Origin of the sequence: Paraburkholderia sp. J67 (genome assembly GCF_905220265.1) — a bacterium.
Lineage (GTDB): Bacteria > Pseudomonadota > Gammaproteobacteria > Burkholderiales > Burkholderiaceae > Paraburkholderia.
Genome location: NZ_CAJMZK010000002.1, coordinates 227,990 through 285,660, shown reverse-complemented (window position 1 = coordinate 285,660; position 57,671 = coordinate 227,990). Strand labels below are relative to the sequence as shown.

General features: G+C 62.6%; 46 protein-coding genes (2 of these 46 running past the window's edge). 19 read left to right on the top strand and 27 right to left on the bottom strand.

Annotated elements, in window-relative coordinates:
• From U5782_RS05250 to U5782_RS05215, 8 genes are all read right to left on the bottom strand, one after another.
• On the bottom strand, positions 1-173 hold the beginning of the coding sequence (locus U5782_RS05250) for a GDP-mannose 4,6-dehydratase (RefSeq protein ID WP_322042764.1). 766 nt of this gene lie to the left of the window's left edge; the window shows 173 of its 939 coding nt (coding positions 1-173); its start codon is at positions 171-173; its stop codon lies off the left edge, out of view.
• A gap of 71 nt (positions 174-244) precedes the next feature.
• Positions 245-1,060: a lysophospholipid acyltransferase family protein gene (locus tag U5782_RS05245; RefSeq protein WP_322042763.1), complete on the bottom strand. Its 816-nt coding sequence runs from the start codon at positions 1,058-1,060 to the stop codon at positions 245-247.
• A gap of 45 nt (positions 1,061-1,105) precedes the next feature.
• Complete coding sequence (locus U5782_RS05240; RefSeq protein ID WP_322042762.1) at positions 1,106-2,383, bottom strand: dihydroorotase; 1,278 nt, start codon at positions 2,381-2,383, stop codon at positions 1,106-1,108.
• A 50-nt stretch (positions 2,384-2,433) separates the two neighbouring features.
• Positions 2,434-3,462: an aspartate carbamoyltransferase catalytic subunit gene (locus U5782_RS05235; RefSeq protein ID WP_322042761.1), complete on the bottom strand. Its 1,029-nt coding sequence runs from the start codon at positions 3,460-3,462 to the stop codon at positions 2,434-2,436.
• A gap of 95 nt (positions 3,463-3,557) precedes the next feature.
• Positions 3,558-3,992: a Holliday junction resolvase RuvX gene (gene ruvX / locus U5782_RS05230; RefSeq protein WP_415914253.1), complete on the bottom strand. Its 435-nt coding sequence runs from the start codon at positions 3,990-3,992 to the stop codon at positions 3,558-3,560.
• Positions 3,989-4,567, bottom strand: a complete 579-nt coding sequence (locus U5782_RS05225; protein ID WP_322042760.1) for a YqgE/AlgH family protein — start codon at positions 4,565-4,567, stop codon at positions 3,989-3,991. Before U5782_RS05225 ends, ruvX begins: the two co-directional genes overlap by 4 nt.
• Before the next feature lie 179 nt (positions 4,568-4,746).
• Positions 4,747-6,264, bottom strand: a complete 1,518-nt coding sequence (locus U5782_RS05220; RefSeq protein ID WP_322042759.1) for a hypothetical protein — start codon at positions 6,262-6,264, stop codon at positions 4,747-4,749.
• A gap of 396 nt (positions 6,265-6,660) precedes the next feature.
• The gene (locus U5782_RS05215; protein WP_008342674.1) at positions 6,661-6,831 is read right to left on the bottom strand and encodes a rubredoxin; all 171 of its coding nucleotides are present in this window, start codon (positions 6,829-6,831) and stop codon (positions 6,661-6,663) included.
• A gap of 398 nt (positions 6,832-7,229) precedes the next feature.
• Between U5782_RS05215 and U5782_RS05210 the strand changes: the two genes are divergently transcribed.
• Both U5782_RS05210 and U5782_RS05205 read left to right on the top strand, forming a co-directional pair.
• A complete protein-coding gene (locus U5782_RS05210; RefSeq protein ID WP_322042758.1) occupies positions 7,230-8,102 on the top strand; it encodes a hydroxymethylpyrimidine/phosphomethylpyrimidine kinase in 873 nt (290 codons plus the stop codon).
• A gap of 248 nt (positions 8,103-8,350) precedes the next feature.
• Entirely contained in the window at positions 8,351-9,292 is a 942-nt protein-coding gene (locus tag U5782_RS05205; RefSeq protein WP_322042757.1) for a glycosyltransferase family 2 protein, read from the top strand.
• 177 nt (positions 9,293-9,469) lie between these two features.
• Here U5782_RS05205 and groL read toward each other — a convergent pair whose 3' ends face one another.
• Both groL and U5782_RS05195 read right to left on the bottom strand, forming a co-directional pair.
• Positions 9,470-11,110: a chaperonin GroEL gene (groL, locus tag U5782_RS05200; protein ID WP_322042756.1), complete on the bottom strand. Its 1,641-nt coding sequence runs from the start codon at positions 11,108-11,110 to the stop codon at positions 9,470-9,472.
• Between the two features lie 44 nt (positions 11,111-11,154).
• Positions 11,155-11,445: a co-chaperone GroES gene (locus U5782_RS05195; RefSeq protein ID WP_028218320.1), complete on the bottom strand. Its 291-nt coding sequence runs from the start codon at positions 11,443-11,445 to the stop codon at positions 11,155-11,157.
• Between the two features lie 845 nt (positions 11,446-12,290).
• On the opposite strand from U5782_RS05195, the gene U5782_RS05190 reads away from it, so the two are divergent.
• Positions 12,291-13,022: a DUF6875 domain-containing protein gene (locus U5782_RS05190; RefSeq protein ID WP_322042755.1), complete on the top strand. Its 732-nt coding sequence runs from the start codon at positions 12,291-12,293 to the stop codon at positions 13,020-13,022.
• A 33-nt stretch (positions 13,023-13,055) separates the two neighbouring features.
• Here the strand turns inward: U5782_RS05190 and U5782_RS05185 are convergent, their stop codons facing one another.
• From U5782_RS05185 to U5782_RS05170, 4 genes are all read right to left on the bottom strand, one after another.
• Positions 13,056-14,909 carry an esterase gene (locus U5782_RS05185; RefSeq protein ID WP_322042754.1) on the bottom strand — a complete coding sequence of 618 codons (1,854 nt, stop codon included), beginning with the start codon at positions 14,907-14,909 and terminating at the stop codon, positions 13,056-13,058.
• Between the two features lie 2 nt (positions 14,910-14,911).
• The gene (locus U5782_RS05180; protein ID WP_322043077.1) at positions 14,912-15,190 is read right to left on the bottom strand and encodes an acyl carrier protein; all 279 of its coding nucleotides are present in this window, start codon (positions 15,188-15,190) and stop codon (positions 14,912-14,914) included.
• A gap of 92 nt (positions 15,191-15,282) precedes the next feature.
• Positions 15,283-16,860, bottom strand: a complete 1,578-nt coding sequence (locus tag U5782_RS05175) for an amino acid adenylation domain-containing protein (protein WP_322042753.1) — start codon at positions 16,858-16,860, stop codon at positions 15,283-15,285.
• Positions 16,861-17,176: 316 nt separating this feature from the next.
• Positions 17,177-18,373, bottom strand: coding sequence for an acyltransferase (locus U5782_RS05170; RefSeq protein ID WP_322042752.1), 1,197 nt, complete (start codon positions 18,371-18,373; stop codon positions 17,177-17,179).
• 339 nt (positions 18,374-18,712) lie between these two features.
• Here U5782_RS05170 and U5782_RS05165 point away from each other — a divergent pair, with 339 nt between their 5' ends.
• Positions 18,713-20,332 carry a hypothetical protein gene (locus U5782_RS05165; RefSeq protein ID WP_322042751.1) on the top strand — a complete coding sequence of 540 codons (1,620 nt, stop codon included), beginning with the start codon at positions 18,713-18,715 and terminating at the stop codon, positions 20,330-20,332.
• Positions 20,333-20,482: 150 nt separating this feature from the next.
• Here U5782_RS05165 and U5782_RS05160 read toward each other — a convergent pair whose 3' ends face one another.
• Entirely contained in the window at positions 20,483-20,896 is a 414-nt protein-coding gene (locus U5782_RS05160) for a GtrA family protein (RefSeq protein ID WP_322042750.1), read from the bottom strand.
• Positions 20,889-21,989, bottom strand: coding sequence for a glycosyltransferase family 2 protein (locus U5782_RS05155; protein WP_415914252.1), 1,101 nt, complete (start codon positions 21,987-21,989; stop codon positions 20,889-20,891). The genes U5782_RS05160 and U5782_RS05155 overlap by 8 nt, the downstream gene beginning before the upstream one ends.
• Positions 21,990-22,424: 435 nt before the next feature.
• Here U5782_RS05155 and U5782_RS05150 point away from each other — a divergent pair, with 435 nt between their 5' ends.
• On the top strand, positions 22,425-23,606 hold the full coding sequence (locus U5782_RS05150) for an acyltransferase (RefSeq protein ID WP_322042749.1): 1,182 nt from the start codon (positions 22,425-22,427) through the stop codon (positions 23,604-23,606).
• 106 nt (positions 23,607-23,712) lie between these two features.
• Here the strand turns inward: U5782_RS05150 and U5782_RS05145 are convergent, their stop codons facing one another.
• The 5 genes from U5782_RS05145 to U5782_RS05125 form a co-directional block, all read right to left on the bottom strand.
• Positions 23,713-24,252 carry a flavin reductase family protein gene (locus U5782_RS05145; protein ID WP_322042748.1) on the bottom strand — a complete coding sequence of 180 codons (540 nt, stop codon included), beginning with the start codon at positions 24,250-24,252 and terminating at the stop codon, positions 23,713-23,715.
• Between the two features lie 31 nt (positions 24,253-24,283).
• Positions 24,284-25,108: a class I SAM-dependent methyltransferase gene (locus tag U5782_RS05140; RefSeq protein WP_322042747.1), complete on the bottom strand. Its 825-nt coding sequence runs from the start codon at positions 25,106-25,108 to the stop codon at positions 24,284-24,286.
• A gap of 55 nt (positions 25,109-25,163) precedes the next feature.
• A complete protein-coding gene (locus tag U5782_RS05135; protein ID WP_322042746.1) occupies positions 25,164-26,972 on the bottom strand; it encodes an alpha/beta fold hydrolase in 1,809 nt (602 codons plus the stop codon).
• A 198-nt stretch (positions 26,973-27,170) separates the two neighbouring features.
• On the bottom strand, positions 27,171-28,883 hold the full coding sequence (locus U5782_RS05130) for a 6-pyruvoyl-tetrahydropterin synthase-related protein (RefSeq protein ID WP_322042745.1): 1,713 nt from the start codon (positions 28,881-28,883) through the stop codon (positions 27,171-27,173).
• A 258-nt stretch (positions 28,884-29,141) separates the two neighbouring features.
• A complete protein-coding gene (locus tag U5782_RS05125) occupies positions 29,142-30,752 on the bottom strand; it encodes a hypothetical protein (RefSeq protein WP_322042744.1) in 1,611 nt (536 codons plus the stop codon).
• Positions 30,753-31,417: 665 nt separating this feature from the next.
• Between U5782_RS05125 and U5782_RS05120 the strand changes: the two genes are divergently transcribed.
• From U5782_RS05120 to U5782_RS05105, 4 genes are all read left to right on the top strand, one after another.
• A complete protein-coding gene (locus U5782_RS05120) occupies positions 31,418-32,941 on the top strand; it encodes a hypothetical protein (RefSeq protein WP_322042743.1) in 1,524 nt (507 codons plus the stop codon).
• Positions 32,942-33,128: 187 nt separating this feature from the next.
• Positions 33,129-33,896, top strand: coding sequence for a hypothetical protein (locus tag U5782_RS05115; protein ID WP_322042742.1), 768 nt, complete (start codon positions 33,129-33,131; stop codon positions 33,894-33,896).
• A 202-nt stretch (positions 33,897-34,098) separates the two neighbouring features.
• Positions 34,099-35,571 carry a flippase gene (locus U5782_RS05110; RefSeq protein ID WP_322042741.1) on the top strand — a complete coding sequence of 491 codons (1,473 nt, stop codon included), beginning with the start codon at positions 34,099-34,101 and terminating at the stop codon, positions 35,569-35,571.
• Positions 35,572-35,616: 45 nt separating this feature from the next.
• On the top strand, positions 35,617-36,681 hold the full coding sequence (locus U5782_RS05105) for a glycosyltransferase (protein ID WP_322042740.1): 1,065 nt from the start codon (positions 35,617-35,619) through the stop codon (positions 36,679-36,681).
• 92 nt (positions 36,682-36,773) lie between these two features.
• Here U5782_RS05105 and U5782_RS05100 read toward each other — a convergent pair whose 3' ends face one another.
• The gene (locus tag U5782_RS05100) at positions 36,774-37,985 is read right to left on the bottom strand and encodes a glycosyltransferase family 4 protein (RefSeq protein ID WP_322042739.1); all 1,212 of its coding nucleotides are present in this window, start codon (positions 37,983-37,985) and stop codon (positions 36,774-36,776) included.
• 189 nt (positions 37,986-38,174) lie between these two features.
• On the opposite strand from U5782_RS05100, the gene U5782_RS05095 reads away from it, so the two are divergent.
• Genes U5782_RS05095 through U5782_RS05085 form a run of 3 tightly spaced genes read left to right on the top strand, consistent with a single transcriptional unit; the run spans position 38,175 to position 42,067 of the window.
• Positions 38,175-39,284, top strand: coding sequence for an acyltransferase (locus U5782_RS05095; protein ID WP_322042738.1), 1,110 nt, complete (start codon positions 38,175-38,177; stop codon positions 39,282-39,284).
• Between the two features lie 5 nt (positions 39,285-39,289).
• Entirely contained in the window at positions 39,290-40,921 is a 1,632-nt protein-coding gene (locus tag U5782_RS05090; protein WP_322042737.1) for a hypothetical protein, read from the top strand.
• Positions 40,922-40,924: 3 nt separating this feature from the next.
• Positions 40,925-42,067, top strand: a complete 1,143-nt coding sequence (locus U5782_RS05085) for an acyltransferase (protein WP_322042736.1) — start codon at positions 40,925-40,927, stop codon at positions 42,065-42,067.
• A gap of 104 nt (positions 42,068-42,171) precedes the next feature.
• On the opposite strand, the gene U5782_RS05080 is transcribed toward U5782_RS05085, so the two are convergent.
• The 5 genes from U5782_RS05080 to U5782_RS05060 form a co-directional block, all read right to left on the bottom strand.
• On the bottom strand, positions 42,172-43,293 hold the full coding sequence (locus tag U5782_RS05080) for a glycosyltransferase family 4 protein (protein ID WP_322042735.1): 1,122 nt from the start codon (positions 43,291-43,293) through the stop codon (positions 42,172-42,174).
• Positions 43,294-43,295: 2 nt separating this feature from the next.
• The gene (locus U5782_RS05075; RefSeq protein ID WP_322042734.1) at positions 43,296-44,450 is read right to left on the bottom strand and encodes a glycosyltransferase family 4 protein; all 1,155 of its coding nucleotides are present in this window, start codon (positions 44,448-44,450) and stop codon (positions 43,296-43,298) included.
• The gene (locus tag U5782_RS05070; protein ID WP_415914260.1) at positions 44,447-45,625 is read right to left on the bottom strand and encodes a glycosyltransferase family 4 protein; all 1,179 of its coding nucleotides are present in this window, start codon (positions 45,623-45,625) and stop codon (positions 44,447-44,449) included. Before U5782_RS05070 ends, U5782_RS05075 begins: the two co-directional genes overlap by 4 nt.
• A gap of 11 nt (positions 45,626-45,636) precedes the next feature.
• Entirely contained in the window at positions 45,637-47,199 is a 1,563-nt protein-coding gene (locus U5782_RS05065) for an O-antigen ligase family protein (RefSeq protein ID WP_322042732.1), read from the bottom strand.
• A gap of 110 nt (positions 47,200-47,309) precedes the next feature.
• On the bottom strand, positions 47,310-47,837 hold the full coding sequence (locus tag U5782_RS05060) for a GNAT family N-acetyltransferase (protein ID WP_322042731.1): 528 nt from the start codon (positions 47,835-47,837) through the stop codon (positions 47,310-47,312).
• A gap of 857 nt (positions 47,838-48,694) precedes the next feature.
• Here U5782_RS05060 and U5782_RS05055 point away from each other — a divergent pair.
• The 7 genes from U5782_RS05055 to U5782_RS05025 form a co-directional block, all read left to right on the top strand.
• Positions 48,695-48,949, top strand: a complete 255-nt coding sequence (locus tag U5782_RS05055) for a hypothetical protein (RefSeq protein WP_322042730.1) — start codon at positions 48,695-48,697, stop codon at positions 48,947-48,949.
• 6 nt (positions 48,950-48,955) lie between these two features.
• Complete coding sequence (locus U5782_RS05050) at positions 48,956-50,344, top strand: undecaprenyl-phosphate glucose phosphotransferase (protein WP_322042729.1); 1,389 nt, start codon at positions 48,956-48,958, stop codon at positions 50,342-50,344.
• Positions 50,345-50,378: 34 nt separating this feature from the next.
• Positions 50,379-51,311, top strand: a complete 933-nt coding sequence (locus U5782_RS05045; protein WP_322042728.1) for a glycosyltransferase family 2 protein — start codon at positions 50,379-50,381, stop codon at positions 51,309-51,311.
• 37 nt (positions 51,312-51,348) lie between these two features.
• Positions 51,349-52,572: a polysaccharide biosynthesis/export family protein gene (locus U5782_RS05040; protein ID WP_322042727.1), complete on the top strand. Its 1,224-nt coding sequence runs from the start codon at positions 51,349-51,351 to the stop codon at positions 52,570-52,572.
• A 19-nt stretch (positions 52,573-52,591) separates the two neighbouring features.
• Positions 52,592-54,949 (top strand): polysaccharide biosynthesis tyrosine autokinase, encoded by a 2,358-nt coding sequence (locus tag U5782_RS05035; RefSeq protein WP_322042726.1) that lies wholly within the window; start codon positions 52,592-52,594, stop codon positions 54,947-54,949.
• 137 nt (positions 54,950-55,086) lie between these two features.
• On the top strand, positions 55,087-56,346 hold the full coding sequence (locus tag U5782_RS05030) for a glycosyltransferase family 4 protein (RefSeq protein ID WP_322042725.1): 1,260 nt from the start codon (positions 55,087-55,089) through the stop codon (positions 56,344-56,346).
• Between the two features lie 234 nt (positions 56,347-56,580).
• Positions 56,581-57,671, top strand: partial view of a glycosyltransferase family 4 protein gene (locus tag U5782_RS05025; protein ID WP_322042724.1) — the 5' portion only. It continues 148 nt past the right edge of the window; 1,091 of the gene's 1,239 nt are visible here — the first part of the coding sequence; it begins with the start codon at positions 56,581-56,583; its stop codon lies beyond the right edge, outside the window.

Here is a 57,671-nt window from a genome sequence, read left to right as displayed (position 1 = left end):
AGCGATGTGATATCGAACCCGCTGCCTTGCGAATCGACCGAGGACGCATCGGCGCGCGAGCCGGACACCACCGTGTGACCGGCGGCGCGCAGTACATCCGCCAGATAGACGCCCGTGAAACCTCGCAGGCCTGTCACCAAGGTACGGACGGGCGCACCAGATCGCGATGTCATACTCAACTCTCCTAACAGACTCTTGACTGCACGACGACCGGCGATATGCCGGTCAATGCAAACTCGCCGCTTCAGGGACGCACACGCGACGAAACAGCTTCCAGCTCCCCGGTAGACAGTCGGGTATCGGGCAATGCGCTGCCAGCCATAGCCGTCCCCCGCATCCCCTCCAACGCCGCCCCCACCGCTTCCTGCGCACGCGCCGCCAGCTTACGCCGATCGTCGCCCGGCTCTAGCGCCTCGCCCACATACACATGCGCCGTAATCGGTCCGCTCTTGAGCATCGCATCGAGCGAGTCCTTGAGCGACAGATCGTCGATATACGCGGGCGCCGTCGACTGCCGGCCCTGCGCATCCTCATACATGATGCAGATCGGCTGCACCGGCCGCCCCGCCGACACCGGCGCCTGGAACATATTCGAGTGAAACGGCTTGAGCCCGAGCCCATCGGTCGTGGTGCCTTCCGGGAACACGCACATCAGCTCGCCCCGCTCCAGCCGCGAGGCCAGTTCGTGCATGATGCGGCGCGCCTCGCTACGCTTCTCGCGCTCGATGAACACCGTATCGAGATTCGCCGCAAACCAGCCGATAAGCGGCCATTGGCGCACCTCGGCCTTGGAGACGAACGGTGTCGGCCGCCACGCGTTGATCACGTAGATGTCGATCCACGAAATATGGTTGCTGACGACGAGCGCGCCTGCATCGAGGCGCGCCGAGTCGTTATGCACGACGAGCTTCATGCCGCACAGGGCGAGCATCCTGAGCGACCAGGCGCGGTTCATGGCGTGGCGCTGTTCCGGCGTGGCGCGCGGAAAACGCACGCCGACGGTCCAGGCGCCGCGCAGCAGATGGCCGAGCAGACGGGCTTTGGTGAAGAAGAGACTCATGGCTGGGTCAGTATCGATGTCGGTCGCAACGTGCGTCGGTGGTGCTCAGTGGCGCTCGAAGCCGATGCGCCCTGCCACCAGCGTCGCGCGCACCACGGCGGGCAGTTCGTAGCCGAGGAACGGCGTATTGTGCCCCTGGCTCCGGAGCGCGCGCGGTTCGACCTGCCAATGCGCGTGCGCGTCGAACACGCAAAGATCGGCGCTCGCGCCTACCGCGATACGCCCCACGTCCTTGCCGATCACCGTAGCCGGCGCCGAGGTGATGCGCGCGAGCGCCTTCGCCAGCGGCACGTTCGCTTCCTGCGCCCACTTCACCGTGAGCGAGAGCAGCAGCTCCAGCCCGGTCGCACCAGGCGTGGCCTCAGCGAACGGCAGCAGCTTCTCGTCGTCGTCCACGGGCGTGTGCTGCGAGCAGATCGCGTCGATGGTGCCGTCGGCGACGCCCGCGCGAATCGCTTCGCGATCGCGCTGCTGACGCAGCGGCGGGTCGAGCCGGAACTGCGCGTCGAAGTAGCCGATGTCCGTGTCGGTCAGATGCAGATGATTCGCGGTGACGTCGCAGGTCACGGGCAGGCCTTCGGCCTTCGCCGCGCGCACCAGTTCCACGCCCGCCGCCGACGACAGATGCTGGACATGCACGCGCGCGCCCGTCACGCGCATCAGTTCGAACAGCGTGAAGAGCGCGATGGTCTCCGCACTGACCGGCACGCCCGACAGCCCCAGGCGCGACGCGAGCGCGCCGCTCGCAGCCACGCCGCCCTTCGACAGAAACGGGTCCTGCGGACGCAGCCACACCGGGTAGCCGTAGGTGCTCGCGTATTGCAATGCGCGCAGCAGCACCTGGGTATCGGCGATCGGCGAATCGGCCTGCGTGAAGCCGATGCAGCCCGCCTCGGTGAGCGAGACCATCTCCGTGATCACGGCGCCCTTGAGGCCCACCGTGAGCGCACCGAGCGGATGCACGTTCGCGCGTTCGAGCTTGCCCGCACGGTACTTGAGCATTTCGACAAGACCTGCTTCGTCGAGCACGGGGTCGGTGTCCGGAGGACACACGAGGCTCGTCACGCCGCCCGCGAGCGCAGCATGCATTTCCGAGTCGAGCGTCGCCTTGTGCTCGTAGCCCGGCTCGCGCAGACGCGCGCTCAGATCGACGAAGCCCGGCGCGACCATCAGGCCGCGCGCGTCGATCGTCCTGTCCGCCTGAAAACCTGCGGGCGCCGCGCCGACTGCCGCGATCCTGCCCGCTTCGATGAATACGTCCTGCTGCTGTTCGGTGCCCGCCACCGGGTCGATCAGCGTGCCGCCTTGAATATGGATCTTCATGCGCTGCCCTATTCCCACCAATGCCAATCGTTATCAGCCTTTATCGGCCGTTATTCGCTCGTACCCGCGACGATGCCCATGACCGCCATGCGCACCGCGATGCCGAAGCTCACCTGATCGAGGATCACCGATTGCGGGCCGTCCGCGACCTGCGAGTCGATTTCGACGCCACGATTCATCGGCCCCGGATGCATCACGATTGCATCGGGCGCGGCGAGCGCGAGGCGCTCGGGCGTGAGGCCCCAGCTCTTGAAATACTCCTGCGCCGACGGCAGCAACGCACCGCTCATGCGCTCGTTCTGCAAGCGCAGCATGATGATGACGTCCACATCCTTCAGACCTTCGTCGAGGTTGTGGAACACGCGCACACCCATCTGCTCCAGACCGCCCGGCAGCAACGTGCGCGGGCCGATCGCGCGCACTTCCGGCACGCCGAGCGTGGTGAGCGCGTGAATGTCCGAGCGCGCGACGCGCGAGTGCAGGATGTCGCCGACGATCGCCACGCGCAGATTCGTGAAATCGCGCTTGTAGTGGCGGATCGTGTACATGTCGAGCAGCCCTTGCGTCGGGTGCGCGTGACGACCATCGCCGGCGTTGATCACGTGCACGTGCGGCGCGCAGTGTTCGGCGATCAGATAGGGCGCGCCACTCGACGCGTGACGCACTACGAACATATCGGCATGCATCGCCGAGAGGTTGCCGATCGTGTCGAGCAGCGACTCGCCCTTGCTCGTCGACGAGGCGTTGATGTTCAGGTTCAGCACATCCGCCGACAGTCGCTTGGCCGCGATCTCGAACGTGGTGCGCGTGCGCGTCGAGTTCTCGAAGAACAGATTGAATACCGACTTGCCGCGCAGCAGCGGCACTTGCTTGACGTCGTGCTCGGGGCCGCTCACGAACTGCGTGGCGGTGTCGAGCACATGCGTGAGGATCGAGCGCGGCAAGCCCTCGATCGAGAGCAGATGCTTGAGTTCGCCGTTCTTCGTGAGTTGCGGATTGCCCTTCAGGAAGCCGTAGCGAAAGCGCTTGTCAGCGGCATCGGAGGCGGCGGCCGAAGCGGGCGTGGGCTGTGTGTTCATTGCTGGAGTCCTGCTCGAATGTCTTGCCAGGTCAATCTCAAAAGGTGTCCGGCATGGCGAGTCCGCCTGGATAGCGCGCATCACCTTGGCGGCGCTCAGGCGGGAGGGAGTTCGTCGAGGTATTGCTGGAGGATCACGCAGGCGGCTTCGGCATCGATATGCTCGGCGCGTTCGCCGCGCTCGCGCAGACGCGCTTCGGCATCGACGGACGAATAACGTTCGTCCACCCACACCACGGGCAGATTGAAACGGCCATTGAGTTGATTGCCGAAGCGCTTTGCCTGCTTCGTCATGACGTGCGGCGTGCCGTCGGGATGACTCGGCAGGCCGACCACCAGCCGGTCGGGTTGCCACTCGCGCAACAGCGCGCTCACGGCTTCGAAACGGTAGTCGATGCTGCGGTTCTGGATCACGGTAAGCGCACGGGCGCTGCGCGTGAGCGCATTGCCGAGCGCCACGCCGATGCGTTTTTCGCCGTAATCGAAGGCCAGCAGGGTCGCCTCGTTGGCGCCTCGCCCCGCCACGCTCATGCGTGACCCGCTTCGCCCGAAAGCATCGTCGAGGAAATGCCGAGCAGCGCGAGCGCCGCTTCGAAGCGCTCTTCGGCCGGCACGTCGAACACGATCTTCGGGTCGGCTTCCACGGTGAGCCAGCCGTTCTTCGAGATTTCGTCCTCGAGTTGCCCCGCGCCCCAGCCGGCGTGGCCGAGCGTGAGCAGGAACTGCGCCGGGCCGCTGCCGTTGGCGACGGCTTCGAGCACGTCCTTCGACGTGGTCATCTCGAGGCCGCCCGGCACCGACATCGACGACGTATAGCTGCCGTCGGTTTTGGGCGGATGCAGCACGAAGCCGCGCTCGGTCTGCACCGGACCACCGAAGTAGACGGGCACGTGCAGCAGCGGTTCGATTTCGAGCTTGAGGTCGATGCGGGAGAACAGCGCTTCCAGATCGATATCCGTGGGACGATTGATCACGAGCCCGAGCGCGCCGCGCTCGGAATGATCGCAAAGGTAGACCACCGTTCCTGAAAACGTGGGGTCCGCCATGTTCGGCATGGCGATCAGGAACTGATTGGTCAGATTGATGCGATCGTTACTTTTAGACATGATTTGAATTCTAGCAAAGACGATACGGAATGGCGGCGGCCTGCCCGGCGCTCAAGCTGCCGGGCGCCCCGTAGCGCGGGGAATGAGTCACTCTAACATGCTGACGGGGCGCACCTGAAACGCTGCTTTGGCGAGTTCCGGCCGAGCTTGACGCGGCCTTGCCCCTGCCTTTTGGGTGCTCAGCGCGATGCAAGCGGCGCCGTCGCGCCCGCGCTATTCGCAATTGCCGCGCCGAGCGTGCGTACGGCCGCGCCTGCGTCGGGCTGGGCGACGCCCGCCGCGACCTTGTGCAGCATCGCGCGCAGCGCTTCGTTCGCGTGTTCGATCGCATCGGCGTCGGGCGCAGCTACGGCGGTTTCGCGTGCGGCCCCAAATATCGGGTTCTGGCTGCCGAGCGCAACCGCTGCGTGCGCCGTGCGCCGCCACGCCAGACCAAGCGCATCGGCCAGCAGCCCGACGTGGCCAAGGCCCAGCGCCCATGCCGCCGAGCCGATGCGGTACGCCGCTTCCGCCGCCACCAGCGCCGCGGCCGCGTCGGGCGGTGTCCCGGGGAGCCGCAGCGACAGCGCGCGCGTCTGGGTGCCGAGCGCGAGCATCGCCGCGTCGGCGGTCTGCAGGAAATCTTCGTAGGCATTGCCGTTGACGACGAGCGCACCGAGATCGCGCTGCGGCGCCACGCGGGTGGCCAGCGCATCGGCGCGCGCGCTGCCCGCTTCCCAGAGCGCCTCGGATGCCTGCGTGCCCGCCACATGCCAGTCGACGGTCAGGCCGTAGTCGTGCAGCAGTTCGACGTCGGCAGTGTCTTCGGCCGCCGCGCCGAATAGCGCGTAATCGCGCCACAGCAGCGCGAGCGCCGTGCGCACGAACGACTGCGGCACAACACGCAGGCCGTGCGCGTGCTCGCCGATCAGCAGGTTGCAGCGCGCATAGAAACGGCGGACATCTTCGTCGCCCCAGAACGTCGCACCGCGCCGCAACACGCGACCGCATGCAGAGGCGAGACGCCAAAAGTCGTAGGGATCAGAGCTCGTGAGTTCGGCGAAACAGGCGTCCATTTCGCCGAATGCGGCCTGGGCGAGCGCATCGGCGGCGCGGTTGCCATTCGACTGGCGTGTCTTCAGCGCGGGCAGGAGCGCAGCCTCGAAACGCGCACGGGCGCGAGCGAGGCGCTGCGCCGGCTGCGCGCGCAGTGTCGCGGCGACGATGGGCCGACCATGCAGCGCGACGTCCTCATAGGCGAGCGACACGCCCGGCGCGTACTCGGCGAGCGCATCGACAAGGGCGCGCTGACGCTCGTAAAGCGCCGGCGAGCAGGCCAATTCGCGCAAATTGTGACGTTCGAGCGCAGCCGCCAGCTCGGTCAAGGCGTCGCGAAACGCGTCGCGGATGTCGCTTTCGTCGGGTGCATCGTGGTCGTGCGCGGGGCGCGGCTGCATGCCGGGCGGTGGCGGCACAGGTACGTAAGCCGCCAGCGCGAGCGGCGAGGCGAGCAACAGGGTGTCGGCAAAACGCGCCGCCGCGAGCCAACCCGCATCGCGCAGCGTGCGCGCTGCCTGGCGCAGCGGGCGCGCGACGTCGCGTTGGGCGTCGAGCGCCTCGCCTGCCTGGGCCAGCGCGGCGTGTGCGAACGGCACATGGCCACCGCGCGGATTGGGGAGCGCTTCGAAGCGGGCGACTGACGATGAAAGAGGAGTCATGATGCAAAGACGGCGCCGTAAACGGTTGCGCACGGTGGCGGACGACTGCGGGCGATGCCGGCCCTGATGGGCTTCAAGCGGGTTTCAACCGGGTTTCAACACCCGACAATGACAGATTTCGCGTCATCGAGGCGCCCGGCTGGCCAGCCGCCCTGCATACACGCATGCAGCGCGCCGCCAGCAATTTGCACGCCTCGCACGAATGGCGACGCAACGTTCAAACAGCACATCTGGAAACGGCGTGCGGCTTGCCATGCCCTGCGGCAGTCCGCACCCGATAGATCACAGCGCGAACGGTATGCGCTCGCCAGAGAAAGCTTGAGAAATCAAACCAACGCCGAAGCGGCAAACGCCGGGCTCATGCCGCGCGCCACCCCGGCGGGATCGAGCTTGGCCTCAGATCTGGACCATCTCGAAGTCTTCCTTGCGTGCGCCGCACTCGGGGCAAGTCCAGTTAATCGGCACATCCTCCCAGCGCGTGCCGGGCGCAATGCCTTCGTCTGGCAAACCGGCTTCTTCATCGTAGATCCAGCCGCAGATCAGGCACATCCAGCTTCTATATTCCATTCTTATGCCGCGTCGAAAAGTCCAAAAAACCGCGCGTTGCTGCCCTCGGTGGAGCGCACGCGGACGGTCGGGAAAACTGCCTGGGAATCGGCCAGGAAAACTGCCTGGCCATGAGAGCCATGATGGTACCGTGTTGCCGTTTTTATGCCTAGCAACCGTGACACGGCCAGGTCGCTCGCCTGACTTTGCATCAAGACGCAAAAATCTCTCGCGGCCGCCAGGTCATCCGTCCCCCGCTTCGGCCGCCAGACGGCATAATGAACCGTAGACGTGCGCTGCCATTGCAGCAAAGTGGCGGCGATAGCTCGCGCGCAAGCGCATCCTGAACACAACGCTCACCGCAACACCGCCAGCAATCGCAGCGCAACGAGCCAACCCTTCTCTTCCCGTCAACGTCTATGCCCGGCGACACCCCTCCCATCGTCCTTTCCTTCGGCCTTTCCGATCCGACCGGCGGCAGCGGCCTGCAAGCCGACCTGCTGACGCTCGCGAGCATGGGCTGTCACGGCGTCAGCGTCCTCACGGGCTACACCGTGCGCGACTCGGCGGGCTGCGATGAAGTCACCGGTCTCGACCCGGAGACGGTTGCGTCCCAGGCGCGCATGCTGCTCGAAGACATGCCGGTGGCGGCCTTCAAGGTCGGCGCAGGCGCGCGCGCCGAAGTGGTGAGCGCGATCGCCGAAGTGGTCGCCGACTACGACGAAGTGCCGCTCGTGCTGGCGCCCGACTTCACGCTCGACGACGAGCACGTACTCGCCGCCGACGAACTTCGCGAGACCGTCACCGACCTGCTGGTGCCGCAAACCACGCTGCTCGTCGCCGATGTTTCGGTGCTGCTCGCGCTCGCGCAACCCGACGGCGATTCCGAACCGCCGAGCATCGACGCGGCCATCTCGCACCTGCTCTCGACCGGCTGCGAATACATCCTAGCGATGGAAACGGGCTCGCATCGCGTGATCAACACGCTCTATAGCGAGGAAGGCCAGGTGCGCCAGGATCTCTGGGACCGCACGAGCCAGCCGATGATGGGGGTGACGGATACGCTCGGCACGGCCATCGCGGCGCTGCTCGCCAATGGCCAGGAGCCGGCCGAAGCCGTGCGCGAGGCGCAGGAATATCTTTATCAGGCCATCCAGAGCGCCTTCCGGCCCGGCATGGGCGCGTGGGTGCCGGACCGCTTCTTCTGGGCGCGCAGCAACGACGCCGAGGACGGCGAAGATGCGCCAGACGATGCGGGCGATGCGCCGCCGCCGGGCGAGGCCCGGCACTGAGCGGGGAAGCGCGGGCGTCAAGCCCGCGCATTGCGTTTGCCCGGCGGCCGCCACAGGACACGAAACGCAATATGCAAATCGCAATTTACAAATAATTACGAGCGGTATACTGCCGGCCTCCCTACAACATAAAACCGCCCGCGCAGACCGAAAGGCCATGCAAGGAGCGCACAGGAGGCCCACATGCTCGCGACCGACGGCATCCGCCGCGGCAGCGACCCTGGAGCCCTCTGACTGACGGCCTACCCATGTCCCGCACACTTTTGTCGCTGGTCGTACCTTGCTACAACGAAGAAGACGCCCTTTCCACGTTCTTCTCGCAAGTCGTCCCAGCCCTCGAAGCCATCGACGAAACCGATTTTGAGATCGTGTGCATCAACGACGGCAGCAAGGACGGAACGCTGCCCTTGCTCGTGAGCATCGCCGAAACCAACGCGCGCGTGCGCGTCATCGATCTCTCACGCAACTTCGGCAAGGAAGCGGCGCTCTCCGCCGGGCTTGCGGAGGCGCGCGGCGACATCGTCGTCCCGTTCGACGCCGATCTGCAGGACCCACCCGAAGTTATCGCGAGACTAGTGAGCAAATGGCGCGAGGGGTTTGACGTCGTTCTCGCCAAGCGCTCGGATCGCAGCTCGGACAGCTACCTGAAGCGGCAATCCGCAATGAGCTTCTACCGCCTGCACAACAAGCTGGCCGACCTGAAAATTCCCGAAGACGTCGGCGATTTTCGCCTGATGACCCGCGAGGTGGTCGACACGCTCAATGCGCTGCCGGAGTCGCGGCGCTTCATGAAGGGTCTGTTCGCCTGGGTCGGCTTTCGCACCGCCGAGGTCACCTACGTGCGCAACTCGCGCGTGGCAGGCCAAACCAAGTTTTCCGGCTGGAAGCTGTGGAATTTCGCGCTTGAAGGCATTACCAGCTTCAGCACCCTGCCCCTGCGCATGTGGACGTATTTCGGCCTGTTCGTTGCCGCGACTTCGTTCGTCTACGCCGCGTACCTCGTGATCCGCACACTCGTGCGCGGCATCGACGTACCGGGCTACGCGTCGATTTTCGTGTCCCTGCTGTTCTTCAGCGGCGTGCAGATGATCGGCATCGGCGTGATCGGCGAGTACATCGGCCGCATCTATATCGAATCGAAGCGCCGACCGCTCTATGTGATTCGCCGCCGATACGGGCGCGATGCGTGACGCAGGCCTGACACAAATCGAGCGCGCATAAAAAAACCCGCATTTCTGCGGGTTTTTTCTTTTCGGGCAAGGAAACACGCCTCGCGGCGTATTTCCCGCACGTCGATGTAATCGGGCGTGAGCCTTGGCTCTGCCTGGGACCGGAGTAGGTGCTGAAGCGCCAACTCCGGATCGCAATTACATGTCCATGCCCATGCCGCCCATGCCGCCGGGCATGCCACCAGCCATCGGTGCATCTTCCTTCGGCACTTCTGCGACAGCTGCGTCCGTCGTCAGCAGCAGGCCAGCGACCGAAGCTGCATTTTGCAGTGCGGTGCGCGTCACCTTCGTCGGGTCGACCACACCAGCTTCAACCATGTCGACGTACTCGCCCGTCGCTGCGTTGTAGCCGTAGTTGCCCGAACCTTGAGCAACCGCTGCCACGACGACCGACGCTTCTTCGCCACCGTTCGTGACGATCTGGCGCAGCGGCTCTTCCATTGCACGCAGGACGATCTTGATACCTGCGTCCTGGTCTGCGTTCAGACCCTTCAGGCCCGAAACTGCAACGCGAGCACGGATCAGCGCAACGCCGCCGCCCGGGACGATGCCTTCTTCAACGGCAGCGCGGGTTGCGTGCAGCGCGTCTTCCACGCGTGCCTTCTTTTCCTTCATTTCGACTTCGGTCGCAGCGCCAACCTTGATCACTGCAACGCCGCCTGCCAGCTTGGCAACGCGCTCTTGCAGCTTTTCACGGTCGTAGTCCGACGTCGCTTCTTCGATTTGCGTGCGGATTTGCTTGACGCGCGCTTCGATGTTCACGGCTTCGCCTGCGCCGTCGATGATCGTCGTGTTTTCCTTGCCCACTTCGATACGCTTCGCTTGGCCCAGTTCGGCCAGCGTTGCCTTTTCGAGCGTCAGGCCGGTTTCTTCAGCGATGACCTGACCGCCGGTCAGGATCGCGATGTCTTCCAGCATCGCCTTGCGACGGTCGCCGAAGCCCGGAGCCTTGACAGCAACGGTCTTCAGGATGCCGCGGATGTTGTTGACGACCAGCGTTGCGAGTGCTTCGCCTTCGACATCTTCAGCGATGATCAGCAGCGGACGGCCAGCCTTCGCGACTTGTTCCAGAACCGGCAGCAGATCGCGGATGTTCGAGATCTTCTTGTCGAACAGCAGGACGAACGGGCTTTCCAGCACGGCGACTTGCTTGTCCGGGTTGTTGATGAAGTACGGCGACAGGTAGCCGCGGTCGAATTGCATACCTTCGACGACTTCCAGCTCGTCTTGCAGCGACTTGCCGTCTTCGACGGTGATGACGCCTTCCTTGCCAACCTTGTCCATCGCTTCAGCGATGCGATCGCCGATCGACGTGTCGCTGTTTGCCGAGATCGAGCCAACTTGCGCGATTTCCTTGTTGGTCGTGCAAGGCTTGCTGATCTTGCGCAGCTCTTCGATTGCTGCTGCGACGGCCTTGTCGATGCCGCGCTTCAGGTCCATCGGGTTCATGCCCGATGCGACGTACTTCATGCCTTCGCGGACGATCGATTGCGCGAGGACGGTTGCCGTCGTCGTGCCGTCGCCTGCGTTGTCGCTGGTCTTGGAAGCGACTTCCTTGACCATTTGCGCGCCCATGTTCTGGAGCTTGTCCTTCAGCTCGATTTCCTTCGCGACCGAGACACCGTCCTTGGTGACCGTCGGGCCGCCGAACGAGCGCTCGAGGACCACGTTGCGGCCCTTCGGACCCAGCGTGACCTTCACTGCGTTGGCGAGAATGTTCACGCCTTCAACCATCTTCGAACGGGCGGAATCGCCGAACACGACGTCTTTAGCTGCCATCTTTTAACTCCTGGGAATTCTTGAATGTAAGCGGTGGGCTGAACTTACTTGTTCACCACAGCCATGATGTCTTCTTCACGCATCACGAGCAGTTCGTTGCCATCGACCTTGACGGTCTGGCCAGCGTACTTGCCGAACAGGACGCGATCGCCGACCTTGACGTCGAGTGCGATCAGAGCGCCCTTGTCGTCGCGCTTGCCCGGGCCCGTCGCCAGAACTTCACCCTGGTCCGGCTTTTCTGCGGCTGCGTCCGGGATCACGATGCCCGAAGCGGTCTTGGTTTCTTGATCAAGGCGCTTAACGATCACGCGATCATGCAAAGGACGAAGGTTCATGGATAGATCCTCTCTCTTGATTGGGACTTGAAGAGATTCAAGAAAACCTGGCTGCCGATGACCGCCAGCCAGAGATGTTTGTGCACCGAGCGTTGTTAGCACTCTCATGCGGTGAGTGCTAATTATATGGACGGGTAGTGACAAATTCAAGAACGGGGCAAAAGGGTTTTTTTGAGCGCCCCGAAGTGGGAATTTTGGTGCTCGATCACGCGTACGACGAACGGCCAGATCGCTCTCCAAGAAGAACATTTACCCTTAATAAACAACGCACTAAGGCATCCACAAGGCTGCATCTGTGGCCCTCGCAGGGCGTCGATCGAGCGTCGCGGCAGGCTCGCCTCTCACCGTGCGACAACCGATGCGGCCTTACCTGGGGAATTCCCGCACGCTGCCTCAAATAATTGGGGCCTGATAGCGTGCCAGTCCGATACGCCCCAAAACACCTTCGGGTCAATTCGACGATTGCCCCCTGACCTTGACTTCGTCCATGCAACGGCGAAAGCCCGCGAACCGTGCAAGGCGAGCGACTCTGCCTATTAGTAGACGCGGTCGGCTCCTCCGAAGAACCTCATCCATCGCCGCTAAATCTGAATAGCAATCAAGGTGTTATTGCATTGCATAAACATTCAAGTTATTTGACGAACAAAATTTTCACGTCGACCGCCAACACAAATGACGAAACACGCTTGTTTGCAATGAATTTTACGAATTGAAAAAATAATCAAGAAAGCAGAATAGAGACGAATTGTAATGGGCCTTATTTTGTTCGACAGCCAACGTACAAAAACAAAACGCCATGGGAGAATAAAACTGCTATTTTATTTATACGATTGATCGCCTTGATCATGAAAAATAAAGCATGCAAAACTCTCGCGCCAATGCTTGACCTCGAGATTGAAAAAATAGAGCGATCGGCATGCCGGTCGGTCGACATCGCATCGATCCCGGACGAATCCACCAGAAAGGTATTTGAATCGAGTCTTGCCTGGCTTGAAAATTTTGTCATGAAGCCCCACGCTGAATTAGGCCGACGGGGAGAAGTATGTCCGTTCGCCAAGCCGGCTCACTACAGAGGGTCATTGGTCTTTTGTGCCTGGAATGCAGAGGACCTATCGTTCGACACGTTTCTAAGAATATTAAATAGCCTGCCCGCGGTTTATTATCGAATCCTCACCCAAAGCCGTCTCGACGCGCGTTTCTTTTCGGTCTACATCCACGTAGACAATCTAAAAGAAGAACAATATTTTAAATACATCGACGATGCGCACTCATTGACAAAGCCTGGCTTCATGGCAGCCGGATTGATGATTGGCGAATTTCACCCTCTAAGCAAAACTGAAGGAGTCCACTCGAAGGCATTCCGGCCAATGCGCAGCCCGCACCCGGCATTCGTCCTGCGAGCGATCACGCCACACGACGCGCTTTTCATTGACCAGGACAACAGCCCTGCCGAAGTGCGCCTGCGCGAACTATTGAGCTACAAACAGTGGGTTGAAAAAGCGCTGCCCGTCGGCGAGCGCCTCAAAATCGATACAAGGATTGCGGAACTCAGCCGGGCATCAGGGAAGCCAGCCTGATCGCAGCGCCACCCCATTCACGCCCAACCACCGTCAGCGCACAACTTTGCCGCGACTGGCGCGGACCCACAGCGGTTGCAACCAGCCCGCGCGGGGCGCCACCGTATCCGGAACGTCGACTCGCACGGTATCCGGCATCTTCTCGCGTAAAAAGCCTTCGAAATGAGCCATCACGACTTCACGCGCCCCGCGCGAGAACAGCGCGTGATCGACATCATCAAGTATCTTTACCTTAACGTTCATCAACGTTTCAAGGTCGCTCCCATTGCGCCCAAAGTGGCTCGCCAGTTCGTCGAGCCCCGCATCGAGCGAGCCATACACCAGCGACGTTCGAACACGCTTGCGCTCGAGATTCATCAACAGTTGCCGGATCGCCCCCGTCGAAGTCTTGACGTCCAGCCTGCGTCCGAACCGACTGCTGGCAAGCGCGCTCAATCGCACGAACCCGCGGCGCGCCAGTTCAATAGCAATCGCCCGGCCATTTGAGCGACCGGTCAATAGCCTCATCCATTTATAGGGAGTCCATATCGACTTCCAGTACACGCGACTGGACTCGATAAAGTGAGCGCCCGGCCTGGTTTGCGGGCCGCCCCAGAAGAAGAACGGCAAGTTGATCGACATGCAGCCGACCACGCCAGGATGCGCCAACGCCGTATGAATGCTGACGTATGCGCCCGAACAGACGCCGAACGTGACGACGTCCGCATGCCCGGCCGCCACCAGCCACTCCACTCCCGCTATCGCGTCGATGACCGCGTGACGGGAATAGACGTCTTCGAGCGTCGGCGACTCCTCGTGACGCAGGCTGTCACCGATACCGCCCAGGTCCATGCGAAGCGAGGCAATACCTTGCCCCGCCAGACGCCGCGCCATCAGCACGGCAAGTCGCCCGTCACCGACGCGATGAGCGCCGCCCGAATTGACAATCAGCACCGCAGGAGCCCGCTCATGCGCGCCACGCGGCTCGCAAAATACCCCGACGTAGCGCCCGTTACCGAACACCACGGGCCGCTCATGCCCTGCCGCAATATCGATCCGCGCATCGGCGGCCGGTGCGAGCAGTTCCGCGACTGGCAGCGGCGTCGCCCCGGACTGAAAGCCGAGCCATTCGAGGACGCTGCCGAAAGCCCGTAGCGGCGGCGCACTAAATCGCGGGTCGACCAGAAAGCGGTCGTACTCAGGAAGAATCTGGACGTCCACGCTCGCACCGCCGCGACGATACAGCTCGACCAGCTGTTTGGTCGCCGGACTGTCGCAAGTCTCCTGGATCAACACACGGGACGCGGGAATCCGCTCGCGCTGGATCAGATCGACAACCGCGAGTTGCTCGACCGCGTCGCCATGCAACTGGAATCCAAACGCTCCCACGGCCCGTACGTCGCCCGCTACCGGGCCGTCGGCGCAACTGCCCGGCGTCTTGAGCCAGCTATGGTGCTGTATGCCCAGCTCGCGGATATAGCGCCTGCCCGACACGACAGGCATCATCAGGATCAGTCCATCGACGTGGCCTAGTTCTTCGGCCGCCATCACCGCCAGTGTCGCGCCAAGGCGCAGGCCACACAGAACAATACGAGTCACACCGGCGACGTCGCGCAGATAACGCGTTGCAGCCTTGATGCTGTCGATCCATGCGCGAAAGCGCTGCGGGTCTTCCTCGTTGCCCTGCGAATCGCCCGTGCCCGGATAGTCGAAACGTAGCGTAGGCAGACCGCCCGCCACCGACAAGGTTTCCGCAAAGTCCCGCCAGCCGCGGTGCACGCATAGCGCGTCATAACCGAACGGATTGCACAACACCACACCGGTCGTGGCGGCTTCTCCTGCCGGCAGATGCAGCGATCCATAGCACCCGTCGAAGGTAACGGGACGCATCACAGGTTTGGCGTTCATGACTATCGTGACGCAGCGGCATACTGCCTGTGAGCCAGGCTTTTTTCCTGCACTAGTGGGGCGAGCGCGTTCGCGAGCGAATCAATCGATCGAAACAGCTCAAAGGTAATCAGCGCTTCCGGTATTTGCACGCTTAACGCGTCTTCAATGGCCAGCATCACACGAAGCGTCCCGAACGAAGACAGACCGGCGGCGTACAGGTCGTCGGTATCGCTCAACGTTTCGACCGCCACATCGATGCAAGCGGTCTCCGAAATAATGCGGCGCAATTCAGCCTTCATATGGGTCCCTTTCCATGCCTGTTCGTCAGGCTTGTTCTGCATGCGTTTTTCCTGGCGCTAAAGCTCCCCCGCCAGGCTCCCCGGAACAAACCTCACGCGGCGACCAGCCCGCGTGCACACAATCCAGCCAGCGCTTTTCTGTCGATTTTCCCGTGGGCATTGAGCGGGAAAGCACCGACGACAATGATTCGCTGCGGCACGGCACACGCCGGCAAGCGCTGCCGACACGCCCTCAAGATCAACCCCGTCTCTACCCGTGCGTTCGTCACGAAAGCAACAAGGCCGAGCGAGCGCCCCGCTTCATCGACCGGCCACGGAACTACCGCACACAACGCGGCCTCGCTGCACGCCTGCACGACATGCTCGACCGCTTCCAGTTCGACCCGGTTGCCGTGAATCTTGACCTGCGTATCGAAGCGCCCCTGAAACACGATTCCGTATTGCTCGCTCATGCTCACGGCGTCGCGTGTTCGATACCAGCGTTGCGCGTGTCGGCCGGGAAACGTCTTCGCGATGAACCGGCTATTGCCGGGTTCATCGCGAGACAAATAGCCAGAGGCGAGCTGGGGTCCGGCGATCAACAACTCGCCCGTCAATCCGATTGCGACGGGTTCGAGTTCGTCATCGACGATCATCAGCTCCACGCCGGGTAGCGCCGAGCCGAGCGGCACGGCGGTCTGCTGCTCATCGCCGAGGAATGCGGCGTCGACCTCGAAGCACGTGCAGGCAATGGTGGCCTCGGTCGGCCCGTACATATGGAGGAGCCGGCTATTCGGCGCGGCGTTCATCCACGCCTGCGCCAGCGAACGCGACAACGGTTCGCCACCGAACGTGGAAACCCGAAGGCTCGGGAATGCACCCGGCGTCAGCTTGCGCATCTGCTGCAACAGGCCAGCGACAGAAGACACGCTATTCCAGTGTGTAATCGCGTGACGCTTGATGAAGTCCGCGTTGTAGAGAGGATCGACCGTGGCAGGAACGCAGAGGCAACCGCCATTCGCCCAGCAGACGAACATTTCATGGACGGAGGGATCGAAGCTCAGCTCGCAAAACTGGATATAGCGAGCATCGCGCACCTTATCGCCCATTTGCAATTGGCCGCTCACATACGCTTCGGCGTTCGCATGAGAGATCGACACGCCCTTGGGAGCGCCGGTCGAGCCTGAGGTAAACAGCACGTACGCGGCGTCGTGCAGGCTGCCCCCATGTTGTGTATACGGTGCAGCGGGCAGTAGATGCCATTCCGCACTCATGGCGGGCAAAGGCGAGCCATCCGCTTCTTCGTCCAGCAGGAAGATCTGTGGACGTTCTTCGAGCAACGCCAGCACTTCATCGAGCAGTGCTGCGCATTTTCGATCGACCAGCATCAACGGCGCGCGGGACTGCTCGATGATGGCGGCGTGCCGTGCGGCCGGAACGTTGGGGCTAAGCGGGACGTAAGCCATGCCTGCGTCGAGTATGCCCAGGATACCGACGTAGGCGGCAACGCTGCGATGCGCGAACAGCAGGCAGCGGTTGGCGTCGATGGAACGTGCAACCGTAGCCAGTCCAGCAGACACGCGACGGGCCCGCATTTCGATTTCGCCGTAGCTGTACAGACGCTCATTGACCAGTAGCGCGTGGCTGTCCGGTTCGCTCGCGGCAGAATCAAAAAAATAGGTTTGCAACATCTGACGACCTCGGTCATTCCCGGGAAAACGAGGACCGCGACCGCAATACGACGCCAAGGCGTCTGCGGCATGCGCCCCTGTCATCCATCGACGATATTCACAGGTCACCCTCTTTCCAGAGAACCGGTCGCGCCGCTTCCCTCCTCCCCGGCAACCTGCAAACCCCCAAGTTGACAACTTGTAATGAAGGATAAATTCTGGAGTTGCCGAATTCCGTGCGATACCGCGCGCAACTTTCGTCTTGTCGGACGATTTTCAACGGTCACCCCGACGACGGCAGCGGCCTGACGGCCAGGGTTGCGCCATGTCCATCGAATCAAAGCGACTCTTCTACGCCGCCCCGCCGGGTGAGCATCAGTTGACGGAACCATCCCGTAACCCTCGCCGTATATTGCATCGAGGGCTTCTCGATCAGTCTGAAAGTCGCAAAACAGATCACCACGAGGACCGGTGTTACAGCCAGAATCAAGAGCCAATACCCAGAAGGAGACAAGAGCGACGCATGTCGCCTTCCGATGATGAAATTAAAGAAAGTGAACAAGACAAACCCATGCAGGAGATACAGGCTGTATGCCATCTCGCCGAGTGTGCGAGAGAGCGTACTGCTCAATGCACCAAATAACGTTGCACCACCCGCAACCAAAGCAAAACTCACCGAGAGCAGTATGAATGGGAATCGTGAGTACGCCGTCGGGAAAAACGTGATCGCTATGGCGAGTGCGACAATCACCACGACAGACGAAGATCTTCTGGCAGCAATCCGGGTAAAAGCAGGCTGACGAACAAGCAACGCCGAAACGGCCCCACTAACGAACGCCATGACGTGCACCAGCGACCCAGGCATTGTTGCGAATCCCCAAACACCAATCAACGCGATGAGCAGTGCCGGTATTGGCGGAATGACACCAAAGGCAACGGATAGCAGCGGGAGGCAGAGGTAGAACATCCACTCGTAGCAGAGTGACCACGTTACCCCTGCAACGATACCTGCCGTTCCATCGACTCCATTCAGATCCGGTGCACCGAAGATCGTAAAACCTAGCCACTTCAATGCGCCGGCTGCAAGTGCGACAGGCGATTCGTTCAGCGTGAATGCGGAAATCACGGCAACCATCATGAAAAGCAGCACCATTGTGAACAAGTACAAGGGTGCAAGACGCAAGATTCGGGAAACATACAGCTTGACCCAGTCGATGCCTTTTCTTCTATCCTCAATTATTTTCGTGGAAAACAAGAATCCGGTAATCATGAAGAACAGCGTTACGCTACTTTGTCCAAAGTGAATAAAAAAATTCGACGGAGGATTTTGCCATTCCGACGTTTTTAGATAAAAATACCAGACACAGGAATGATGTATAAATACAAAAAAAGCCAGATAGCCACGTAACCCATCAATGGTTACAAAGCGTCCCTCCTCGTTCGCACCACCAAACCGCCAGGACAGAAGTTTGACAGTCGCTAGCGCAAGCAATATCGCCGCAATGACGGGCAGTGGACTAGTAGGGGTGAACATTCGATTCGACCTTTTGGGAAAGTCAAATTAACGCCGGACCGGAACGAGCATACCCTTCTTTCCAGGCAGGACATCAACCACTTGCGCGGGAGTGTTGCCAAGCCCTCATTGGTCTGCGTCATGGGCGAGCCAATGACACAGTGGATCCCAATAACCTGGTCAGATTCAATCCTGACGAGCGCAACTGAAAGTGCGAATACGCACAGACCCGGCTCCAGTCGATCGGCAAAATCCCTGGTGATCATACGGTCGGGCTGTCACCACATAATTGCCCTCTAACCTCTTCCAGCCACCATGGGACAACCCGCCCCCAGCCTCCGGCAGACCCCCGACGTCCCGATGCTCCCGGACGCGTTTACCGCATCCGTGATCGTCATCTACGTTGCCGGCGTGCTATTCGGCCCCATCGTCAACGGCCACGATACGTATGTGTCTTTTTCCCATATCGACATATGGGTGAATGCGCTTCGCGCGGGCGATCTGGTGTCGATCTGGACGCCTGCCGATGCAAACGGCTTTGGCTCGCCCGTGCCGTTTTTCTATCACAAGCTGTTCAATATCGTCGCCGCGGTATTCACGCTTTTGACGGGCGACGTCGTGACGGGCGCCCGGCTCGCAATCCTGTTCTTTGCGGCACTCATGTTTTACGGTGCATCGCAGTGCGCGGCCCGACTGGGCGCCGATGCCCGCTCCCGACACATCATCGCGATCGCAAGCGTCCTGTCTCCTTACGCCGTCCTCTGCGTAACGCTGCGCGGCGCGTATGCCGAATATTCCGCGATGACCCTCGTACCCTACGGCATCGCGCTGACCCTCGACTTCTTCAACAAGCGGGCGCGCGCCTGGCACGCGATCGTGCTCCTCATCCAGTTGCTGCTGATCGCCGCCGCGCATGTCGTGACCTTCGTCTTCGCGGATGGTCTGCTGATCCTGTGCGCGTTGTATCTGCTACTGCGCTCGCCGCGGCAAGGCCTGCCTTTACTGGCTGTCGGCGTCAGCGCCGTGCTCGCATTCGTCGTGCTGATCTATGTGCCATTCGTGATCTGGAGCGCCTACTTCTGCCCGGGTCAGGCCAGCATCCACGGACTCACCGCGGACAACGCGGTCGCGTTCTATCGCATCTTCTCGCCCAATCCGGGATCATGGTTCGGGTGGCCCGTCTCCATGCTGGTGGTGGGACTTGCACTCCAGATGCGACGCCGGCGCGACCCGCGCTCGACCACAGTAATCGCAACCGGCGCCATTGCCTGCGTGCTGCTCGTTATGACGACGCAACTCGCTTCGCCACTATGGCGGCAATTCCCCGTTTTCGGATTCATCCAGTTCCCGTGGCGGCTGCTGTCCTTGATCTCGCCGATCGCCTTCGTCGCGTTCGCCGGGGTGATCGAGCAACTCAAGCCTGCAACGAAGCGCAAAGTCCAGATCGCGCTGCTTGCAATCACCCTGATCAACACCGCCGGCCTGCTCCATGCGCTCAAGGGCGTGTTCACGCTGATTCCGGTCGCGGAACTGAGGCATCAGATTCCGACGGGCGGTCCCGGGCCCGATGCGGGCGGCGAATACTTGCCGGCGCGCTACCAGGCACAACTCTCCGCGCTCCCCGACCTGTTCAAGGTCGGTGCGAACGCCGTCCTGCCCGCGCGCCGGCCGCTGGTCGAAAGCACCGGGGACTGCACGTTTAGCACGCTCGCGCCCGTCAATTACTTCCGGGAGCTACGGATCGATGTCCGTTGCCAGTCGGCTGGCGTCGTCACGGTCAATCAGTTCGACACACCGTTTCTTGACGTCACGGCCAGCGATCACAATGGCGCAATTTCCCGGCCGCAAGGCGGGACGCCATTCATTACGCTGCCGCTTTCACCCGGCGAATGGGTGATCCGGGTCAGGCAACGGACCTATATGGAATTGGTGGGAATGGCGTGGAGCAGAAAGCTCCACACATGGAGCGGGAAATTTTGAACGGCCGGAGATCCTGCCGCACTCCTGAATGCCGCGAACGACACCTCCCGTCCGCCAGTATCAACCCGCATCTCGCTTAAGCCGCCGCATCGAGCAAACGCCCGATGCCGCCGTCGCAAACGCGGCAGCGTGATGGACCTCGCTAAAGATCTATTGGCCGACGCCCGCGCTAGTTTCGCGCGCCTTGAACGTCCAGACGGAATTGACCGAAAACGTCAAAAGCAGCACCACGGCCGTGGCGATCAACTGTGCAATGAGGTAGTGGATGCCGACGGGTCCAGTGAGGCACGCCATGACGAGCGCATTGACCAGAATCCCCGCGCCTGCGGTCATGGCGAATTTCGGCAACGCGGCCGTATGGCGCGCGTTCGACTTGAACGTGATGCGGTAATTCAGCGCGTAATTGACGACCGCGCCGACGACCGCCCCGGCCACCGATCCAGCAACCGGCCCCGCAACGCGAAGGTCGACAGCGCCGACGAGGACGGCGTATTGCGCAAGCGTGCCGACCGCGCCGATCGCCGCATAGGTGACGAACCGCGCGGCGCGCCTGACGTTAAACATTGCCAGCGCTGACGACGTTGACGGCATTCACCGCGGCAGGCACCTGATAGCGGTTTCTGACGAGATAGACGGGACGCTTCTTCGACTCGGCGTAAATACGCCCGATATATTCGCCCAGTACGCCGATGCCGATCAACTGCACGCCGCCCAACAGCAGGGTCACCGTGAGAATCGACGCATAGCCCGGCACCGCGATGCCCAGAATCAAGGTTCTCGCGATGATAATCGCTGCGTACACGAACGCGGTCATCGCCACCGCGGAGCCGATATACGTCCATACGCGCAGCGGCAACGTGCTAAAACTCGTGAATCCTTCCAGCGCGAAATTCCACAGCTTCCAGCCAGAAAACTTCGTCTTGCCGGCCGCACGCGGCTCGCGCACATATTCGACCACGGCCGTGCGATAGCCGACCCATGCGAACAACCCCTTCATGAAGCGCCGGGTCTCGGGCAACTGCTTGAGCGCATCCGTGACTTCACGCGTAATCAGCCGAAAGTCGCCGACGTTGTCCGGAATGTGCGTGTCGCACACGGCGTTGTGCATCCGGTAGAACAGCGACGCTGTCCGCCGCTTCAGGAAGGAGTCCGAATCCCGGTTGCTGCGCCGCGCGAGCACGACGTCGTAGCCTTCGCGCCACTTGTCGATGAGCTGGGAGATCACGGCCGGCGGATCCTGCAAATCCGCGTCGAATGGAATCACGATGTCGCCTCGCGCGTCGTCGAGCCCGGCGGACAATGCGGCTTCCTTGCCGAAATTGCGTGTGAGATCGATCACGCGAATGCGGCCGTCGGCGCGCGCGCGGGAGAGGAGCAGACTCAAGGTGTTGTCGCGGCTGCCGTCGTTGACGCAGACGATCTCGAAGGTCAAGCCATGCAGCGATTCGAGGATCGGCAGCGTGACGTCGAAGAACGTCGAGATCATCTCTTCTTCGTTGTAGAACGGCACGACGAGCGACAGCAGCGCGGTCGGGTCCTGCGCCGCGCTTGCCGCGAGACGCGTCACCGCGAAATCGTCGCCGGCACCCGCGGGGGCCACGCGTCGCTCACGCAGCAGCGGTGCGTCGAACAAGGGTTCACGGCCGATAAAGTTCATAGTCCAACGCTCCTCATAGAGCCGCGCCACAAGCGATAGCAACATCGCGCCGCATGGGTTCGCCCGCGCGCAGCCAATCCACCTCTGGAGGCAATGTAGTCCAGAACGTCGGCACAGTTTGTGGGTCCGCCCACACTGAGTGAGGAGTCGCGCGGTCTGGCGACGAATGCCCCCAAGTGCCGGCCAATCTTCAGACCATCCCAACCGTTAGCCAGAGTACAGAACGACGTCGCGAATCCCGGCATGATCGAGCAGGCTGGCATCCGATGCGATACCACGCAGTGTCGCCACGTCGAATCGAAACGAAGACCGCTTCACATGACGCAACCGTTCGATTCGCACCGCTCACAACGATAGGGGTACACGATGGGCCCATCCCTGACCAACCTGGAAGTTCACGAGCCCTGGCGCATCGTTCCTATCGTCGTCCTGCTGTTGCTGCTGTTCTCGACACGCCCGTTGCGATGTCTCGACGAGCCGGCCGCGCCAGGCGAGTCCCGTTCGGGCACGATCGACGGTTTGAGGGCCTTTCTCGCGCTGGGCGTCTTCTTCGCCCACGCATCCGGCTACTACATCTACATGACGACCAGCACCTGGGGACCGGGACCGAACCGTTTCTTCAACCAGCTCGGCGACGTTGGCGTCTTCCTGTTCTTCATCATCACAAGCTTTCTGTTCTGGGGCAAAGCGATCGCCGCCACCCGCCGTATTCACGAACCGGCCGAATACCGGCGCTACCTGACGTCGCTGTACGTGGCCCGATTCTTCCGCATCGCCCCGCTCTACTACTGCGCGATTGGCACGATGATCGTGCTCACGCTCTCGGCGACGGGGCTTCGCCTCGTCGTCAGTCCGATTGCCTTCGCGAAGGAAATCATCAACTGGCTGCCGCTCGGGCTTGGGGCGAGCGTCTGGATCAACGGCTCCGACACGCCACCCGTGACCGTCGGCATGGTGTGGACGCTGGCGTGGGAATGGTATTTCTACTTTTCCCTCGCCGCGCTATCGCTGCTCGCGTTCTCCAGGACACTTCGCCTGATCGCCCCGGCACTCACGCTGGCCATCGCATTGGTGGCCGGCCTGCACTGGCACATCGCCACGGGCTTCTATATCGCGCTGTTCAGCATGGGGATGATTTTCGCGACCCGCACCGCCAGCGGCATGAGCTTGCGCAAGCTGCCAGAGCCGCTGGGGTCATTCGTCGCCGCCGCGCTGATCGCGCTCGCCTACTTCGGCGTCGGCGGCCCGCGCTCCGGCTTCCAGCTCGTCTGGATTGCCGCGTTCTTCTATCTGGTGATCAGCGGCTGCGACCTCTTCGGGCTTTTGAAATCGCGTGCAGCACAGCGACTCGGCACGATCAGCTACAGCATCTACCTCATGCACGGCCTCTGCCTGCACGTCGTCTTCTCGATCGCGCCGATCCGCACCTTCGCGTTCGCGTCGATCACGCAATACTGGCTAGCCGTCCTGTTGGCCGCCATAGTCACGATCGGTGTGTCGACGCTGACTTTCCTGCTGATCGAGGCACCCGGTATCCAGCTCGGCCGCCATGTGCTGGGCAAGCTCCGGCAATCCCGGGGCGCGCGGGAGGCACAAGCCACCCCGATCGCGACGTGAGCGCCGATTGTCGATTGAGAGAGATTGAGAGAGGGCGTCGAAGAGCGAGGGCCTGCGAACATCGGGCCCTGCATCCGGATGCTCGTCGATTGCGGGCGTTGCGCGTCTACGCGCTCTCGCCATTCACCGCCACCGACGCATAACGGCCACCGAAAAACACCAGCGGCGCATGCTCGTCGAGCGAGAACATCAGGACCTCGCCGATGAAGAGCGTATGGTCCCCGCAAGGATGACGATCGACCACGCGCGCAGCGAAACGCGCCACCGCGCGATCGAGCAGCGCGATCTCGGGCAGGCCGTCCACCGCCGCGAATTGTGGGGCAAGGGCCTGCTGCACGTCGCCGGCGAAATGACGACTGTGCTGCTCCTGATGCGCCGACAGCACGCTTACGCCGAAATGCGAGCGCTCCATCAGGCGCTCATGCATGTGCGCCTGATGGCCCACCGATACGACGATAAGCGGCGGTTTGAGCGAACCCGACATAAAGGCATTGGCCGTCATCGCATGCAGCGTGTCGCCACTGCCGCTCGAGATCAGCACGACGCCCGTCGCGAAGCGGCCCAGCGCGTAGCGAAAGCGCCGCTCGTCGAAGGCGTCGTGCTCATGCGGGTACACATCACTTGCGGGTAGCGTGCGGGCGTTCATCGTCGGCTCCGTGCGTGCTGCCGAATATCAGTCAGTCCGGGTCGAGCGGCCGGCGTGCGATGAAATGCAGCCACCAGGCGTCGCTCGATTCCGCGTTGTCGGCAATGCGATTGCCCTCGCAGCTGCCGAACACCGCATCGGTTTCGAAGCCGATCTCCGCGAGTTGCCGGCGCTGCTCTCGCAACGTCGTGTAGACGATGACAATGCCGAAGTTGTGCGCAGCCGCCGTCATGATCGAATAGCCTTCGAAATCGCGGTTCATGGGCGCGTGCCGCATGTAGTTGAACCCCGCGACCGGCAGACGCACGGCCGAGCGCGCGACACGCCAACCCAGCTTGACCGGATTGAACGTGAAGCGCGGCAGCAGCTTCCAGATGGTCTCGCCGTAGCCCGGACCATTACGGTTGTGCGACGAGAAGAAGATATAGCCGCCTGGCCGGACCACGCGATACATCTCCTTGAGAATCTGCACGCGGCCTTCGTAGTCGACGGCGTCGATGCCGTTCCAGCTAAACGCCACGAGGCCGAAATGACTGGACGGAAGCTCGCGCATATCGCGCGCATCCATATGTCGCAGGTCGGTGCCCGGAAAGCGCTGGCGCGCGAGCACGATCAGTTTTTCCGTGTAATCGACACCCACGTAGTCGCTCGAAATCGACTTCATCAGGCCGATCGTACGCCCCGCACCAACGCCGATGTCGAGCAGCGGCAGCCCTGCGCAGCGTGGCGCGAGCCACTCGAACGCGGCCTGTTCGCCGCGATCGGTATACCGCTTCTCTAGTGTGAACTCGCGCAGGGCATCGCGCGTCGTCCACGCGACACGATTGACGCGATCCAGCTTGGATTGATGACTCACTATGGCACTCCGTCAAGATCGCCTCACGTCGGAGGTCTTGGTAGGACATCTCCGGTCAGCGAACCCAGACCGGCAGCGATTTTGCTTCGGATACCGCAGCACCGGCACGAGGCGCGGGCCGCATCAATTGCATGAATAACCAGCTTTGCGCATCGGCCATCGTGGTTTCCCGCGCCTTGCGGGTGAACAACGCATGATCGAGTTTCGGCAAGGTCGCGACCTGTACGCTGCCATACCGCCGCAACGCGCCGAGACGGCTGCCGAACTGCACGCGGGCTTCATCGAGGCCGACATCGAAGTCGCCGTAGACGAGCCGCAAGTTCACCCCTTTTTCGTGCACGGTACGAATCAGCGCGCGCACGTCGTTGGTCTTCACGGGCAAGCCCGTTGTCTGCTCGATCCAGCCCGTTGCGTTGAGCCACGCCCTGCGCGCGATGCGCTGACCCAGCACGCGGGCGACACGCAACGGGTGACTCTGGCCACGCAATGCACGGCGCCATTTCTCTGGCGTCGCCGCGGCACGCATATACACCTTCGACGACGCAAAGCCGTGTTCGCCCGGGTTTCGACCCGCACCGTCCCAGATGAACTTCTGAAGGTTCACGCCGTACGAGCCGATGATGGCCGGATGGCGCGCGCACGCCTGCAAGCCGACGAACGCCCCGCCACAGACACCGAACGTAGCGACTCGCGCATGACCGCGTGCGACCAGCCAGTCGACACCCGCCATTGCGTCGCGGCACGACGTCTCCGAGTAGATCGTATCGAGCGTGATTTCGCTGGCTGCGGGCATCGCGTCGCCCAGCCCGCTCAGGTCCATGCGCAACGAGGCGATGCCGAGCGCCGCGAGCCGGCGCGCGAACAGCACGAAGATGCGCCCGTCACCGATGTGATGGCTCGCCCCTGTATTGAAGAACAGCACGGCGGGAGCGTCTGCGTCGCCGCTGCTTCGCCGATGATCCGGTTCGCAGTAGATGCCGAAATACTGACCAAACACCACGTGCCGCTCCGTTGCGGCGACTTCGGCGATCCGCAACCCTGAGGCATCCCTGTCAACCGCTTTCGCGTGTCCTGTTGTTGCACCACCGCTGAGAGCGGGACCTCGTGTGAGCCATGCGGCAACCTTTGCGAACGCTTCGGCCGGCTCCACGCTGTAAAGCGCCTCGATCACAAACGTATCGCGCTCGTCAAACCCGTCGCGCTGCGCGTCGACGCCGTGGGCCACATAGTGTTCGACGAGCGCCGACACGCGATTGCGGTCAGCCGAATCGAGCACGAGCACCCGTTGCGCCGGGTGCGTCGTATCACGCTGCAAATCGATCCCGGAGAGCCGGGCGATATCCTCACCATGCAGGCCGAAGCCGAACGCTTCGACATACTGGTCGGCATCCGAAAGCGGATCGGCATTCAAGCCGCTCGGCGTGCTTAGCCAGCTTTGGCGATGCGCGCGCAACTCGCGGATATAGCCACGCCCAGCAATAGGCGGCGCCAGCAACACAAGGCCATCGATATCGCCCAGACGCTGCGCCGCGAGCGCGGCCAGCGTCCCACCGAGCCGCAAGCCGACAAGCGATACGCGGGCCACGCCCGTCGATCCACGCAAATAGCGCACCGCTGCGACGATGCTGTCGATCCACGCGACGATACGCCCCGGATCGTCTTCGTTGCCATCCGAGTCGCCCGTGCCGGGATAGTCGAAACGCAGCGCCGGCATGCCCGCTGCGGCGAGCCGCTCGGCCAGCTTGCGCCAGCCGCGATGGGTGCAAAGCGCGTCGTAGCCGAACGGATTGCACAGCACGACGCCGTGATCACCCGGTGCGGGATGCAGCCACCCGAAGCACCCGTCGAATACGACTGGTTTCATCGAAAGTCCTCATACGCGATAACCGGCACCCGAATGCGCCAGGAGGAACCGTTGCAATCCGGCCGTCGTCCCCGGTGCACACGTAGACCGGTCGACGCACGTCCGCTGTCGAACTTATTAGACCAACGCTCGCCGCCGTTCTCTGTTCGCCCGCCCACACGGAGTGCGGGTACACACCAGGAGCGCCGCATGCGTGCTTCAACCGAAAAGCGCCGCAAGCCTTGCGCGCCAGGCTTGCGCCGCCAGATCGAGCCAGTTGCGCTGCTTGACGGTGATGGTCCACTGCCCGGCTGGCAGGGCGAATTCGATGAATGGACTGGCCTGCGACGGATAAACCGTGGCCGCACCATTCGTTGCTACGCTCTCGAGCATCGGTGAAGAAAACTGATTGATGCGTAGCGTCCCGTCGGCGGCGCAACTCACCGGCAATTGCAGTACGTGCAGCGTCGCCGGATGCGCCATAACCGGAAAACGGCAACCCTGCGCTTCAATGAACGGCCCCGGCGCGGGCAGGATCGCGCTGACCGGGGTCTTGAACACATCGATGCCGGCCAGCGCCTGACGGTACGACGCCGGCAGGTACTCGCCCCCGGCGTCCGGGCCAATCACCTGGCGCGGCGGAACATCACGATTCAATTCCGCATATGAAATCGTCGGCGTGGCTGGCGCATAAGGCGACTTCGCGTGCAGGAAGATATTCGACGTGCGAGCGCCCATCACCAGGGCAACGACCAAAAGCGCGGCTTGCGCGTAGCTCCTCGTGCGCGGCGGGAATTGGGCGAGCAACCCGGCAATGGCGACGAGGCATAACGGCGTGGCAACCGACATCAGCCGAAACGGGAACTGGATGAATTCGAGCGGTCCACCCAGCGCCCAGAAAGGCCGCGCGATCCATGTGGTCATCAGCACAAGCAGAACGCTCAGGCAACCGAGCACGAAGGCAATCCGCACGCGAGAATCGCCACGCCGGTCGCCACGGAAAACGCAAAACGCCATGCAGGCCATCAATGCAAGAAATGGCCAGCCGACCGGAGAAAGCGGCGAGTACGAAAGCACGTCCCGCAGACTGGAAAGATGGTTCTCCACCCCACCGCCAATGAAAGCCTGAGCGGGCGAAAACCTGGCACTCCAGAAACTGAATGGAACATAGAACAGCCCGACGTAGACGAGCGCAGCAAGCGCCGTCGCGATCAGTGCGAGATGCGAGCGGCGCGCAACCAGAGACAGATAGATGACCACCGGCACCACCACGCCGAAGGTCATGGCCGCCACGAGGACATGTGCGAGCATCACCAGCACCAGCATCGCAAACAACGCCGCGGCATCCTTTACCCCGAAACGGCCCTTGAAGGCTTCGATAACCGGCGCCAGGACAAGAGGAATCAGTGTCGCGCCGCTGAAATCCGCAATGGTGCCAATGCCGATCTTGAGCATGTAATACGGCGCGAACAGCGAGACGGCCGCCATGACCAGAGACGAAAGCGTACTCGCCCCCAGGCGCCGCGCGCACAGGTAGACACCGCCAAAAAGCACCGCCGAGAACACGAGGATCGTCAACCGGTAACCCGTGACGATATCGCCACTCGCGATGGTCAGCGCCGCGCCGACCAGATTGAAGAGCTTGTGATAGAAAAACGGCAGCGGCGACCCATATCCGTTCGCATCGAGCGGCGTCCAGGTGGAGAGCAGTTCGTGGGCCTTGAGCTCCGCCGTCCACACGTAGAGATGCGAGAACGAGAGATACGTGTCCCATCCGCGCATGGTCGGCCCGGACAGAACGAGGAACAGGTATGTGAGCACCGCGAGGCCCGTCAACCCTATGCACAGCCAGACGGGCCACGCGGGCGACGATTCCTGCTGAATGACGCGGCGCCCGAGATCCGGCGAGATGGCATCGATGGGTTGGGACATGGTCGGCGAAAGGCGTGGGCTCAGACGAGTTCAGGCGATACAGCGCGACGGTCGCACCGATCGGCCTGCGGTGTGCGATCCGAATGCGTGCGTGGCGTGACGACGACAACGTGGGCATATTGCGGTGCGCAAACGCAGCAGTCTGTGCCCGGTCGCACATTGTCGGCGGCCTGAGAGCCAGCGGTGAGGGCGGCGCCTCCCCGGTGCATGCGTTTCACGCATAACGGCCGGCGAGCGGATTGTGAAACTCACCCGCGCTCATCGACAAGCACGCCGCTCGAAAAGCGACCACTCGCCCGCGCCCTTCACAAGCGCGACCTCGCACTCGTCGTTTTTGAACATGCCAGCCGGAAGCGGCTCGGTATGGTGGACGAAAAAGTAGCGATACGTGCGTCCCTGCACCGCATACCAGTCGAATGCCTCGGGACGATCCAGTATCAACTGACGCATCTGTGCCGGCAGTCGATCCGATCTGAAGCGGACAATCTCCGGCAGAAAAACAGCGAAATTGAAATCCACGAAACCGCCCTTTTCCACCTGATACCAGAGCGGATAGTGAAGGTAGGTATAGCCATTGTGTATCACCGAGCTTCCCGGCTCGAGCACAAGACTGAGTGCGCGCTGGTCAGGCTCAGCCGCGTCAAGCACGGTCTCGAAGGGAGCACTTTCTTGCGCGAACTGATATTCGCGTACACCGAGGACGCAGAGATAGGCCCAGCAGAACAACACGACAGCGGTACGCACAAACGACGCTGGATCGAGCCATTGGGGCCGCCTCGATGAAGCCAGCTTCTCATCGGGTGTGGGCTCACGAAATATCAGTGCATACGCGGGCAGAAGAAAAATGGCAAAGCGGTGATACAGCGCCGCCGTCCCGAGCGCAACGGCCGGCACGCCAAACCAGATGATGACGAGCGCCGCGATCATGGCGAAAGCAGAAGGATCTCGCCGGTTCAATCTGGCGCCCATCAACCAGGGCGCCACCAGCAGAAATACCGCCCCCAGTGAAAAGTACCAATCCTGAGCTGTCGTCGCGACGGTATAGCCCAGGAACGTGAAGCTCCGGTGCCAGCCATAGGGGTCGCTCCAGTCCCATGCCGCTCCGTTGACTTCGTCGCCAACCGCTTCCGGCACCAGGAGATCGTTATGGTGAAGTGCGACGAAGTAAGTCAGTGCCAATAGCCCAAGGACCGCATACGGCGCCAGCGCCGCGACGATCTGCCCAGGCGTTTTGCGAAAACACGGGATGAACGCGGCGCCAACCGCGCATGCGAACAGAAATACGAGTCCGTGGGAAAAGAACAGGCCGACTCCCGCGAGACAAAGAAGAAAACCGCCTGAAATTCCCGACGAACGCGCAAACCGATGCGCGACGATCAGGAACAGAAAGGCAAGCGGCGTCGCGATCAGAAACGTGTAGAAACCCCATTGGTAAACGAAGCCGAAAAAGCCAGGCACGCATAGCCAGCGCAAACGTCTGTCGGCCTTGAATTCGTCGCACAGTTTGAAGCCCGCCGCCACGTAGCCAAAGAACGCCAGCATCATGACAAGCTTCATGGCAGTCAGGATCGGCATGGCGACCGAAAGTGCCAGCGCCAATCCATAGCCGATCAGGTAGGGCGTGAAATAGTTGATCCTGACCAGATCGCTCCAATGCGATGTCCCGGCAATCAGATCGCGAAAGAGCGCTACCTGCGCTGCGTGCTGCGGGACATCCACCATGGCGGGCCGCGGCGCAATCCAGAACAGGATTCCGGCTATCGCGACGGTCAACGATAAAAGCAGCCCGTCCAGTCGTTCACCGGAAATCCAGCCGATATTCGAATTGCGAGCATTAGGGGCATTAGTGGCATTGGGCACGACGCTCATAGGTAGTAGCCTTGCAGATGCGGATAAACGCTATGGACAAACGTGCCCGGGCAGCACAGAGACGGAAGAACGTAGAAACGGTCGGCCAGTCGGCCCTTGAATCAATGATCAAGGTGTCGACGTCCAGCCTGGACGCGGTGCGCGTGCGCGGTTGCGACACACAGGGCGTATACGGCAATGCGTTCAGCCGTCACGAACGTGGCCCATTCTAGTGATCGGCGCGCATGCTTCCGTTGGCGAGAACACACATCGCACCTGGATCTTTCCTGCGTGAAAACGTTCCCGATCTGCTCGCCCGGCGTCTGTGCGATCGAACACAGACGGTCCCGGAGACGCCCACCCGGTAAGGCAACGGTGGCGTCCGCGCTCGACTAACGTGCGTCGTAGTGCGTTGCCGCACAGAAACCAACCCGTCATATTCGTAGGATTGCGTCGGATCAATTGCCCCACTCGCCAATGGCGACACGGGCGACACGGGCGACCGCGAGAGTAGCTGCCCAGATCCGGCGCTGTCCGCCCCAGGCGGCCGGGTTGGCGCGCGCGCTTGCACCCGCCGGCACGCGACATCCCATCGAATATACCGCTTCCGCTCCAACCTCCCAGCCGTCATGCCGGCCACGCGCATGACCGGCATCCGGGGAAACGTTACGCAAAGGGAGAACAGGATGGCTTTCGACCACTCGAACGGCAAGCCGTCATGGCGCTCCCGCTGTAACGTGCTTGCCTTCTTCGTCTGCTTTTTTCTGTTGATGTCGAGCGGACGCATCGGCAGCGGCGACGCGGGCCAGCAACTATCGGCGACGATGCTGGCCGTCACCCAAGGTCAACTCGGCACGAACGATCCACCGATGACGCACTACTGGGTGCCATCGCCCAACGGCAAGGTCTACGAGCCGCATGACATCGGTGCGATCGCGCTAATGTTGCCGAGCGCGTGGCTGGGCGCAAAACTGTCGCACGCTTCGCCCGATGAGATGTTTCGCAATCCTCCCTTGATCGCGAAAGTCAGCGTGTCGCTCACCTACGCGATAGTCTGCGCATTCGGCTGCCTTTATCTGTTTCTGCTGTTCGCCGCGTCTTACTCCGTGCGGGAAGCGTTCCTCCTGAGCTTCACGTTCGCAGCCGGCACCTATTTCCTGCCCTACGCGAAGGTCTGCTGGGATGTCGCGCCGTGCGCGGCTGCGACGTGCGCGTTCCTCTACTATGTGCAGCGGCTCTTGCGTCCACAAGCGACGCTACGCACGTTTATCGCGGCGGGGTTGTCGCTATCCGTAGTAGCCGCTTTTCGATATTCATTCGCGCCCGGCATGGCGGCCGGTCTCGTCATTCTTTTCTGGCGCACGCGCGGACCATTCGTGCGCTACGTTGCATTGGGCGCGGCATTCGTGGTGGGGCTGACGCCGACATTCATCTACAACGCGGTGCGGACGGGTTCGATCCTGCGTCCTGCCACGGCTACCGACTTCTATCTGACGACAGGGACAGCACTGCACGGTGACATCCCGACGGGGCTAGTTGGCCTGCTGATCTCGCCGAATCGAGGCTTCTTCGTCTACTCGCCGATACTGCTGCTCGGCCTGTTCCTGCCGCTCGTATGGAAGACACTGCGCGAAGGCGAGAAGCGGATGATCGAGGCCATGCTGCCGGGTTCGCTGGTGTATGTGCTCATCATCGCGAAGATGAATTACTGGGGCGCGTTCGGATGGGGCGCGCGCTATATGCTGCCGGTGTTACCCGTGGCAATGCTGGCGCTGGCTCCGTGTCTCATTGCCGTGGCGCGCCGCTCGAGCGGCGCCGCTGCCGCACTGGTTCTCGCCGCGATGCTGTTCAACGTGCCAACCGCGCTGACGAACTGGCATGCGGTCGTGGCCGAATTCCCAGGCGCGATCCTTCAGGACAATCCGCAACCGAAGCTGCTGGAAGGGATCTGGCAAGGCTTCGAACAAGGCGTGCGCGGCGAGCCGACGATCTTCGCCAACTCTGCGCCGGAAGCATTGCACGATAACGCGCGCCGTTTTCCCGACCTCTGGACCTTCCGTTTGATGGACCACTCCGATACCGGCCGCGTGCTGGGGTGGATGTTGCTGGTGATGTTTGCCTGCGGTCTCGCGGTGACGTCGCGAACGATCATCGCTACACGTCGGCAGAAAGGGGATGGCGCAAGTCATCAATTGGCGACTGATATTTAGCCATCCAGATTGAATCGGTGGCCCAGCGAACGGAGCTCGCGACGACACGCTTATAGAGTCTACCGACGAATGGGACCAGACAGGGACGGCAGATCGCCCCCGAATGCGCTGGCTCGCGCTGGTTCAAGGCGACGCTACGCTTGCCCGATGGCGGTTTCACCCGACTGAAACGCGAAGGGGATTCAGCATGAAGCGACACACCGGGCAGCAAATCCTGCTGCTGACGGCCACGATCACGCCGCTCAATGGCATCAACAAGCTGGCTTACACTGACCCCGCAAAGCGCCTGCGCGACTATGAGCGCGCGCTCGAGCATTACCTGACACTGCTTCGGCCAAACGAACAGATCGTCTTCTGCGAGAACTCCGGTTCGGATCTGGGCTCGCTTAAAGACATCGCACAGCGGATGAACAAGCAGGACCAAATCGAATTTCTGAGTTTCGAGGGTAACGACTTTCCTCCGCACTACGGACGTGGCTATGGCGAATTCAAGATCGTCGACCATGTAATGAACACGTCGAAGATGGTCCGCGAAGCGCACGACGACACCGTGATATGGAAGATCACGGGACGATATATCGTCGAGAACCTGCACAACGTGATGGATACCAGGCCGAGGAAATCCGCGCTGTATTGCAACTTTCGCGATTACCCTCAAAAGGGCTGGATGGATCTCTTCTTGATGGCCTGGACACCGGCGTCGTATCGAACCTATTTAGCCAGCGTCTATACGAAGCTCATCGAGGAACGCGAGGGAGGCTTCGTGAGCGCCGAGCTTCTCATGCGCGAACAGCTGACCGAGCGTCGTTTCGCAGGTCCCTACCGGTTTAAAAGGACGCCCCGGCTGGTTGGCGTGCGCGGAGCCGACGGTGCCTCCTATCACAACACCCGGGGACGGCGAAAGTATCTGGTACGCCGGGTGATGTCGATTTTCGCCCCGTGGGTCTGGATTTGAGCGCTGCTCATGCCTGCCGTGACGGCCCGTCGGCCATCGGCAATCCACCTGGATCGCGTCGAAGACTGCCGAATGCAACCCTCATCGTGTGTGCGTCCGGCCACCGACCCGACGACCGTCCGACGTGCAGTATTGCGGCATCCACTCGTCGAGCCGCGCTGCACCAGGCGTGCCCTTTCGATCGTCTGACCGCGACGTGCCCATGACCACCAAGCCCAGCCTGAAGCGAAACGCGATTATCAATTTCACCGGCAGTGTGGCGCCCGTGATCGTCTCGCTCGTCACTGTTCCGATGTATCTCGCGCACATCGGAGAAGCCCGCTATGGGGTACTCGCGATCGTGTGGATGCTGCAAGGCTATTTCGGCTACTTCGATCTCGGGCTTGCGGCAGCAACGTCGAATCGGATCGCGCAGCTCGCCGACAGCACACCCGCCGAGCGCGAGTCGGTGCTGTGGACGGCGCTCGCGCTAAACGCCGGCTTCGGCCTGCTTGGCGGCGTCGCGCTGTATGGATTGGGCCACCTGCTGTTCGCGCAGTTTCATTTCACGCCGCAGTTGAATGCCGAAGTGCTCGCGGTGCTGCCCTGGATTGCCTGCTCGGTGCCGCTCTCAACGATCGCTGGCGTGTTCTCCGGCGCACTGATCGGCCGCGAGCAGTTCGCAGCACTGAATGCGGTGCAGTTTGCGGGCGTGTTGATCTTCCAGGTCGTGCCGCTGCTAGTCGCGATCGCGTTCAAGCCTGACCTCCAGTACGTGATCGGCGCGGCGATCGCCGGCGGCGCGTTCGCGCTGCTGCTCAAGGTCGTAATCGTGTTTCGCGTGTTTCCATTGCGCTTCGCGGCGGGACCGACCCGGCGCTGGATCAAGCCGTTGTTCTCGTATGGTGCATGGGTCACCGTCACGAATCTCGCGAGCCCGTTGCTCGAAACCGCCGATCGCTTGTTGATCGGCAGCGTGCTCGGGCCCCAGGCGGTCTCCTGGTACCAGGTACCGTTCAATCTCGCGATTCGCGTGCGCATCTTGCCGGGCGTGATTTCAACGACGCTGTTCCCGCGGCTCTCCTCGCTCGACTCGCAAAGTGCAAGCGCGCTCGCAAGCCGCGCGTTACGCGGGCTCGCTGCCGCGATGACGCCGTTGATCGTGTTTGGGATCTTTTTGATGCAGCCGTTCCTGACGCTCTGGACCGGGCCTGTGTTCGCGAGCAACGCCACCTCCATCGGTGAGGCCATTCTGGTGGGCGTATGGTTCAACGCGCTCGCGTACATCCCCTACAGTCATCTGCAAGCGATTGGCCGGCCCGATCTCGTTGCGCGCTTTCATGCGCTGGAGATCCTGCCGTTCGTCGGCTGCCTGTGGTGGGCCCTGCACAGCGCAGGACTGGTCGGCGCCGCGTTGGTGTGGAGCGGCAGGATGGCGATCGACATGCTGTTGCTGTTTTGGGCCGCGCGCTTCGGTGCGCAACTCGCGCGCCATCTGGTCACGCCGGGCTTGCTCGTCATCGCCGCTTTCGTCGTCACGCTGCTTGTGCCGTGGCAGACGGTAGCGTACTTCGCCGCGTGGGCGGGGCTGGTCGGTGCGTCGCTGCTGTGGGTGCTTCGCGTCGAACCGGCTGTTCGCGCGCGTGCCGCCGCAACCATGTCGACGGCTCTCAGCTATCGGTGGCGCCGGTCGTGAGCGCCAGGTCACGACTGGATCTAACGACTCTGCGGGACAAAAATCATGCGTATCTCGATCGCGATGGCCACCTACAACGGGGCCAAATACATCCTCGAACAATTGCAGAGCCTGGCAAACCAGACGCTGCTGCCGTATGAACTCGTTGTCACCGACGACGGCTCGACCGACGACACGCTCGCCATCGTCGAGCGGTTCGCCGAGCGTGCGCCGTTCACGGTGCATGTGTCTGCGAATCCACAGCGGCTGAATTTCGCGGGCAACTTCCTGCGCGCTGCATCGCTGTGCACCGGCGACTGGATTGCATTCTGCGATCAGGACGACGTGTGGCGCGAAGACAAGCTCGAACGGGTCGCGCGCGCGGCCAGCCTGCCCGGCACATCGATGGTTGTCCACCGCATCCAGCCTGTGGACACCGAACTCCGGCCGGTGTCGGGGCGCGCAGCCGAATGCCGCGTGCGCCGTGGCGACGGGCCGGAACGGTTGCCTCCGTTCGGCTATTTCGCCGGGCTGTGCACCGCGTTCGACGCGGCACTGCTACCGCTCATGCTGATGCGCCCGCGCTTTCCCGACGCCCATGACCACGCCTACGAAGCGGCACACGACAAGTGGGTGTGTTCGATCGCGGACGCGGTGGGTGCCGTCAGGTACATTCGCGAATCGCTGATCCTGTATCGACAGCACGGCGCCAACACCTGCGGCGTCGCGCAACACGATCTGGAACACCGATGGAAGCAATCCGTCGCGACTGGCGCGGCAAGCTATCAGGCGAACGCCGATCTCGCATCGCAATACGGCGCGACATTCGAGCGTCTCGCCAACACACCGGCGTGCGCGCCGTGGAAGGCGCAACTCGAACGCGCGGCCGTGCGTTATCGCCGCACGCATGCCTATCTGCTCGCGCGCGCGCGGCTATATAGCGTCCACGGCTTTGGGTCGAGACTGGCGCTGTTTGCCAGCCTGTGCTTACGCGGTTCGTATCGTTTCAATCCGATACGACCGGCCCATCACGCCTTGCTGAAGGACCTCTATCTCGTGCTGGCGCAGGTTCGCGATCGCCGCGTGAGCAGCAGCGAGCCGGAAGCGGCTTCTCTACAGCGAAAATCGTAACGACACGCGAGCGACAAGGATTCGCTCGCGTGTCGCTCCATCTCGCTGCATGCCAATCCGGGTTGGTTTAAGCAAATCGCCTCCGCCCGATTTCAGATGGCCTCGAACGAGTGGCTCTTCTGGCGGTGCTGACAATAGACGAGTTCCAGACGCGCAGCGAGATCGCCCCACGAATACCAGAGCGCCGAGCGCAGCGCAGCGCGGCGTAGTTCAAGACGGCGCTCGCGATCCTCGACCATCTCCACGATCGCGCGCGCGAGCGCCGCTGAATCGCGCGGCGGCACCACGACCCCGTTCTTGCCGTTGCGGATATATTCGCCGGGTCCAGGCGCTTCCGCGACGATCGGCACGAGCCCACACGCCATCGCTTCGAGCGGTGCAATTCCGAACGGTTCACCCAGCGACGGAAAGGCGAAGATCTGATAGTCGGCCAGCAGTTCGGGCAACGCGTGATTCTCGTAGCGCGGCATCACGACGACCTGCGCGCGCAGCGATTCAGGAAACTCGGCCAGCACGCTTTGCTCCGTTCCACCCGTGCCGAACAAGCCGAGTTTCATCTGCGGATAGCGCGCGAGCACCGCGGTCATGGCTTCGACCAGGAACGGAAAGCCCTTCCAAAACGTGGCCCGCCCGGCGAACGCGACATTGACCGGCAGATCCGGCAACGCTTCCTCGTCGTTCGCAATCAGGCGTCGTGCGACGCCCGCAAAGCATTCGTCGATGCCATTGCCGACCGTCGCGATCTTCTGCGCGTCGACGCCGAAGCGCTTACTCGCATACTGACGCTCGGTCTCATTCAGCAGCAACAGGAGGTCGGCCATCTGAAACGATTTGCGGCACTCCCATAGCCGGTAGCTGCCGTTGTAGAGCGGATACTTCCACGACTTCGTGAAGATGCCGTCGCGGCATCCTTGCAGCAGCATCTCGTGCGCAAGCTGTTCAAGCCCGTGGCTGCGCGTCGCGGTCAACATCTTGCTGCGCCACCCAAACACGCGCCGCGCGACATTGACGACCCAGCCGTCGCCCGACGACAGATCGAGCACGTCGTACTCCGGATGCTTCAGCACATGCGCGAACACCATCCAGGGAAACACGACGCCGCGCAGCTTGCCTGGCAGCCGCTTCAAATCGTCGAACGAAATGACCCTGACCGCGTGACCGCGTCCGGACAACGCATCGGCGAGCTTGACCGTCACGCCCGGCGCGCCGGCGCTATGGTCGAGCCCGTGGTGGATGGATAACAGGATATTCATTGTTTCGCAGGCCTCATTGGTCTTGTCGGTCTTCGCGTTTATGGAGGTCATGATTGCGTTGCCTCGCCCGATACTAGGTCATCGCCCCCCCGCGCGTTGTACGGTCGATCACACAAGCGAAAGGCACGCTCGCGCACGCGTCGGGCGGCCGTTCGGCCGCCCGACGAATGTGCGCCATTGAACAGACGCCCGGAATCCCGCCGCTCGACAATGAGTCGTAGCTCACCAAAGGGGACAGGAATGGGGCCGGGGCTTTTCCGCTTGTTGCTGGCGAGCGTGGTGGTGATCTTCCACTACAGCAGCCTGTCGCTCGGCCACGCGGCGGTCTATCTGTTTTTTGTGCTCAGCGGCTATTGGGTCTGCCAGATGTGGGAGCACAAATATAGCCGCACCCGCCATCCGTATCTGACGTTCGTGCTGTCGCGCGCGTGGCGAATCGCTCCGGTCTTCCTGCTGTGCAGCGCGCTCGCTTGCGCGATGGTCTGGGTGCAGGTATCGCAGCTTCCGCACACTGCACCGGCCCAAAGCGCGCCCCTCGATCACGTGTTCTGGGCCTTGCTGCCGAGTCTCGTCCTGCTGGGCTACAACTCGTCGTGGTTCACCCCCCTGCTGCCCGCCTGGTCCCTCGACATTGAGATGCAATACTATCTCGTCGCGCCGCTCGTGCTCGCAGCCCTCAAGCGCAAGCCCGCCATCGTCTTCGTGCTGACGCTTGCGACTGGCGCGGTCTTTTCCGCGCTGCACGGCCACCCGACGCTGGCCACTTCCATTCCCTGCTTCGTTGCCGGCATGTACGCCGCGCGCTACCCGGATCTCGCAAACGGCAAGCGCTATGTCATCGCGTCGGCGGCTGCGACTGTCGCGGTGATCGCGACGCCACTGCTCATACCAGAATTGCGCTCTCTGCTGCTAGGCGGCACGCATCCTGGGCCGCTCTATCGATACAACGAATTGCTGAACGTGATCGTCACGCTCACGTGCCTGCCGTTCGCGCTGGGCACAGTCAGAAACCGCAGCGGCAAAGCCGATCAGCTGATGGCCGACCTCTCGTATTCGCTCTACCTCTTTCACTGGATTCCGCACCAGCTTGTCGCGCTCTACTTGCCGGGTCTCGCTCAGGCACCGCGGATCGAGCGCGCACTCGGGGTATGCGCGGTCATTGCCGTCACGTACGCGTTGTCCATCCTGATCACGCTGTACGTCGACCGTCCCGCCAATCGCGCCCGCGCGCGCTTCGTGCGCAACCGTCTGATTACCGATCGTGCTGCGCGAACTGGCACGTCACCCTCGCCCGTCATGGGCCTGCCGCGCGACGCACTTGCCGCTTCGCTCGACAGCGCCAGAAGGTAACCAGCATGATTCGCTCCGATCGCGCGAAAGCGACCGCCGCTGCCCGTGTCCCTCAGGATGCTGCGAATGCCATCGTGTCGTCAGGCTGGCCGCCGCCCACCAAGAACAAGACGCTCGAGATCCGTTCAATCGGCGGGTTCCTGCCAGCCGTCGTCTGCGTGCTGGCACTCGGCCTGATCTGCCGTCTGCCCACACTCGGCAGCCGCTCCATCTGGATGGACGAAGCGTACAGCTTCTGGTTCGCCAGCCTGTCGTGGACGGACCTGTGGACGAAGACCCCGTTCTACGAAACGCATCCGCCGTTTTACTATTCGCTGCTGAAACTATGGATGAGCGTCGCGGGATCGTCGGAAATCGGCATGCGCTCGCTGTCCGTGACTGCGAGTCTGGCTACGATAGGCATCACCGCGTTCGCGCCGCGCTTGATCGGCTTCGGCAAGCGCTATGACCGCGTGGGCCTTCTCGCGGGCGTGCTGCTCGCGCTCAATGCGGGCAATATCGAATACGCCCAGCAGGCGAGGCCCTACGCGCTCCAGACCCTGTCCTGCACGTTGATGGTGCTCGCATCGGCCACGCTGTTGCACAGGATGCTCTCAACCACCCGGCACACCCGCACGCTGCCGGGCGAATGGCCGCTTTGCATCACGGCCGGTCTGTTCGCGGGCATCACGCTCTGGCTGCACGACACGAGCCCGTTCATCGTGCTCGGCAACTGGCTCGGGCTGTTTGCCGCTATCGTCGTGTTCTCCCCTTATCGGCGCCACGATCTCGCCGTGTCCATCAAGGCCCTGGCGATCGGTCTGGTGGTCTGGGCGCCTTGCGTGCCGATCATCCTGATCCAGTCGAGAACCGTGCAATCGGCGTTCTGGGCCACGATCTCGCCAAAAATGCTCACGTGGCCGCTCACGCTCGCAACGGGCGGCAAGCTCGCGTTTTTCCCCGTCGCCGTCCTGTTCGCACTGGGCCTGCGCACGCTCTATCGCACCCGCAAAGGCGCGGCGTGGTACGTACTCGGCATGCTGTTCATCCCGATGACCGCCGTATTCGCCGTGTCCTATCTGATCAAGCCCGTCTTCGTCGTGCGCACCTTCGAATGGATGGCGCCGCCAACGCTGCTGCTCGCCGCCCTGGGCGTTTTCGCTGCGGGCCGCGCCGCGCGTTTGCGGATTTTGCTGATCCCGCTCGTGATTGTCCTCTGCCTGGTTCAGGACCGCGTCTACTACACATCCGGCACAGAAGACCTTCGCGGACTCGTCGGCTATCTGGCCTCGCAGCGCCAACCCGGCGACTTGATCGTGGTTTATCCGAACGAACTCGAAGTCGGGCTGAACTACTACGCGCGACAGTTGCCGCAAGGGCTCGGCGTAGTCGCGCTGCCCGCTCCGTATCCCGCCGTCGGCTTGCAGCGCCCGTATCTTCAAAGCAACCGCGGCGTTCCGGCAGCCGTCGAAGCCGATCGCGCACCCCTCGAGCAACTGGTCGCGTCGCACGGCCGGGTCTGGTTGATCGGCGCCTGGCAGGGTCCGAACGGAAAACTGGACGTCGTCACCGACACGTTGTATCGGCAACGAGGCCTACCGGAATCGTCGGTCGACTTTTCGGGTACACAAGTCTCACTGTTCGGCGCGAGGAAATAAGCGATGCTCGAGCGCAAGACCATTGGTGCATTCGAAGGCGCGCGCGGTGTTGCGGCGCTGCTCGTCGCCATTTACCACTTCGCACTACTCTTCAGCTTCGCGTTGCCGTACCCCGTCGTGGTGCGCAACGGCTACCTGTTCGTCGATCTGTTTTTCGTCCTCAGCGGCTACGTCATCTGTGCTTCGTACGAGTCCCGCCTTGTCACCGTCAACGATCTGTGGACTTTCGCGATCCGGCGCTTCGGCCGCCTGTTTCCGTTGCTGATTGCGTCCACGATCGCCTTCGTGCTGGTGCCGAATCTCTACGAACTCGCCAAGCACGCGGCGGTGATGCTCGGGCACGCGAACCTGTTCCACGATCCGCATCCGGTACCCCATATGGTGCCCTCCCTCGCCGAGATCGTCGCGACCTTGACGATGACGCACGGTCTGGGCATGTTCGACAAGGCGATCCTGAACTTCGTGAGCTGGAGCATCAGCACCGAGTTCTACACGTACATGCTGTTCGCGCTGGCGTGTCTGTTCGTGGCCGGACGCGCGCGCATCATGCTCTTCGCGACGGTGAGCGCCGTCGCCTTCGCCGTTACCTGCTGGGCCAGCCTCACGCTGCACGATTGCGTCGCTACGCGAGATTGCCTGAACATCACCTACGATTTCGGCCTCACGCGATGCCTGACGTCGTTCTCTCTCGGCTGTCTGACCTTTTACACCGCACGCCGCCTGCGCCCTCATGGCAACGCGTTGCAGATTGGCGCGTTGCTGGCCGTCTACGGCGTATTCGCCGCCACCGACCGCGTGCCGGTCATGGCCTTCGCGTGTCCGCTCGTCTTCGCAGTGCTGATCCTGTCCCTGTCGTCCGATCGCGGATACGTGGCCCGCGCGCTCAACACCGCACCGGCACAGCTACTCGGCCGCTGCTCCTATTCGATCTACCTGATGCATCCGGTGCTGATCAAGGGATTCGGGTTCGCTACGCGGCATTTGACGGGAACGGCAACCGGTTTCGCGACACTGCTCGTCTATACGGTGACGCTGTTGCTGATTTCCGGATTGACGTACCGATACATCGAAGCGCCGTTCCGCGACCAGTTCAATCGATGGGCGCGTCAACAACGGGTTGCTTCCGGCGTCACCGAAACGGCGTGAGTCCAGGCGCGCGGTTCAAGTACCAACGGGGAGGAGTGACGCAAAAGCGGCCAGCGACGAGAGCCGACAAAGCTCCGTGTCCGGCCGCCTGGCATGCAAACGGGTCAATGCGCTACACGATCCCGGCCCACGCCCGCAGCCTGGAGATCACGCCTGCGCGCATGCAACGCATCGCACGCGGCTTCGTAGATCGCCTGGTATTCATCGCACACACGGCGTACGTGAAAGTGCTCGAGGTTGCGCCGACCGCGCGCGACGAGCGCCTCGCGTGCCTCGCGATCGCAGAGTAGCTTTTCGATCGCTTCAGCGAGCGCTGCGTCGTCGTTCGCCGGGACTAGCACGCCAGCCTCGCCGTGATCGAGCATCTCCGGAATACCATCGACGCGCGTCGCCACGATCGCGCTTCCGGCCTCGCGCGCCTCGCTTAGCACGAGCCCCGCCGGCTCACGGTGGGAAGCCAGCACGAAGACATCCGCCTCAGCGAGATACCCGCGCGGGTCGGCGATGAAACCCGTGAAATGCACGCGCGCGTCGACACCCAGCTCTCGCGACATCGCTTCGAACTGCTCACGATCTGGTCCATCGCCGACCAGATACAACTCGGCCGTGGGAAAGCGAGGAGACAGACGCGCGAACGCGCGCAGCAACTCCGGAATGCCTTTGCGGTAATACATGCCGCAGACCGTCACGATACTTGGCCGCCCGAGCGCAGGCGACTTCGGCAACGGCGTTTCTGCGAGTCTCGGCGTGCCGATCGTGCCGTTGAGCACCACCGCCAGTTTGTGCGCGGGAATGCCGCGCCGCTCCATCAATTGCGCCACCGCTTCGGTGACACCCACCACACGGTCGCCAACGCGCATCAGCGTGGCGCTCTTCTGGAACTCGTTATGCACCGTCGTCACCAGCGCAAAACGGCGGCGCAACACGCCAAAGCGCGCAATCAACGCGCCCGACATCATGTGCGCATGCACGACTTCCGGATCGTGCTCGGCCAGCAGACGATTGAAGCCGGCCACCATCGCCGGCACGTAGCGAGGCTTGGGCGCCTGTGGCAGCCGCACATGACGCACGCCTTCGCGCGCCAGCAGCGGCTCGAATCCGCCGCCCGACGATGCGATCGTCACCTCATGCCCCGCACGCGCCTGCATGCACGCAAGATCGACCATGACGTTGACAATGCCATTGCCGATGTTGTGTGCGTGATTCGCCAGATGAAGGATTCTCATGATCAAAACGCCTCGATCGCTTCACGATAGACCTGCGCCACTTGCCCCGCCACGACCGGGCGATCGAAATTCGCGCGTGCATAGGCACGGCACGCTTGCGCATCGGGCAACCTGCCCGGCTCGCGAAGCGCGTCCACGATACCCGCACCGATCGCGTGAAAGCCGCCCGCCGGCAAGACCAGATCCGGCGAGAGCGGCGCCACCGCTTCGGGCAAACCGCCCACCGGCGTCACGAGCACCGGCGTGCCCGAGGCGAGCGATTCGATCGTCGTGAGCCCGAACCCTTCGAGCGCGACCGTGGGCACGACGCTCAGGTCGGCCGCCGCATACCAGAGCGGCAACATGTCGTCCGGCACGAAGCCGGCCAGATTCACGTGGTTTTCGAGCCCGCGAGCGGCGGCATGCGCGCGCAGCGTGGGTTCGAGCGGCCCGCGACCGGCAATTGTCAGCAGTGCGTCCGGCATCTCCCGCTTGACCAGGAACATCGCATCGATCAGATTCTCGAGGCCCATGCGCCATACGAGGCGGCGCAAGCAGAAAATCAGCGGGCGGTCCTGCGGCAAGCCCAGCCGCTCGCGCGCTTCCCGCCGCGAAACGCCGATATCGAATCGATCGACATCCACGCAACCCGGCACGATACGGATACGCTCTTCGCTCACGCCGTAGCGCTCGATGAGCAGCCGGCCGAATGCCCGTGACAGCGCGATATGCCGTGTCCCGGATCGATAGACGTGACGCTCCAGCGAACGGCGAACCGCCTGATTGAGCGGTCGCCTCGCCTCGGCGAACGACTCGTCGGCCCACGGGCCGTGAAAATGCACGACGTGCGGCACGCGCCGAAAGAGCCCGGCGGTCGGCGCGGCATAGAGCGCGAAATGCGATGCGACGACATCCGGCATCTGGGCGTGCTTGAGCCGGCGAGCCAGCGAGCGCACGCCGCGCAGCCGCGTGCCGATCGGCGACTGCGGCGTCGCGAACGAGTGGATCGTGCCGCCCGACGCCTGCTCGACCGCCGGGCTGCCCGCGACAAGCCCGCGCACATTCACGCCCTGCGACGGCAGCACATCGACGATTTCCATGAACATGCGATCCAGACCGCCCTGGCGCTCGCCGAACCAGTGCATGCCGATCTGCAACGAATCGATCGGCCCGCTCATGAGTCCACCACCACGGCTGCGGCCGCTTCGGGCAAGGCGACGCTTCGCGTCGCACAAACATGTTCGTATAACGAAAGATAGCGCTGCGCCATCACATCCCATCCCAGTGTTCTGGCGAGCTCGCGCGCGGCCTGCCCCATTCGGGCCGAGCGCTCGGGGTCGCTCGCCAGATAGTCGATTGCCGCGGCGATGCCCGCGACGTCATCCGGATTCTCGAGCACCAATCCACAGTCGGCGCCCACCACTTCCGCGCCCCCCGTGGTGCGTGCGGTGACGACCGGCAACGCGGCAGCCAGCGCTTCGAGCAACACGAGGCTCATGGCTTCGTAACGCGAAGGAAATACGAATGCATCGACCGAACGCATCAGTGCAGGCATGTCCCGTACGAAGTCGAGGAAATGCACGCGTTCCGCCACCCCTAGCTCCGCGGCAAGCGCCGGATAGCGCTGGTTGCCACGCAGATCGGCGGCCACCACCAGATGCGCGTTGGCCGGCGCATCGCGCAAGGCGTGCAGCACCGTATCGAGATTCTTTCGCGCGATGCGCAGGTCGCCCGCGAACAGAAACAGGAACGGCGCGTCAGGCAAACCGAAGCGGCTGCGCTCGGCGGGACCTGGCGCGAACTCGTCGATATCGACGCCGTTGTAGATGACCTGGAGGCGTCGCGCGTCCACGCCGCTCACCCGCATTTCGTCGCGCACCTTGCCCGACACGGCCACGACAGCGCGAGCCTGTCTGAAAGCACGGGCCTCGAGATACGCGTTGAGTCGGGTATAGATGACCTGATAGGCCTCACGCGCGCTGCGAAACAAACGAAATGGATAGAAGCCGCAGCGGTACCAGCCGTCGTGAACGAAGTGAACGGAGTTGACGTCCGCAGTAGCCCACGTAATGAAGCCATTCACGTGCACGACGTCGAATTCGTCCCGGTGCGCGCGAATCCATCGCCAGCTGCGCCACGCGAATACCTGGTACTGCAACAGGCGGGTCGGCGCGCGGCTCGACTCGATCTTCACGAAGCGCGCGCGCGGGTGACGCGACAGCTCGTCGGCGGCGCTCGATGACAGCATCGTCACCGAATGACCTGCGGCCAGCGCGGCGCGCACGATCTCGTAGTTCACACGGCCCTGGCCATCGTTCTTCGCGAACTGATGCGTGACGATCAAGATGCGCAAGCGCTCTTTCATCATGCCGTCCCCTTTGCCGCGCGCGGAACAGTCGCGGACACCGCCCTGCTGCCGGCTGCCGGGCGGCCCGCCGCACTCACGGCACGCGCCGACTTCACGCCTGCCTGCTCCCGCGCATGGCGCAAGCCGATCAACGGCATCATGACGCCGATAAAAAATAGCATGCCCGAGAAGGACACCAGCGTATTGACCATCACCATCATGCAGAAGATCGAAAGCGACACGCCGAACCCGCAAATCGCGAAGCGGTCGTTCGGCAACAGCCGGGTGGCCTTGAATGCGCGCCACATCAGCATCATGACGCCGCCGACGTACAACAGCGTGCCCGGCCACCCCATCACGTATGGCAACTCCATCACGCCGCTGTCGAACGCCGGCCCCCCAGCGGGGGAGTTGCCGTCGGCCGAAAGCTTCATGGCGCCGCCCGTCGAACCAATGCCTTGGCCCGCAATGTTGTCGAGCATGGTGGGCAGGAGCCACTCATACAGCATCACACGCGATCGATAGCTGTTGTCGGAGGAAATGTCGTCGAAGGTCTGGAAGCGCTTGGCCAGCGAATTAGACACCTGGTCGACCATCATGAGCGGGGTGCAGAGCACCGCTACGCCGAGCACCCCTGCAATCAGCCTGCGCCGACTTTTTCCATCAAGCGACAGGAGCGGATACGCGAGACCGATCAGCAACCCGCCCCAGCAGGAGCGTACCGACGTGAATAGCAGTGCGGGAACCGCGACGATGGCCATGAGTATGCGCAGTCTTCCGCGTGTCGCGAACGCCATCTGCAACACGTACATGATCGTCATCGCAAACGGCCCGGTCGAATTCATCGTGCTCCAGATACGCAACGCGTACGGCTCCGGTTTGCCGCTCGCGACCATCTTCGTCTGGAGAAGCCAGAATGCGTCCCAGGCGGGCGGTTGAACGTACTGCCAAACGCCGTAGGCGCCCATCACGAGCCCGCCGTACACCCAGGTCTTCAGCATGACGCGGTGATACTCGGGATAGTGCCGCCACGTCACCGAGATATGGAACGCAACGAGCAATGGAAAAATCCAGTTGATGAACGCAAACAGCGCCGCCGCGATCCCCACCTCGGTCATGCCGATCACGAACGCGTAGAGCATGGCGATCACGGCCAGCACGAACGGCATCGCACGGCGTTGCCCAAGGCTGTCGAGATTACGCACAAGAGACAGCCCGCACAGGCTCACAGCCGCGAGCGGCGCCACCATGATCGGGCTTGTGTTGTTGAACGAGCCGCTCATGAAATCCGCCAGTCTTCGCAGCAGCGGCGACAGAAAAAACAGCCAGCAGACGAAGCTGATGTAGTGGGTCGGCGAGCGCCGATACAGCACGAAAGCGACACTCAGCGAGCCAGCCAGGAAAACCAGCTCAGCGAGCTTCGCGAAGTGCGCGACGATCAGCAGCAGCGTCACGCCAAACAACGCCGCTGGCAGCACGATCGGGTTACGTTCCTTGCGCTTGCGCACGGCAGGCACGCCGCGCGCAACGCCGCGCGGCGAACCGTCCATCTGTGCGGTCAACGATGGTGTTCTCAGCATGCCCCTGCCCCCGGCAGAAACGTGCAGGCACCGTTAGCCGGCACGCCCGTTCCCGCATCGTCAGCGCGCATCCCCTTTGTGGATGCGCATTTCATGTCCTTAGGCGCCGCTCACAAGAGCTCGTACGTGCTGACGAGCGACAGGCCGTGATTGCGCGCGCTGCCCGACGAAACCTGCGCGCCGCGTTGCCGGCGGGTCAGGCCGATGTACGCGACGCCATATTCGAGAAACGGGCCTTCGGTCTTGCGAAAGCCGAACTGCTCGTAAAAACTCTTCAGGCCAACCGGCGCCGACACGCGAACCGTGATGCCCGCCCAACGCTGCGCGATGACACGCAACGCGTGTTCGATCAACTGCTCGGCCGTGCCGTCTCCGCGCCGTGTGGGGCTCGTGAGCACCTTGTCGATCATCACTTCGGGATCTTCGGCGTCCCCCGGCAGAAGCCGCGCGTAAGCGATCAGCGGCATCGGGCCGCCCGACTCCTGCATGGCGAACAAGTGCAGTGCCTGCTCATCGCGCCCGTCGGCGTCGAGGCATACGTGCGCCTGTTCGACGACGAACACCGCGCTGCGCGCCCGCATGATCAGATACAGATCGCGTGGCGTGAGCTGGTCGAATTCGAGCGTTTTCCAGTTCATCGCGTTTTTCCTTTGGCGAATGTCGGCTGAGTCCATCCGTCAGCATGGGGAAAAGGTACGCTGCCAACCCAGCCCGCATCGGTGCGGCACCGCACTGTCGTCCCCAACTGCCGAACGGGCGAATGACAAGGCGCGGCAGCGCCAATTCGCATGTCTCAAAGTTGAAACATTCGCGAGCGTGGTGATGAAACCCAAACTCATTCGTCGGCACAACGGCATCGATGTCGTTGCTCACGCAACGTAATGCGGCATCGTCGTGGCCGATTCCCCCTGCGCGTAGCGCTTTGATCGCTGCACGCGGGACTTCTCCAGCGCAACGCCTCACAACGGATTCACCGGGCCTGCAGCGCCAAAATCGGTTCCGTGCGAACCCGCACACAATTGCCGTGACACTTCTGAATCAGTTCCGCACGCGCGGCGCGGCGCCCGCAATGACCGCCTGTGGGCGGTGCGATTCCGTTCACACGAATCGGCAACCCTCGGCGCGATGCGACAAGCACAGGCGGGACCCGCCATCTCGATGGCATCTGGCACGAAGCATCGGGCCAGATGCCATCGAACCGATCGTGCATTTCTGAAACAAAAAACGGCACTTGCCGCCGTCCTCTTTTCCGTCATCGGCGGCAGACCCGCATCCCCACTCGATTTGACCGCACGGGCACGCTCTTCGCTTAGTGCAGCGCAGACCAAATAGCGCGCTCGCCAGTGACGGCCAAACGTCACGCAAGCCGCGCAGCAAACGGGGCCGACATGGGTGCACCGCGACCGGATTTCATTCGACGGTCGCGCGCACCATGTCAGGTAAATAGAAGAGAAACCGCGCATCGCACCTCGCGCGGCTTCATCAAGGACTGGAAATGCTGACTCTCCAACGCGACCTGCGCGGCAAGCCCCTGCCAGAGGTGCTGCCCTCAGAAAAATGGCAGGCATTCAATCGTCATCTCCAACGGGTTGATTCAGGTGCCGGACTGACACTGTGCGATGGCGCACGGACAATCCGGCGCGATTCGATTCTCATTCGCCAGGTTATCTCCATGCTCCCGAGACGGGGCGACGGTCGCGAATCCAGCAGGATGGTGCCGCGTCAACACCAGATCGCGCTCGGCGGATGAACCATCATGTCCAACGTCATCGCTCGCTGCCTCGACGTGATCTTCGTGATCGCGGGTGCCCTCATTGCGCACGCCCTGCGCTTTCCGGGCGCCGAGGTTTTTCTCGACGACAATGAGCGGCTGCACACCGCGTTCAATTGCGCGCTCGTGCTATTGCTGTTTCCGGGCTTCGGCTTCTACGAGACATGGCGCGGCCAGTCTCTGCCGGCCATGCTCGGGCGCGTCCTCGCGGCATGGCTCGCCGTCGTGGCGGCGAGCCTCGTGCTCGTCTTCACGCTGCATCGCGTCGACGCGGTCTCGCGCCTCTGGTTCGGCTATTCGACGCTGATTTCAGGCGTGCTGATCGTCTCGGCGAAGTGCGGTGCGCATCTTGCGCTGCGCACGGCGCGCCGCCGCGGATTCAATTTCCGCACGGTTGCGATCGTCGGCACGCCGGGCTTCTCGCGCACGTTGCTCGCCCATCTGAAATGCGCGCCGCAAGCCGGTTTCAAGCCCGTCTTCCTGTTCGACACCAACGCACAGGCACTGGACATTTTCGAAGGACAACGCGGCGGCCTGCCGGTGTTCACGGACATCGACGCGTTCGCGGCGAAGGTACGCGAGGAGCGCGTCAACGAGGTCTGGCTCGCGCTGCCGCTCTCCGAGGAGCACACGATCTATCGCTTCAAGCGGGCGTTCCAGCATGACTTCGTGAATCTGCGCTTCATTCCGGATGTGCGCAGCCTCGCGCTGTTCAATCACGCGCTCGTCGACGTCATCGGCCTCACGACCATCAACCTGAACGCCGCGCCGATTTCGCCGTTGTCGATGTGGCCGAAGCTGATTTTCGATCGTCTCTTCGCGCTCGTCGCGCTCATCCTGCTGTCGCCGCTGTTCGCCGCGATTGCCTTGTCGATCAAGTTGACGTCGCCGGGTCCCGTGTTCTTCACACAGAAGCGCAAGGGCATCGATGGCCATCCCTTCATGATCTACAAGTTCCGCTCGATGACGACGCATCGCGAGAGCGAGGGCCTCGTCACACCAGCCGCGCGCGGCGACGCACGCGTGACGAAGATCGGCGCGTTCCTGCGCCGCACGAGCCTCGACGAGCTGCCGCAGTTCCTCAACGTACTGCTCGGCCAGATGTCCGTAGTCGGACCGCGTCCGCATGCCGTCGAGCACGACGATCTCTACAAGGATCTCGTCTACGGCTATATGCATCGCTATCGCATCAAGCCCGGCATCACCGGCTGGGCGCAAGTCAATGGATACCGCGGAACCACGACGAAGATCGAGAAGATGGAAACGCGCGTGAAGTTCGATCTCTTCTATATCCATAACTGGTCGTTCTGGTTCGACATGCGAATCGTGTTCGTCACGATTTTCAAGGGCTTCGTCGGCCGCAACGCGTATTGAGCTAGCAGTGATCCGCATCTCGGGGGATTTGATTGTGAAGGTATCGGTTATCGTGCCGACTTATCGGCGGACTGTAGACCTCGCGCGCTGCATCGCGGCGCTCGAGGCGCAGCATCGGCACGCCGACGAAATCGTCGTGATTGCCCGGCGCGAGGACACTGCGACGCTCGCATGGCTCGACGCGCACGCCGTGGCGACGCACGACTGCCGCGTCACGGTGGCGATCGTCGACGAGCCCGGTGTGGTCGCTGCCTACAATCGCGGACTCGACACCGCGAGCGGCGACATCGTGTGCTTTACCGACGACGATGCCGCGCCGCATCCCGACTGGATCGAGCGCATCGCCAGCGCCTTCACGCATGCCCCGGCGCTCGGTGGAATCGGCGGGCGCGACATCGTCCACGAACGCGGCGGCATCCTTCAGGGAAAGAAGTCGGTGGTCGGGCTCGTAAGCTGGTATGGGCGCGCGATCGGCAACCATCACATCGGCGACGGGCCGCCGCGCAACGTCCAGGTGCTCAAGGGCGTCAACATGGCGTTCCGCCGCGAAGCCGTGGCCGGTGTGCGCTTCGATCCGCGCCTGCGCGGAACGGGCGCGCAGGTGCATTGTGAAATGGCATTCAGCCTCGAGGTCTGCCGTCACGGCTGGACGCTCGTCTACGACCCCGCGCTGCTCGTCGAGCACTACCCGGCACAGCGTGGCGACGAGGACCAACGCAGCGTCTTCAACGCCACCGCCTTTTTCAACGCTTCATTCAACCTGCGTCTGATCATGTGCGAACACCTTCCGGCGTTCCAGCGCTGGGCGTTCGTGACGTATTCGACGCTGATCGGCACACGCGCGGATCCGGGGTTCGCGCGCGCGCTGCTGCTGGCGCTCGACGGAGAAGGTCTCGCGCTCGCACTGCGCAAATGGTGGATTGGATTACGCGCCATGCACGGGGCATGGCAGGAGGCCGCGCGCTGACCTGCCTCGGCGCGCTTGCAACGCAAGGACCGATACGATGAAAACCAGAATACTGCTCTTATGCAGCGCAGCGACCTGGCTATCCGGATGCAGTTTCATTCCGGGGCCCTACCTCGATGCCAGCCGCCTCGACCAGACGGCCCAGCCTGTCGTTGAGCAGGCGACCTATCCGGTGCGACCGATCGACGTCACCTGGTTCAAGGACCAGTCGGCGCAGATCGTGCCGTCCGTGTGTCCGCTGACGTGCTTCACGAAGGACACGCGCAAGGCCTATCGCTACAAGATCGGCATCGACGATCAACTCACGATCATTGTCTGGAACCACCCGGAACTGGCCAGCGCCGGTGGCATGGGCGGCGGAGTCATGCCGCCACTGCCGCCTCAGGGCAATTCCGGTACGGGTGCCGGCGGCACGTCGTTCGGTCAGGGCGGCGGGACCACCGGTGGTGCGAGCTCCGGCGGCGGAAGCGGCGAAACCGCGGGCAACGGCGGATTCCAGGTACGCGTCGCGCCGGACGGCACGATCTTCTTTCCGCGTATCGGCCGCATGAAAGTGGTGGACATGACCACCCAGGAAGTCCGGGAAGCCGTTAAAGAGGGGCTGCAGAAAACCATCCGCGAGCCGCAGGTCGACGTACGCGTGTCGGGATTCAACAGCAAGTCGATCCAGATGACGGGCCAGGTTCATGTCCCGCAGGCAGAGGCGATCACGGACACGCCGCTGACGATCCTGGACGCGTTCAATCGCGCGGGCGGCTCGCTGGACGACGCCGACCTGCAGAACATCGGCGTGATGCGCGGCGGCACGCGCTACACGGTCGACGTGGCGTCGATCCTCGAAACCGGCGACCAGAATCAGAACGTCGTGCTACAGGACGGCGACATCGTCGACGTGCCGAATCGCGCCAACAGCCGCGTATTCGTGCTCGGAGAAATTTCGAAGCCGACCTCGCTGCCGATGAATCGCGGCCGCCTCACGCTTGCCGATGCGATCACCGATGCCGGCAGCATCGATCCCAAAACGAGCGATCCGCGCTTGATCTATGTGATCCGTGGCGCCGACAAGTCGTACAAGCCGGAGATTTTCAGGCTCGACATGACTCAGGTGGACTCCGTGCTGCTGATGACAAAGTTCGAGTTGAAGCCACGGGACGTCGTCTACGTCCAGGTGTCCAACACGGCTCGCTTCAACCGGGTGCTCGACCAGATCACGCCGACTTTGCAGCTCCTGTTCTTTACCAAGGCCTTGGTCGACAACTAAATCGCGTACGGAGACGAACATGGGTAGCTATGACATGCTGGAGCAAGCCCCAGCCCCTGGCAACGATGAAGACGCGATGGTTCGGGATCTGTTGCGAATGATCTTCGAACAGATCTGGTGGGTCATCGCGATTGCGGCGTGCGTGACGCTCGGAGCCTATTGGTACGCGAAGTCCGCGACGCGTATTTATTCGGCGGATGCGCTGATCCAGGTCGAGTCGAGTTCGGGCAATACCCCGGGCGGTGCGCAGGCTCTTGCGGCGCTCGCGCCCGCCGGCGGCACGCACACCGACGCCGAGATCGAGATTCTGAGGAGCCGCACCGTCGTCGAGCCGGTTGTCGAGCAGTTCAAGCTGAATTTTTCCGCGTGGCCCAAGACCATGCCGTATCTGGGCCATCTCGTCTCGATGTTTGCGCATCCGGGGCACCCGATTGGCGCACCGTTCGGTTTGACGTCTTATGCATGGGGCGGCGAGGAGTTCAGCGTCGAATCCATCACCGTCCCAACCGAGCTGCAGGGCACAACGCTGACGCTGCACGCGCTTGGACAAGGCCGCTACGAACTGCGCAGTCAATCCGGCTGGTTGCTGCTTACCGGCGTCGCTGGCCAGATGGCGAGCAGTGATGGCGTTTCGATTCTCGTGAAACGGCTTGTTGCACGGCCCGGCACGGAATTCTTCGTGACGCGTTTCAATCAGCTCGACGCCGTGGGTGGGCTCGCGGGAGGCCTTCAGGTCGCGGAAAAAGGTACTGACACGGGCATCGTGCAACTCTCCTTCATGGGTACCGATCCCGTTCTGATCACGGCGATCGTCAACGCCGTGGGCAACTCCTACCTGAAGCAACGCCAGGATCGTGCGCAGGAAGAAGCCAGCCGGATGCTGTCGTTCCTGAACAGCGAAATGCCCCGCATCCGCGACGAAGTCAATCGCGCCGAAACCGCGCTGGCGGAATACCAGTCTCACAGCGGTTCCTTTCACCCCAGTTCTGAAGCCAGTTTGTATCTGGGCGGGGAAATCGAGTACGAGAAGCAGATCGCCACGATGCGCGTCACGCGCGCCCAGTTGTTGACCCAGTACACAGCCGAGAGCCCGGAGGTCAAGTCGATCGACGCCCAGCTCGCCGCGATGATCGGCGAGAAGACTCGCTTCGAGAGCCAGTACGCCACGATGCCGCAGAACGAACGCGAAGCGCTGTCCCTGCAACGCGACGCCAAGGTCGCGGAACAGATCTACATCGCGCTGATGAACCGCATCCAGGAGCTGTCGATCACGCGCGCCGGGACGGTCAGCAATGTCCATATGATCGACGAAGCGCTGGTGCCCTCGTCGCCGATCAAGCCGAAGCCCGGCATGATCATTTCGGCGGGCGCCGTGCTCGGGATCATGGCGGGTATCGCCTTTGCGGTCTGCCGCCGCACGCTCTTCACCGGCATCTCCGACGCTTCGCAACTCGAACGGCGGTTTGGCATGCCGATCTTCGGCGTCATCGCAAACAGCGCGCAGCAGAACCAGGCCGATCAGTTGGCGCTGGAAGCGCGGAGCCACGCCGCCGCCCTGCCGGGTTCGCCAGAGGTCGTCGGGCCGTCGCGAATGGAAAGCAGCGCCGCTGTGCGCATGCCGGGCGCGCACGCGCCGTTTGCGCCGGCGCGACCCCTGCTGGCCAAAACGCATCCGTTCGACCCGTCGATCGAAGGATTGCGCGGGCTGCGTGCGACGCTGCAATTCGGGTTGTTCGATGCGCCGAATCGCGTGGTGGCCTTCACCAGTCCGGCGCCTTCGGACGGCAAGAGCTTCCTCTGCGCGAATCTTGCCGCGCTGCTCGCCGAGACGGGCCGCCGCGTGCTGTTGATCGACGCCGACTTGCGCCGCGGCCGGCTCGCGCATTACCTCGGACGTTCGTCGAAGGGCGGGCTCACGGAATTGCTGACCGGTCAGGGCGATCTCGATGTCATCGCGCAACCGACCGGCGTTGAAGGCCTGCACTTCATCGCGGCCGGTGCGTACCCGCCCAATCCTTCGGAAATTCTTTCGTCGGCGCGCTTTAGCGAATTGCTGGAGCACTTCGAGCGGCAATTCGACCTCGTGATCATCGATACGCCGCCGCTGCTCGCGGTGCCCGATGCAGCCAGCGTCGCGAACATCGCCGGTTCCACGGTGCTCGTGATGAGAGCGGGCGCGAATACCCAGCGCAATATCGCCGAATCGCTCGAGAAACTGCGCCGCGCGCGGGCCCGCCTGATCGGCGGCGTGCTCAACGCGGTGCCGCAGAAGAGCGCGGGGCGGTACGGCGCATCCGATTATTCGTATGCCTATCTTTACACCGCCGACGATGTGCCAGCGCCCGCCACGGCCAAGCGGCGACGCGCGCAACATTGAGTAAACGGGGAGCGACGTCTGTCAGTTGCCTTACGTGCGGACGGCCACACTGGTGGCCGTCCAAAGCGTCAATAATCGGCGTTAACCGGTCACCTAGAGCTGACCTACATTCTTCTCCGCCCGCGCGAACGCCAACGATGAACGGACGACCATTCACACGGCAATTTCCGTCAGTCGAGACGGTGCCGGCCATTGCCGCCGACGCCCTGGTCGACGACACCGGCAAGCCGAGCCGGCGACGCCCGCCAAGCGCCTTGTTCGTCGACCAGAGCGGACAGCCCGGCGGGGCGGAACTCTGCCTGCTGCCGCTCGCCGCGCTACATGCGGCGCACAGCGAAGTGTTGCTGCTTTCCGATGGACCATTTCGCGAACTGCTCGAAGCGCAAGGCGTGCGGGTCATCGTCAAAAGCAACGCACAGGTATCCGCGATCAAGCGCGCCGGAATGCGGCTTTCCTGGCTGCGCGCCCTGCCCGGCATGTACCGGCAGATACTGGCGATCGCCACGCGCGCCCGATACTTCGACGTGCTGTTTCTGAACACGCAAAAGGCACTGGTGCTAGGCGCGCTTGGCAAGCCGCTGCACCGCAGCCCGATCGTCTGGCATGCGCATGACGTCATGACGCGCGACCATTTCGGCAAGATGCAATTGCGCATCGTCCGCTGGCTGGTGCGCCATGCGATCGATCAGGTTGTTGCGAACTCGCAGGCAACGGCAGACGCGTTGATCGAGCTGACCGGCCTGCCGGCCTCGGCCATCCCCGTCGTGCACAACGGCATCGACGTGGATGCGTTCATGCACGCCGACCCGGTCGAAGCACAGTCGCTCAGGCGACGCTTCAACCTGCCTGAAAATGCCTGGCTCGCCGGCCTCTTCGGGCGTCTCGCACCGTGGAAAGGCCAACACGTCGCAATCGAATCCCTCACGCGACTGCAAGACGTTCATCTCGCGTTGGTGGGCGGCGCGCTCTTCGGCGAAGATGACTATGTGAAGGAACTGCATTGCCTTGCCGCCCGGCTGGGCGTGGCAGACCGCGTGCACTTCGTCGGCACCCGCAACGATGTGCCGGTCTTGATGAAGGCCATGGACGTCATCCTGCACACGTCGCTCAAACCCGAGCCGTTCGGACGGGTGATCATCGAAGGGATGGCGGCCGGGCGGCCCGTCGTCGCATCGGGCGCCGGCGGCGTGACCGAGATCGTCCAGCATCGGATGAACGGCTGGCTCATCGAACCGGGCAACGTAGCGGCGCTGGCAGACGCGATAGAAACCTTGCGCGCGACGCCGAATCTCGTGCAATGCATGACCGATCGCGCCGTCCATGACGTCCAGCAGCACTTCGCGCTCGACGCCTACCTCCAGCAGGTGACGCACATCATCGCGCGCGCACGACGTTGAGGGCAGCGCTTGCTTGATGGCATCGTGCGCCTCGCTGTTGTCTGGACACATCGCCTACGAGCAATATCGGCCTGGTGAATCGTGCACGCTTACAGTTCTTAAATGACTAGAAAGTAGAACGTAACATTCATGTCAGTCGCGGTAAGTGCGACTGCGAACAATAACTCCGCGATTCGCCAAGAATAATGAGTCGAGCTGATTCAATTTCAGGATCGAACGCCGGTGAATCGAACCATGTCCAGTGTCAACAAAGTCAGCATCGAGGCGACGTGCACAACGCCGTTTCCGGTGGCTCCTCTTGCGGCGGGTAGCGCCGAAGGACCGAGCGTGCTGTTCGTCGATCAGAGCGGGCAGCTCGGCGGCGCAGAGCTGTCGCTGCTGCCGCTCGTGACCATGCTGGCGACCCGGCGGGAAGTGCTGCTGCTCACCGACGGCCCCTTCCGGCAGCGCCTCGAATCGATGGACGTCACCGTTCATCTCACGATCGACGATCGCGTGGCCAGGATCAACAAGGATGCTGTGCATCTGAGCTGGCTATTCGCACTACCAGGTATTGTCCGGCAGATCCAGGCCATTGCGCGCCACGCGCGACGCTTCGACATTCTCTTTCTCAACACGCAGAAGGCGTTGGTGCTGGGCGCGCTCGGCAAGCCGCTGCATCGCCGGAAAATCGTCTGGCATCTGCGCGACATCATGAGCCCCGACCACTTCGGCCCGCTGCAGCGCCTCGTGGTCAAATGGGCGACGCGCTACGCGGTCGACTATATCGTGGCCAATTCGCATGCCACGGCCGCCGCTCTCGCAGACCTGATCAAATGCGACCCGTCGGCCGTGCCGGTGGTCTACAACGGGGTCGATGCGGGCGAGTTCGATCAGGTGGACGACCAACGGACGAAAGAGGTGCGCCGCCTCCTCAACCTCGCCGACGATACGCGCCTCGTCGGCCTGTTCGGCCGGATCGCGCCGTGGAAGGGCCAGCATGTCGCCATCGACGCGCTGGCGCAGATCCCGGGGCTGCATCTCGTCCTGGTCGGCTCGGCGCTTTTCGGCGAGCAGGCTTACGAGAAGTCGCTGAGGGAACAGGCTGTCAGGCTGGGCATCGAGGATCGCGTCCATTTCGCCGGCTTTCAGGACGACATGCCGCAATGGATGAGAGCGGTCGATATGGTCCTGCACACTTCGACGGTCGCTGAGCCGTTCGGGCGCGTCATCATCGAAGGGATGGCGGCCGGACGCCCGGTTATCGCCGCAGCGGCGGGCGGCGTCGTCGAGATCCTGCAGCATCACGAAAATGGCTGGCTGGTGTCGCCAGGCGATGCGACGGC

Bases quoted from the DNA above. Each gene is read 5' to 3' on its own strand.
- U5782_RS05235 (WP_322042761.1), bottom strand. From the start codon at position 3,462: ATGAACACACAGCCCACGCCCGCTTCGGCCGCCGCCTCCGATGCCGCT.
- U5782_RS05180 (WP_322043077.1), bottom strand. From the start codon at position 15,190: ATGAAGGCTGAATTGCGCCGCATTATTTCGGAGACCGCTTGCATCGAT.
- U5782_RS05090 (WP_322042737.1), top strand. From the start codon at position 39,290: ATGATTCGCTCCGATCGCGCGAAAGCGACCGCCGCTGCCCGTGTCCCT.
- U5782_RS05105 (WP_322042740.1), top strand. From the start codon at position 35,617: ATGCGTATCTCGATCGCGATGGCCACCTACAACGGGGCCAAATACATC.
- U5782_RS05145 (WP_322042748.1), bottom strand. From the start codon at position 24,252: ATGAACGCCCGCACGCTACCCGCAAGTGATGTGTACCCGCATGAGCAC.
- U5782_RS05220 (WP_322042759.1), bottom strand. From the start codon at position 6,264: ATGACTCCTCTTTCATCGTCAGTCGCCCGCTTCGAAGCGCTCCCCAAT.
- U5782_RS05115 (WP_322042742.1), top strand. From the start codon at position 33,129: ATGAAGCGACACACCGGGCAGCAAATCCTGCTGCTGACGGCCACGATC.
- U5782_RS05080 (WP_322042735.1), bottom strand. From the start codon at position 43,293: ATGAGAATCCTTCATCTGGCGAATCACGCACACAACATCGGCAATGGC.
- U5782_RS05185 (WP_322042754.1), bottom strand. From the start codon at position 14,909: ATGAACGCCAAACCTGTGATGCGTCCCGTTACCTTCGACGGGTGCTAT.
- U5782_RS05240 (WP_322042762.1), bottom strand. From the start codon at position 2,383: ATGAAGATCCATATTCAAGGCGGCACGCTGATCGACCCGGTGGCGGGC.
- U5782_RS05065 (WP_322042732.1), bottom strand. From the start codon at position 47,199: ATGCTGAGAACACCATCGTTGACCGCACAGATGGACGGTTCGCCGCGC.
- U5782_RS05095 (WP_322042738.1), top strand. From the start codon at position 38,175: ATGGGGCCGGGGCTTTTCCGCTTGTTGCTGGCGAGCGTGGTGGTGATC.
- U5782_RS05215 (WP_008342674.1), bottom strand. From the start codon at position 6,831: ATGGAATATAGAAGCTGGATGTGCCTGATCTGCGGCTGGATCTACGAT.
- U5782_RS05120 (WP_322042743.1), top strand. From the start codon at position 31,418: ATGGCTTTCGACCACTCGAACGGCAAGCCGTCATGGCGCTCCCGCTGT.
- U5782_RS05035 (WP_322042726.1), top strand. From the start codon at position 52,592: ATGGGTAGCTATGACATGCTGGAGCAAGCCCCAGCCCCTGGCAACGAT.
- groL (WP_322042756.1), bottom strand. From the start codon at position 11,110: ATGGCAGCTAAAGACGTCGTGTTCGGCGATTCCGCCCGTTCGAAGATG.
- U5782_RS05030 (WP_322042725.1), top strand. From the start codon at position 55,087: ATGAACGGACGACCATTCACACGGCAATTTCCGTCAGTCGAGACGGTG.
- U5782_RS05125 (WP_322042744.1), bottom strand. From the start codon at position 30,752: ATGAGCGTCGTGCCCAATGCCACTAATGCCCCTAATGCTCGCAATTCG.
- U5782_RS05060 (WP_322042731.1), bottom strand. From the start codon at position 47,837: ATGAACTGGAAAACGCTCGAATTCGACCAGCTCACGCCACGCGATCTG.
- ruvX (WP_415914253.1), bottom strand. From the start codon at position 3,992: ATGAGCGTGGCGGGGCGAGGCGCCAACGAGGCGACCCTGCTGGCCTTC.
- U5782_RS05130 (WP_322042745.1), bottom strand. From the start codon at position 28,883: ATGTCCCAACCCATCGATGCCATCTCGCCGGATCTCGGGCGCCGCGTC.
- U5782_RS05040 (WP_322042727.1), top strand. From the start codon at position 51,349: ATGAAAACCAGAATACTGCTCTTATGCAGCGCAGCGACCTGGCTATCC.
- U5782_RS05055 (WP_322042730.1), top strand. From the start codon at position 48,695: ATGCTGACTCTCCAACGCGACCTGCGCGGCAAGCCCCTGCCAGAGGTG.
- U5782_RS05110 (WP_322042741.1), top strand. From the start codon at position 34,099: ATGACCACCAAGCCCAGCCTGAAGCGAAACGCGATTATCAATTTCACC.
- U5782_RS05175 (WP_322042753.1), bottom strand. From the start codon at position 16,860: ATGTTGCAAACCTATTTTTTTGATTCTGCCGCGAGCGAACCGGACAGC.
- U5782_RS05075 (WP_322042734.1), bottom strand. From the start codon at position 44,450: ATGAGCGGGCCGATCGATTCGTTGCAGATCGGCATGCACTGGTTCGGC.
- U5782_RS05160 (WP_322042750.1), bottom strand. From the start codon at position 20,896: ATGTTTAACGTCAGGCGCGCCGCGCGGTTCGTCACCTATGCGGCGATC.
- U5782_RS05100 (WP_322042739.1), bottom strand. From the start codon at position 37,985: ATGACCTCCATAAACGCGAAGACCGACAAGACCAATGAGGCCTGCGAA.
- U5782_RS05245 (WP_322042763.1), bottom strand. From the start codon at position 1,060: ATGAGTCTCTTCTTCACCAAAGCCCGTCTGCTCGGCCATCTGCTGCGC.
- U5782_RS05085 (WP_322042736.1), top strand. From the start codon at position 40,925: ATGCTCGAGCGCAAGACCATTGGTGCATTCGAAGGCGCGCGCGGTGTT.
- U5782_RS05190 (WP_322042755.1), top strand. From the start codon at position 12,291: ATGAAAAATAAAGCATGCAAAACTCTCGCGCCAATGCTTGACCTCGAG.
- U5782_RS05135 (WP_322042746.1), bottom strand. From the start codon at position 26,972: ATGAAACCAGTCGTATTCGACGGGTGCTTCGGGTGGCTGCATCCCGCA.
- U5782_RS05195 (WP_028218320.1), bottom strand. From the start codon at position 11,445: ATGAACCTTCGTCCTTTGCATGATCGCGTGATCGTTAAGCGCCTTGAT.
- U5782_RS05170 (WP_322042752.1), bottom strand. From the start codon at position 18,373: ATGTTCACCCCTACTAGTCCACTGCCCGTCATTGCGGCGATATTGCTT.
- U5782_RS05225 (WP_322042760.1), bottom strand. From the start codon at position 4,567: ATGTCTAAAAGTAACGATCGCATCAATCTGACCAATCAGTTCCTGATC.
- U5782_RS05050 (WP_322042729.1), top strand. From the start codon at position 48,956: ATGTCCAACGTCATCGCTCGCTGCCTCGACGTGATCTTCGTGATCGCG.
- U5782_RS05165 (WP_322042751.1), top strand. From the start codon at position 18,713: ATGCTCCCGGACGCGTTTACCGCATCCGTGATCGTCATCTACGTTGCC.
- U5782_RS05155 (WP_415914252.1), bottom strand. From the start codon at position 21,989: ATGAACTTTATCGGCCGTGAACCCTTGTTCGACGCACCGCTGCTGCGT.
- U5782_RS05205 (WP_322042757.1), top strand. From the start codon at position 8,351: ATGTCCCGCACACTTTTGTCGCTGGTCGTACCTTGCTACAACGAAGAA.
- U5782_RS05210 (WP_322042758.1), top strand. From the start codon at position 7,230: ATGCCCGGCGACACCCCTCCCATCGTCCTTTCCTTCGGCCTTTCCGAT.